The 56060-nt window shown below is 73.3% G+C and carries 51 protein-coding genes and 1 tRNA gene (2 of these 52 only partly in view); 29 read left to right on the forward strand and 23 right to left on the reverse strand.

Annotated features, from left to right (window positions below; genetic code table 11):
• Positions 1 to 169, reverse strand: the start of a protein-coding gene (locus RBL05_RS08600; protein ID WP_308739857.1) for a GOLPH3/VPS74 family protein. 485 nt of this gene lie to the left of the window's left edge; only the first 169 of its 654 coding nucleotides appear in the window; it begins with the start codon at positions 167 to 169; its stop codon lies off the left edge, out of view.
• A gap of 103 nt (positions 170 to 272) precedes the next feature.
• Between RBL05_RS08600 and RBL05_RS08605 the strand changes: the two genes are divergently transcribed.
• Positions 273 to 740: a DUF3817 domain-containing protein gene (locus RBL05_RS08605; protein WP_308739856.1), complete on the forward strand. Its 468-nt coding sequence runs from the start codon at positions 273 to 275 to the stop codon at positions 738 to 740.
• An 18-nt stretch (positions 741 to 758) separates the two neighbouring features.
• Here the strand turns inward: RBL05_RS08605 and RBL05_RS08610 are convergent, their stop codons facing one another.
• Positions 759 to 1760: a hypothetical protein gene (locus RBL05_RS08610; RefSeq protein WP_308739855.1), complete on the reverse strand. Its 1002-nt coding sequence runs from the start codon at positions 1758 to 1760 to the stop codon at positions 759 to 761.
• 211 nt (positions 1761 to 1971) lie between these two features.
• Between RBL05_RS08610 and rlmC the strand changes: the two genes are divergently transcribed.
• Genes rlmC through RBL05_RS08625 form a run of 3 tightly spaced genes read left to right on the forward strand, consistent with a single transcriptional unit; the run spans position 1972 to position 4798 of the window.
• Complete coding sequence (gene rlmC, locus RBL05_RS08615; protein WP_308739854.1) at positions 1972 to 3168, forward strand: 23S rRNA (uracil(747)-C(5))-methyltransferase RlmC; 1197 nt, start codon at positions 1972 to 1974, stop codon at positions 3166 to 3168.
• Positions 3165 to 3812 carry an SRPBCC domain-containing protein gene (locus RBL05_RS08620; protein WP_308739853.1) on the forward strand — a complete coding sequence of 216 codons (648 nt, stop codon included), beginning with the start codon at positions 3165 to 3167 and terminating at the stop codon, positions 3810 to 3812. The genes rlmC and RBL05_RS08620 overlap by 4 nt, the downstream gene beginning before the upstream one ends.
• The gene (locus RBL05_RS08625; RefSeq protein ID WP_308739852.1) at positions 3809 to 4798 is read left to right on the forward strand and encodes an asparaginase; all 990 of its coding nucleotides are present in this window, start codon (positions 3809 to 3811) and stop codon (positions 4796 to 4798) included. The genes RBL05_RS08620 and RBL05_RS08625 overlap by 4 nt, the downstream gene beginning before the upstream one ends.
• Before the next feature lie 12 nt (positions 4799 to 4810).
• Here the strand turns inward: RBL05_RS08625 and RBL05_RS08630 are convergent, their stop codons facing one another.
• Both RBL05_RS08630 and RBL05_RS08635 read right to left on the reverse strand, forming a co-directional pair.
• Positions 4811 to 6508 (reverse strand): HNH endonuclease signature motif containing protein, encoded by a 1698-nt coding sequence (locus RBL05_RS08630; RefSeq protein WP_308739851.1) that lies wholly within the window; start codon positions 6506 to 6508, stop codon positions 4811 to 4813.
• A 650-nt stretch (positions 6509 to 7158) separates the two neighbouring features.
• Positions 7159 to 7581, reverse strand: coding sequence for a VOC family protein (locus RBL05_RS08635; protein ID WP_308741192.1), 423 nt, complete (start codon positions 7579 to 7581; stop codon positions 7159 to 7161).
• Positions 7582 to 7730: 149 nt separating this feature from the next.
• Between RBL05_RS08635 and RBL05_RS08640 the strand changes: the two genes are divergently transcribed.
• A complete protein-coding gene (locus RBL05_RS08640; protein WP_259880648.1) occupies positions 7731 to 8645 on the forward strand; it encodes a sulfurtransferase in 915 nt (304 codons plus the stop codon).
• Positions 8642 to 9115, forward strand: coding sequence for a SufE family protein (locus RBL05_RS08645; RefSeq protein WP_308741191.1), 474 nt, complete (start codon positions 8642 to 8644; stop codon positions 9113 to 9115). Before RBL05_RS08640 ends, RBL05_RS08645 begins: the two co-directional genes overlap by 4 nt.
• A 151-nt stretch (positions 9116 to 9266) precedes the next feature.
• Here RBL05_RS08645 and RBL05_RS08650 read toward each other — a convergent pair whose 3' ends face one another.
• A complete protein-coding gene (locus RBL05_RS08650) occupies positions 9267 to 10259 on the reverse strand; it encodes a hypothetical protein (RefSeq protein ID WP_308739850.1) in 993 nt (330 codons plus the stop codon).
• A 162-nt stretch (positions 10260 to 10421) separates the two neighbouring features.
• Here RBL05_RS08650 and dps point away from each other — a divergent pair, with 162 nt between their 5' ends.
• Together dps and RBL05_RS08660 are read left to right on the forward strand one after the other, a co-directional pair.
• Complete coding sequence (gene dps, locus RBL05_RS08655) at positions 10422 to 10913, forward strand: DNA starvation/stationary phase protection protein Dps (RefSeq protein WP_308739849.1); 492 nt, start codon at positions 10422 to 10424, stop codon at positions 10911 to 10913.
• 57 nt (positions 10914 to 10970) lie between these two features.
• Positions 10971 to 12329: a M20/M25/M40 family metallo-hydrolase gene (locus tag RBL05_RS08660; protein WP_308739848.1), complete on the forward strand. Its 1359-nt coding sequence runs from the start codon at positions 10971 to 10973 to the stop codon at positions 12327 to 12329.
• 31 nt (positions 12330 to 12360) lie between these two features.
• On the opposite strand, the gene RBL05_RS08665 is transcribed toward RBL05_RS08660, so the two are convergent.
• Positions 12361 to 13053, reverse strand: coding sequence for a TetR/AcrR family transcriptional regulator (locus RBL05_RS08665; RefSeq protein ID WP_308739847.1), 693 nt, complete (start codon positions 13051 to 13053; stop codon positions 12361 to 12363).
• Positions 13054 to 13581: 528 nt separating this feature from the next.
• On the opposite strand from RBL05_RS08665, the gene RBL05_RS08670 reads away from it, so the two are divergent.
• Positions 13582 to 13863: an HPr family phosphocarrier protein gene (locus tag RBL05_RS08670; protein ID WP_029360494.1), complete on the forward strand. Its 282-nt coding sequence runs from the start codon at positions 13582 to 13584 to the stop codon at positions 13861 to 13863.
• An 84-nt stretch (positions 13864 to 13947) separates the two neighbouring features.
• Here the strand turns inward: RBL05_RS08670 and RBL05_RS08675 are convergent.
• The 3 genes from RBL05_RS08675 to RBL05_RS08685 form a co-directional block, all read right to left on the reverse strand.
• Positions 13948 to 14033 (reverse strand) — tRNA-Ser (locus tag RBL05_RS08675).
• Between the two features lie 59 nt (positions 14034 to 14092).
• Positions 14093 to 14980, reverse strand: coding sequence for a universal stress protein (locus RBL05_RS08680; protein WP_318603561.1), 888 nt, complete (start codon positions 14978 to 14980; stop codon positions 14093 to 14095).
• A gap of 58 nt (positions 14981 to 15038) precedes the next feature.
• A complete protein-coding gene (locus RBL05_RS08685) occupies positions 15039 to 15968 on the reverse strand; it encodes a helix-turn-helix domain-containing protein (protein WP_308739845.1) in 930 nt (309 codons plus the stop codon).
• 428 nt (positions 15969 to 16396) lie between these two features.
• On the opposite strand from RBL05_RS08685, the gene RBL05_RS08690 reads away from it, so the two are divergent.
• Both RBL05_RS08690 and RBL05_RS08695 read left to right on the forward strand, forming a co-directional pair.
• Entirely contained in the window at positions 16397 to 18523 is a 2127-nt protein-coding gene (locus tag RBL05_RS08690) for a prolyl oligopeptidase family serine peptidase (RefSeq protein ID WP_308739844.1), read from the forward strand.
• A gap of 13 nt (positions 18524 to 18536) precedes the next feature.
• Positions 18537 to 20648 (forward strand): S9 family peptidase, encoded by a 2112-nt coding sequence (locus tag RBL05_RS08695; protein ID WP_308739843.1) that lies wholly within the window; start codon positions 18537 to 18539, stop codon positions 20646 to 20648.
• Between the two features lie 110 nt (positions 20649 to 20758).
• Here RBL05_RS08695 and RBL05_RS08700 read toward each other — a convergent pair whose 3' ends face one another.
• The 3 genes from RBL05_RS08700 to RBL05_RS08710 are packed head-to-tail and all read right to left on the reverse strand — an operon-like array spanning position 20759 to position 23350.
• Positions 20759 to 21604: a MetQ/NlpA family ABC transporter substrate-binding protein gene (locus RBL05_RS08700; RefSeq protein ID WP_308739842.1), complete on the reverse strand. Its 846-nt coding sequence runs from the start codon at positions 21602 to 21604 to the stop codon at positions 20759 to 20761.
• Positions 21605 to 21641: 37 nt separating this feature from the next.
• On the reverse strand, positions 21642 to 22337 hold the full coding sequence (locus RBL05_RS08705; RefSeq protein ID WP_308739841.1) for a methionine ABC transporter permease: 696 nt from the start codon (positions 22335 to 22337) through the stop codon (positions 21642 to 21644).
• Positions 22334 to 23350: a methionine ABC transporter ATP-binding protein gene (locus RBL05_RS08710; RefSeq protein ID WP_062946501.1), complete on the reverse strand. Its 1017-nt coding sequence runs from the start codon at positions 23348 to 23350 to the stop codon at positions 22334 to 22336. Before RBL05_RS08710 ends, RBL05_RS08705 begins: the two co-directional genes overlap by 4 nt.
• Positions 23351 to 23577: 227 nt before the next feature.
• Here RBL05_RS08710 and RBL05_RS08715 point away from each other — a divergent pair, with 227 nt between their 5' ends.
• From RBL05_RS08715 to RBL05_RS08725, 3 genes are read left to right on the forward strand one after another with little or no spacing between them, the layout of a single operon-like run.
• Positions 23578 to 24087, forward strand: coding sequence for a hypothetical protein (locus tag RBL05_RS08715; RefSeq protein ID WP_308739840.1), 510 nt, complete (start codon positions 23578 to 23580; stop codon positions 24085 to 24087).
• 56 nt (positions 24088 to 24143) lie between these two features.
• The gene (locus RBL05_RS08720; protein WP_308739839.1) at positions 24144 to 25313 is read left to right on the forward strand and encodes a sensor histidine kinase; all 1170 of its coding nucleotides are present in this window, start codon (positions 24144 to 24146) and stop codon (positions 25311 to 25313) included.
• Entirely contained in the window at positions 25310 to 25936 is a 627-nt protein-coding gene (locus RBL05_RS08725) for a response regulator transcription factor (RefSeq protein WP_308739838.1), read from the forward strand. Before RBL05_RS08720 ends, RBL05_RS08725 begins: the two co-directional genes overlap by 4 nt.
• A gap of 16 nt (positions 25937 to 25952) precedes the next feature.
• Here the strand turns inward: RBL05_RS08725 and RBL05_RS08730 are convergent, their stop codons facing one another.
• From RBL05_RS08730 to RBL05_RS08745, 4 genes are read right to left on the reverse strand one after another with little or no spacing between them, the layout of a single operon-like run.
• Positions 25953 to 26987 (reverse strand): ABC transporter substrate-binding protein, encoded by a 1035-nt coding sequence (locus tag RBL05_RS08730; RefSeq protein WP_308739837.1) that lies wholly within the window; start codon positions 26985 to 26987, stop codon positions 25953 to 25955.
• Positions 26988 to 27030: 43 nt separating this feature from the next.
• Positions 27031 to 27888 (reverse strand): ABC transporter permease, encoded by an 858-nt coding sequence (locus tag RBL05_RS08735; protein WP_308739836.1) that lies wholly within the window; start codon positions 27886 to 27888, stop codon positions 27031 to 27033.
• The gene (locus tag RBL05_RS08740) at positions 27885 to 28097 is read right to left on the reverse strand and encodes a hypothetical protein (RefSeq protein ID WP_308739835.1); all 213 of its coding nucleotides are present in this window, start codon (positions 28095 to 28097) and stop codon (positions 27885 to 27887) included. The genes RBL05_RS08735 and RBL05_RS08740 overlap by 4 nt, the downstream gene beginning before the upstream one ends.
• Positions 28049 to 28681: an ABC transporter ATP-binding protein gene (locus RBL05_RS08745; RefSeq protein WP_308739834.1), complete on the reverse strand. Its 633-nt coding sequence runs from the start codon at positions 28679 to 28681 to the stop codon at positions 28049 to 28051. Before RBL05_RS08745 ends, RBL05_RS08740 begins: the two co-directional genes overlap by 49 nt.
• Positions 28682 to 28915: 234 nt before the next feature.
• Between RBL05_RS08745 and RBL05_RS08750 the strand changes: the two genes are divergently transcribed.
• Positions 28916 to 29308, forward strand: a complete 393-nt coding sequence (locus RBL05_RS08750; RefSeq protein ID WP_308739833.1) for an ArsR/SmtB family transcription factor — start codon at positions 28916 to 28918, stop codon at positions 29306 to 29308.
• Positions 29305 to 30357 carry an SRPBCC domain-containing protein gene (locus RBL05_RS08755; RefSeq protein ID WP_308739832.1) on the forward strand — a complete coding sequence of 351 codons (1053 nt, stop codon included), beginning with the start codon at positions 29305 to 29307 and terminating at the stop codon, positions 30355 to 30357. The genes RBL05_RS08750 and RBL05_RS08755 overlap by 4 nt, the downstream gene beginning before the upstream one ends.
• A gap of 39 nt (positions 30358 to 30396) precedes the next feature.
• On the opposite strand, the gene tadA is transcribed toward RBL05_RS08755, so the two are convergent.
• Entirely contained in the window at positions 30397 to 30909 is a 513-nt protein-coding gene (tadA, locus tag RBL05_RS08760; protein ID WP_308739831.1) for a tRNA adenosine(34) deaminase TadA, read from the reverse strand.
• 123 nt (positions 30910 to 31032) lie between these two features.
• Between tadA and upp the strand changes: the two genes are divergently transcribed.
• Positions 31033 to 31671: a uracil phosphoribosyltransferase gene (upp, locus tag RBL05_RS08765; protein ID WP_053918202.1), complete on the forward strand. Its 639-nt coding sequence runs from the start codon at positions 31033 to 31035 to the stop codon at positions 31669 to 31671.
• Positions 31672 to 32084: 413 nt separating this feature from the next.
• Complete coding sequence (locus RBL05_RS08770) at positions 32085 to 32855, forward strand: winged helix-turn-helix domain-containing protein (protein WP_308739830.1); 771 nt, start codon at positions 32085 to 32087, stop codon at positions 32853 to 32855.
• Positions 32856 to 33610: 755 nt separating this feature from the next.
• Here RBL05_RS08770 and RBL05_RS08775 read toward each other — a convergent pair.
• Positions 33611 to 34402 carry a protein phosphatase 2C domain-containing protein gene (locus RBL05_RS08775; RefSeq protein ID WP_308739829.1) on the reverse strand — a complete coding sequence of 264 codons (792 nt, stop codon included), beginning with the start codon at positions 34400 to 34402 and terminating at the stop codon, positions 33611 to 33613.
• A gap of 104 nt (positions 34403 to 34506) precedes the next feature.
• On the opposite strand from RBL05_RS08775, the gene RBL05_RS08780 reads away from it, so the two are divergent.
• From RBL05_RS08780 to RBL05_RS08795, 4 genes are all read left to right on the forward strand, one after another.
• Positions 34507 to 36249: a MinD/ParA family protein gene (locus RBL05_RS08780; protein WP_308739828.1), complete on the forward strand. Its 1743-nt coding sequence runs from the start codon at positions 34507 to 34509 to the stop codon at positions 36247 to 36249.
• 192 nt (positions 36250 to 36441) lie between these two features.
• Positions 36442 to 39582, forward strand: a complete 3141-nt coding sequence (locus tag RBL05_RS08785; protein WP_308739827.1) for a DEAD/DEAH box helicase — start codon at positions 36442 to 36444, stop codon at positions 39580 to 39582.
• A complete protein-coding gene (locus RBL05_RS08790) occupies positions 39579 to 40370 on the forward strand; it encodes a hypothetical protein (RefSeq protein ID WP_308739826.1) in 792 nt (263 codons plus the stop codon). The genes RBL05_RS08785 and RBL05_RS08790 overlap by 4 nt, the downstream gene beginning before the upstream one ends.
• An 87-nt stretch (positions 40371 to 40457) precedes the next feature.
• Positions 40458 to 42107, forward strand: coding sequence for a serine hydrolase domain-containing protein (locus RBL05_RS08795; RefSeq protein WP_308739825.1), 1650 nt, complete (start codon positions 40458 to 40460; stop codon positions 42105 to 42107).
• 96 nt (positions 42108 to 42203) lie between these two features.
• On the opposite strand, the gene RBL05_RS08800 is transcribed toward RBL05_RS08795, so the two are convergent.
• On the reverse strand, positions 42204 to 43586 hold the full coding sequence (locus RBL05_RS08800) for a serine/threonine protein kinase (RefSeq protein ID WP_308739824.1): 1383 nt from the start codon (positions 43584 to 43586) through the stop codon (positions 42204 to 42206).
• A 106-nt stretch (positions 43587 to 43692) separates the two neighbouring features.
• On the opposite strand from RBL05_RS08800, the gene RBL05_RS08805 reads away from it, so the two are divergent.
• Both RBL05_RS08805 and RBL05_RS08810 read left to right on the forward strand, forming a co-directional pair.
• The gene (locus RBL05_RS08805) at positions 43693 to 43980 is read left to right on the forward strand and encodes a hypothetical protein (RefSeq protein WP_308739823.1); all 288 of its coding nucleotides are present in this window, start codon (positions 43693 to 43695) and stop codon (positions 43978 to 43980) included.
• Positions 43981 to 44188: 208 nt separating this feature from the next.
• Entirely contained in the window at positions 44189 to 45496 is a 1308-nt protein-coding gene (locus RBL05_RS08810) for an alkaline phosphatase family protein (protein ID WP_308739822.1), read from the forward strand.
• Positions 45497 to 45571: 75 nt separating this feature from the next.
• Here the strand turns inward: RBL05_RS08810 and RBL05_RS08815 are convergent, their stop codons facing one another.
• The 3 genes from RBL05_RS08815 to RBL05_RS08825 form a co-directional block, all read right to left on the reverse strand.
• Positions 45572 to 46141, reverse strand: coding sequence for a hypothetical protein (locus tag RBL05_RS08815; RefSeq protein WP_318603565.1), 570 nt, complete (start codon positions 46139 to 46141; stop codon positions 45572 to 45574).
• Between the two features lie 112 nt (positions 46142 to 46253).
• Positions 46254 to 47072, reverse strand: coding sequence for an alpha/beta hydrolase (locus RBL05_RS08820; protein WP_318603566.1), 819 nt, complete (start codon positions 47070 to 47072; stop codon positions 46254 to 46256).
• 91 nt (positions 47073 to 47163) lie between these two features.
• Positions 47164 to 48444, reverse strand: coding sequence for an MFS transporter (locus tag RBL05_RS08825; RefSeq protein WP_318603567.1), 1281 nt, complete (start codon positions 48442 to 48444; stop codon positions 47164 to 47166).
• 239 nt (positions 48445 to 48683) lie between these two features.
• Here RBL05_RS08825 and RBL05_RS08830 point away from each other — a divergent pair, with 239 nt between their 5' ends.
• The 5 genes from RBL05_RS08830 to RBL05_RS08850 all read left to right on the forward strand — a co-directional run bounded on the left by RBL05_RS08830 (position 48684) and on the right by RBL05_RS08850 (position 54481).
• Complete coding sequence (locus RBL05_RS08830) at positions 48684 to 50627, forward strand: solute carrier family 23 protein (RefSeq protein WP_308739818.1); 1944 nt, start codon at positions 48684 to 48686, stop codon at positions 50625 to 50627.
• Positions 50628 to 51130: 503 nt separating this feature from the next.
• On the forward strand, positions 51131 to 52324 hold the full coding sequence (locus tag RBL05_RS08835; protein WP_308739817.1) for a C2 family cysteine protease: 1194 nt from the start codon (positions 51131 to 51133) through the stop codon (positions 52322 to 52324).
• Positions 52325 to 52450: 126 nt separating this feature from the next.
• A complete protein-coding gene (locus RBL05_RS08840) occupies positions 52451 to 52750 on the forward strand; it encodes a hypothetical protein (protein ID WP_308739816.1) in 300 nt (99 codons plus the stop codon).
• A 151-nt stretch (positions 52751 to 52901) separates the two neighbouring features.
• Positions 52902 to 53339 (forward strand): OsmC family peroxiredoxin, encoded by a 438-nt coding sequence (locus RBL05_RS08845; protein ID WP_308739815.1) that lies wholly within the window; start codon positions 52902 to 52904, stop codon positions 53337 to 53339.
• A gap of 110 nt (positions 53340 to 53449) precedes the next feature.
• A complete protein-coding gene (locus RBL05_RS08850; RefSeq protein ID WP_308739814.1) occupies positions 53450 to 54481 on the forward strand; it encodes a hypothetical protein in 1032 nt (343 codons plus the stop codon).
• 193 nt (positions 54482 to 54674) lie between these two features.
• On the opposite strand, the gene RBL05_RS08855 is transcribed toward RBL05_RS08850, so the two are convergent.
• Positions 54675 to 56060, reverse strand: the 3' portion of a protein-coding gene (locus tag RBL05_RS08855; RefSeq protein WP_308739813.1) for a cation acetate symporter. Its footprint extends 195 nt past the window's final position; only the last 1386 of its 1581 coding nucleotides appear in the window; its start codon lies beyond the right edge, outside the window; the stop codon is at positions 54675 to 54677.

A 56060-nucleotide genomic window follows, 5' to 3' on the forward strand; every position in this document is an offset into this window, starting at 1 on the left:
CCTGCACCTTCGGGCTGCGCTCCTCGGTCAGCGCGATCCGCTCGCGCAGGGCGAGCTCGGCGATCGCGGCGGCGGCGAGGGCCTGGGTGCGGTACGAGGTCGAGTCCTGCCGGCCGGCGTCGTCGGTCAGCAGCAGGAACAGCTCTCCGGGGATCGTGTGCGTCGTCATGACCCCACCCTTCCAGGCGCTCCGCCGCACCGGATCCGACGATCGTCGCACCGCGCCCCTGCTCCCGGGTGGGATCCAGCGGGCCTCTGGCACCATGAGGACCATGCGTCTGATCCGGACTCCGTCCCGTCTGTACCGTCTGCTGGCCCTGGCCGAGATGGTCACCTGGACCCTGCTGCTGCTCGGCATGCTGCTGAAGTACGCGCTGCAGGTCACCGAGGTGGGGGTGCGGATCGGCGGGAGCCTGCACGGCTTCGTGTTCCTGTCCTACGTGGTGGTGACGGTGCTGGTCGCGGTCGATCAGCGCTGGAGTCTCGGACGCCTGGCGATGGGCCTGGGATCCGCCTTCGTCCCGTATCTCACGGTCCCCTTCGAGCGCTGGGCGCACCGGAAGGGCATGCTCGGGGATTCCTGGCGGCTGCGCGAGGACGCCCCGCGCTCGTTCCCGGAGAAGGTGGCCGCCCTCGCGCTGCGCCGCCCGCTGCTCGCCGGCCTGATCGCGATCGTCGTGGTCGCGGTGGTGTTCTCGGTGCTGCTGCAGCTGGGCCCGCCCACGGAGTGGTTCGCCTGATCAGCCCGGCGAACGGGGTCAGCGCGGCCTGATCAGCGGGTCGATCCGCACGCTCCCGCCGCCGCGCAGGTGCAGCCGGCCCAGGTGCGTGACGGGCGTGGCCTCCGCCAGGCGCGGCACCTGCGGCTGATCCGGCTCCGGCGGCAGCGCCTCCCCGAAGCACACCCCGCAGCCCAGCATCGCCACGGCCTGCGCACGGCGCGCCTCCCAGTCGATCTGCGCCTCCTGCGAGGCGCGGATCCAGGGGCCGCCGACGGGCCGGCAGGGCCCGCAGCCGTCCTCGCCCCGCAGCGGGCACTGCGCGGGACGGGCCGTGACCTGCAGCGGGAGCCCCTCCAGCACGGGGACCCGCGGGTCCGCGCCGGTGGGGTGGACGTCGAGACCGTCCGGCCCGATCCGCAGCACCGCCACCTGTCCGAGCTCCCGCGCGGCCGCCAGCGCGCTCTCGAGCGCCTGGTCGGGATGGGCGCCCAGCAGGTCCTCGCGCGTCGCGACGGCCGGCTCGTACCACTCCCGGCGAGGGCCGATGAGCGCTCCGCGACCGACGATCCCGCCCCTCGCCCGCAGCGCCGCCGCGACAGCCGGGACGCGGAACCAGCCATAGCGCGGGGACAGCGGACGCCGCCGCTCCTCGCCGATCGGAGCCCCGACCTCCGCCCCTTCCCGGCTGGGGCGGGCCGGCGCAGCGCGCTCGCCCTGCACCTCCTCGGGCGGTCGCCGGCCGGACAGGTCGCCGACGAGCCCCACGCCCTCTCCGTCCACCGGCAGCACGGGCCCGAGCGCCGGCACCACGAGCCAGGCGTGCTCGAGCACTCGCGGCGGCCGTGCGGCGAGCGTGCGGCGCACCGTCTCCCGCGCCGGCGGCGCCGTCGGCTCCCGCCGGCGGAAGCCGGGCTCGTCCTCCGAGGCCTCCACCGCGGGCGACCCGTCGTCCACCCGTGCCGTCACCGCCCCGACCCCGGGCAGGGACAGCTCGACGAGCTGGTCGCGCCAGGTCGCCGCGTGGTCGTCGAGATGCATGCGAATCACCTTCCGAGAAGGGCCCGCGGAGGACCCGGGCCGTCTGACCGGATGGGCGGACGCCCCCGGCCGGGTCTTCCTCGACGGGCACCGGGTTCGGTTCCGGTTGCCGCGCGGCCTCTGTCGAGGGAGTCCGGCCGCGTCTCGTGACCCGTCGGCGACGATAGCGCGGGGGTGCGACAGCCGACGGCCCGCCTCGTAGACTCCTGGGGTGCGGTGCCACCACTTCGACTCCGGCGCGTGCAGGTCCTGCACGCTGCTGGACCTTCCCCGCCCGCGGCAGCTCGCCCGCGGCCGTGAGCGCGTCGAGCAGCTGCTCGTCCCGCATCTCGCGCCGGGCACGATCTGGTCGGAGCCGATCGTCGGCGCGGAGCAGGGCTTCCGCGCCCGCGGGAAGATGGCCGTCGGCGGCACCGCCCAGGCGCCGCTGCTGACCCTGCCCGGGCAGTCCGCGGGCACCGACCTGTGCGACTGCCCCCTCTACCCGGAAGGGGTCGAGGAGGTGCTCGAGGGGGCGAAGGCCCTGATCCGTCGGGCGCAGATCCCGCCCTATGACGTCGCCCGTCGCCGCGGCGAGATCAAGAACGTGCTGGTCACCAGCTCCCCGGACGGGGAGCATCTGCTGCGCTTCGTGCTGCGCAGCACCGCGGCGCTGGAACGGCTGCGGGAGCACCTGCCGCGGCTGCTCGAGGCGCATCCCTCGGTCGTGTCGGTCAGCGCGAACATCCACCCCGAGCACACCACGCGCGTCGAGGGCGAGGAGGAGATCCCGCTGGCCGGGGCCGGTCGTCTCGCCGTGCGCACCGGGGACGTCACGCTGTTCTCCCGCCCGCAGTCCTTCCTGCAGACCCACACCGAGGTCGCCGGCGCCCTGTACCGCCAGGGCGCGGAGTGGGCGCGAGAGATCGCGGGGGCGCGGGAAGACCAGGAGACGGGCCCCGGCCTGCGGATCTGGGACCTGTACTGCGGCCTCGGCGGATTCGCCCTGCACCTCGCCCGCGCCCTCCCCGCCGCGCGGGTCACCGGGGTGGAGGTCTCCGCCCAGGCGATCGACGGGGCGCGCGAGGGCGCGGAGGCCGCGGGCGCCCGGGTCCGCTTCCTCGCGGCCGACGCGACCGCCTGGGCCATCGAGGAGGCCGCCGGCCCCGCAGGCCCGCCCGATATCGTCGTGGTGAACCCGCCGCGCCGCGGCCTCGGGCCGGAGCTCGCCGGCTGGCTCGAGCGCTCCGGGGTCCGCGACGTCCTCTACTCCAGCTGCAATCCGGCGAGCCTGGCCGACGACCTCGCCGCGATGCCCTCGCTGCGCATCGTCGCCGGCCGCTACGTCGACATGTTCCCCCACACCGAGCACGCCGAGGTGATCGTGCGTCTGCGACGCATCGCCCCCGGCGAGGAAGGCCTCTCATGACTCCCACCCCCACCGCCCAGCTGACCGCCGTGACCCGCACGGTCACCCCTGCGAAGAACGGGAACACGGTCGCCCTCTCCCAGACCTTCGACGCCGCCCCGGAGCAGCTGTGGGAGGCGCTGACCACGGCCGAGCGGCTCGCCCGCTGGTTCGGCACCGCCAGCGGCGACGTGGTCCCCGGCGGGCGCTACGAGCTGCCCGAGATGGAGACCAGCGGCCGCCTGATCGAGGTCGAGCCGCCGCATCGTCTGCTGCTGACCTGGGAGTTCGGAAAGAGCTCGAGCGACCTGGAGCTGCTGATCACGGCCGCGGAGGAGGGGGCGGACGGCGGAGGCAGCACCCTCACCCTGCGCCACACCGTCCCCGCCGACGCGCACTGGGCGACCTTCGGCCCCGCCGCGACGGGCTGCGGCTGGGATGCGGCGCTGTACGCGCTGGCCCACCACCTCGAGGATCCGGGCAAGGACCTGATGCGCCGCCTGGGCAGCTTCGCCGGCTCCCCCGAGGGCGCGGAGTTCACGCGCGCCACGGCGGATGCCTGGTACGAGGCGCACGTCGCCGGGGGCGCGGACCGCAAGCCCGCCCGCAAGGCCTCGGTGCGCACCGCCGCCGCCTATCTCGGCGAGGAGATCGAGACCGAGTGAGCCCCTTCGTGGAGGTGCTCTCCCTCGGCGGCACCATCTTCATGACCGAGGACGCCCGCGGCGAGAGCGCCCGCCCGGACGACGACGCCGGGGCGCGACTGCTCGCCGCCGTCGGCGGGGACGTCGAGCTGCGGCCCCGAGCGCTCGCGAACATCTCCTCCTCCGATGTGCGCCCCCACCACCTGCGCGCCGTGCTGGAGAGTGCGCGAGCCGCGGTCGATTCCGGCGCGGCCGGCGTGGTGCTCACCCACGGCACCGACACCCTCGAGGAGACGGCGTTCCTGCTCGACCGGTTCTGGGACCGGGAGGCGCCGCTGGTGGTGACCGGGGCGATGCGTCCGGCGAGCGCGCCCGGCGCCGACGGGCCCGCGAACCTCCGCGACGCGGTCCGCGCAGCGACCGCTCTGTCGGCCCGCGGCCTGGGCGTGCTGGTCGTGTTCGACGCCCACGCGCATCTCGCGGACCGGGTCGTGAAGGCCTCCTCCCGCGGGGTCTCGGCCTTCGCCTCGGAGCCCTCGGGGCCGCTCGCGATCGTCGGCGGGGAGGACCTGCGCCTCCTCCATCTCCCGCTGCCGCGTCCGGTCCGTTCCGGCGGACTCCCGCCGGACCGCTTCCCGGCGGTGCCGCTGCTCACCGCGGGTCTCGACGAGGACCTCGCGCTGCTGGACCACCTCCCCGCCGAGGCGCTGGCGGGGCTGGTGATCGACGGGGTCGGGATGGGGCACGTCTCCCCCGCCGCGATGCCGCGCCTGCGCCGCCTGCTGGGCAAGGGGGTGCCTGTCGTGGTCGCGGCGCGGCCCTTCGGCGGCGGCACCTCCACGCACCACTACGGCTATCCCGGCTCCGAGGTGGACCTGCTGGACGCGGGCGCCGTGATGGCCGGGCTGCTGCCCGCCCCGAAGGCCCGCCTGCTGCTGCAGGTGCTGCTGGCCTCCGGGGCGTCGGCCGACGGGATCCGCGCGGCCTTCGAGGCCTACGCCTCCTGACCCGCGGCGCCGTCAGAACGGCGGGTGTTCCACGTCGAGCGGCGGCCCGGGCGGGATGATGCGGCGCTTCGTCCGCACTCTGGTGAACTCGTCCTCGAGCTGGATCTCGGCGAGATGATCCTCGGCCTCGTCGAGGGCTCGGCAGCGGGGCTTATCGGGTCCGCGCTGCCTGGCCTCCCGGGCGCGGCGGTGGGTCCGCTCGGCCTGGTCGAGGCGGCGGGTCATCCGTGGGGTGAGCAGATCGGTGTTCTCCGCGGTGCGCACCCGGAGGTCCTGCTCGAGCTGCCAGGTCGTGACCAGCGGTTCGGCGCTGGTGCTGCGGTCCCCGCGGTCGGGGTCGTCCTGGGGATCCCTGGCAGGGTCGATCAGCCCGGCCGTCTTGAGCTGGTGGTGGCGCCGGCACAGCCGGTGGAGGTTCCAGAGGGAGGTCGGGCCGCCTCGGGCGGGATCCTGGTGGTCGTACTCGATGATGTGGTCGTCCTCCGCGGCGAGCGCGGTGGGGCGGGTGCATCCGGGCGCCGCGCAGACGGGGTGCCGCAGCCGCAGCTGCATACGCTGCTGCGCGTCGGGCCGGTAGGTGTCGATCCGGGCGGGGAGGTGGGTCCCGCAGATCGGGTCGGTGAGGATCCGGTACCAGACGGAGGAAGTCGCGGCGAGGTCCCGGGCGAGGTCGGCCGGGATGGGGGTGAGCCCGTCGAGCATCGCCGGGGAGTCGTCCATCCCGAGCAGGGTCGTCACGGGCACGGTGACGAGGATCTTGAACGGCTGCGCGGTCTCCTCGACCGGGTCGAGGTCGAGCATGGTGCGGGTGAGGATCGCGTAGCGCAGGGCCGACAGGCTGAGGGGGCGCTCCCGGTCGCGGACGTCGCCGTCGAGGTCGAAGGGGATCGGCTCCTCCTGCCCTGCCTCGAGCGCGACGCGCTGGGCGCGCTGGACGGCGCGGGCGCTCGCGTCGAGCCGCAGGCCGAGGCTGCGGATCTCGGGGATCGGGCCGGTGATCGTGATCCAGGCGACGCCCTGCTCGGAGTCGACCCCGTCGATCCGCACCTCGCGCGCCTCGCGGGGCGGCTTCAGCTCGTTCCCGACCGAGGCCACGGCCAGTCGCACCTGGGCCTCGAAGGTGCTGCGGGGGATCGAGGGGATCTCCACGCCGGCCAGGTGCTCGTCGACCAGGTGGATCTGGTCGGCGTCGAGCCGTCGCACCTGGCGCAGCAGGAAGCGGTGGTAGTCCTCCGGCAGGTCGCCGGCCTCGAGGTGCGCGAACATCCGGGGCAGGTCGACGACGGCGTGGTGGGCGTCGCGGATCTGCGAGGTGGCCTGCGTGATCGAGCAGCGCAGTCCCACGGCGACCTTCATCGCGGTCATGTCCGCGTCGATCAGCGAGCCCTCGTTCTCCGGGTCGACGGCGAAGAAGTCCGCGAGATGGCGGAGACGGCGGGCGTGGAGCTGCGCCTCCTCTCGCATGAGGGAGTGGAGTGCGAGCACGCGGCCGGCGTTCTTCCCCTCGATGCCGCCGACCCCCTCGAGGATCAGCTCCTCGGTGAGCTCCCGGCGGGCGCGCACGCGCCACTCGCGCGCGGGACGGGCGGGAGCGGCGGGGCTCGACGGGCCCGGCCCTGAGGAGGCATCGCTCGACGGGGACTGTCGCGCGGTCTCGGACGATGACGCGTCGCGGCGCGCATCGTCATCGATGTCGTCGAACTCTCCCACTGCAGCCACCTCCCCCGCTGTCCGGGCACTCACCGATGAGCACCCCTTCGAATACTTCGACACTACCGCCCGCACCGTCATTTCAGAACCCCTACAGAGAAATGGGGATAAATCTGTGGATAACCACCCCGCGGGGAGGAGAGATGACTGTGGATGAGCCCTCCGCGCGAGGATCGGGCGGAGACTCATCCACCGGAGCACACCCTGCTGTGGACGACGGAGGTCACATGTCACACCCCTCTGCTATGCGCTCGACCTGCATGATCTTCGGCTCCACGCCCACGGAGCCAGCACGGAGGGCGGACCCTCGAATCGCACCGGACGGCATGCGCCTGGAGCACGGGAGGGCCGACGACGGACTGCCGGAGACGGCGAGCAGAAGGAATGGACGACACTCCCGCCGAATGCACCGAGATCTCGAACGACCCGGAGGGACGGCATTTCCGAATTCCTCTCGTCCTTCATCTGACGTCATGGCGAAAGGCGACTCCCGAGGACGCACACAGGGCCCGTCGGCCGCGCATCCCCGACGGCCCCACCGCGCCGACCGCTTCACGACGCAGAGCGCCCCTCCGTGCTCACACGGAGGGGCGCAGGGGCGGGACCCGGCGGCGCTGGCTCGTCAGTCGGTTGTCACACGGACCCAGCCCTCAGGCCGTCAGGCACAGGCAGAAGGGATGTCCCGCAGGATCGAGATAGACGCGGAAGCTCCCGGAGGCGGAGGGCTGGTGCTCGTGGACGGTCGCGCCGAGGGCGAGTGCCCGGGGCTCGGCGCGGTCGATGTCGGTGACGGAGAGGTCGAGGTGGAACTGCTGGGGGTGGTCGCCGTCGGGCCAGGTGGGGCGGCGGAAGTCCGCCACCTTCTGGAAGGCGAGGGAGGCCTCGCCTTCGGGGTCGTCCTCGCTGCGACGGCCGCGGGGCGGGATCAGCTCCGCCCAGTCGGAGTCGCTGCCCTCCTCGACCCGCCAGCCGAGCAGCTTCGCGTAGAAGGTGGCCAGCTGGAGGGCGTCGGGGCAGTCGAGGACGGTGAGATCGAGGGTGGGGATGACGGGCTCTGTGTCCAGGTCTTCCATCATGGGGCCACCGTAGGAGCACGGTCCCCGCAGGGGAAGCACATCGCGCGTGTCCGCGCACAGCGTGATCGCCGGATCGCCACTGCGCGCACGACGGTGACAGACTGGGGGCATACGTCGTGCGATATCGACCGTCGAAAGGTGAACTGATGACCATTCCCGCCGATCCGGCTCCTTCCCTGCAGGACTACGCCCACCCCGAGCGGCTCGTGACCACGCAGTGGCTCGCGGACCGGCTCGCCGCGGGCGAGACCGAGGGACTCGTGGTCGTCGAGTCCGACGAGGACGTGCTGCTCTACGAGACCGGGCACATCCCCGGCGCGGTGAAGATCGACTGGCACCTCGACCTCAACGACCCGGTCACCCGCGACTACGTCGACGGCGAGGGCTTCGCGAAGCTCATGGACGCCTCCGGCATCACCCGCGAGACCACCGTGGTGATCTACGGCGACAAGTCCAACTGGTGGGCCGCCTACGCGCTGTGGGTGTTCAGCCTGTTCGGCCATGAGGACGTGCGCCTGCTCGACGGCGGCCGCGCCGCCTGGGAGGCCGAGGGCCGCGAGATGACGACCTCGACCGAGGGCCGCCCCGCGCCGACCAGCGGCTACCCCGTCGTCGAGCGCGAGGACGCCCCGATCCGCGCCTACCGCGAGGATGTGCTGGACTTCCTCGGCGGGCCGCTGATCGACGTGCGCTCCCCGCAGGAGTACTCCGGCGAGCGCACGCACATGCCCGACTACCCGCAGGAGGGCACCGTGCGCGGCGGGCACATCCCCACCGCGCGCTCGGTGCCGTGGGCCCGCGCCGCCGCGGAGGACGGCCGCTTCAAGCCCCGCGCGGAGCTCGAGGCGATCTACCTCGGCGAGCTCGGCTTCGAGACCGGGACGCCGACGGTCGTGTACTGCCGCATCGGCGAGCGCTCCGCGCACACCTGGTTCGTGCTCACCCACCTGCTCGGCTTCGACTCGGTGCGCAACTACGACGGCTCCTGGACCGAGTGGGGCAACGGCGTGCGCCTGCCGATCGCCCAGGGCACCGAGCCCGGCGAGGTCCCCGCCCGATGAGCCCGACGAACAGCACCGACGCCGCGCCCTCCGCGCTGCCCGAGGGCTTCGCGGAGATCGCCGACGACTTCCACGCGCTCGGCGGGAAGGATCGCCTGCAGCTGCTGCTGGAGTTCTCGCAGGGCCTGCCCGACCTGCCCGAGCGCTACTCCGAGCACCCGGAGCTGCTCGAGCCGGTGCCCGAGTGCCAGTCCCCGATCTTCCTGGCCACGGAGGTCGAGGGGCAGGGTCGCGAGGCGACCGCGCACCTGTTCTTCTCCGCTCCGCCGGAGGCGCCGACGACGCGCGGCTTCGCCGCGATCCTCGCCGAGGCCCTCGACGGTCGCACCGTGGGCGAGGTGCTGGACACCCCGGACACGGTCACCGGCGAGCTGGGCCTGGCCGAGGTGGTCAGCCCGCTGCGGCTGAACGGCATGTCGGGGATGCTCGCGCGGATCAAGCGCCAGCTCTCCGAGAAGGCCGGGGTCTGAGCAGGCCCCTCCCGCAGCACTGCGGCGCCGTCCCCGAGGGGGCGGCGCTGCAGTGCGTCGAGGGGTGGGGCGACGTGCCGATCCGCCGACGGCGGGCCCGACCGATGGGCCCGGCCGACAGGTCCGGCCGATGGGTCCGACCGACGCCCGATCAGTCCGATCGTGGGTCGTGCACCGTCTGCTCGGCTGTGCGGTGCTCGCCGGCCTGCTGCCCGCCCATCCGCTGCCCGTCCGTCCGCTGCTCCCGGGCCCGGTCCGCGGCACCTCGCTCATCCCTGCTCCGCGCCTCGCCGCCCCGCACGTCCGCGCCGTCGTCCCCGCGGCTGTAGCGCTCGAAGGCGCGGCCGGCGCCGCTGCGCAGGGCGCCGAGGGCGGCACGACCCGCCTCGGCACGCGCGTGGTCCATCGCCGAGCGGGCGCGCTGCGAGAGGGCCTCGCGGGCGGCGGCGCCGGCACCGCTCGCGCCGCTCCCCGCCCCGCCGGCCCCGCCGGCAGTCCTAGCACCCGTCCCGGCTCCGTGCGCGGTGCCCGGGGGCTCGGGGGCGAGGCCGCTCGCGATCCGGTGATGGCGCTCACGGGCGCTGCGCAGCTCGAGCGGCACCCGGACCAGGCGCACCAGCGCGCTGCGCATGTCGTCGCGGATCTGCCGCTCGTGCCGGTCGAGATAGGCGTCGAGGTCGCGCTCCTCGTCGCGCAGCAGGAAGGCGCGGCCCAGCAGGTAGGACGCGAGATCGGAGGCGACCTCGGGCGAGAGTCCGTAGGCGTCGGACGAGGCGCGGGCGTCGCGCAGCGCGACCGCGTCGTCGCTCTCCAGCGGGCTCGGCACGATCTCGACGGCGCTGAGCACGTCCTCGACGACCGCGTGGAAGGCCGCGTCGGAGGCGAGGTCGGCGCGGCGCAGCTCGGCCCGTCCGGTCGCCTCGGGGACGGGGATCCTCGTGATCCCCTCGCGGGCGAACTCGTCCTGCGCGGCGCGCCGCACCAGGCGTCGGGCGGCCCGCTCGAGATGGCCCGCATCGGCGTTGCGCGGCAGCTCGGGGACCACGGCCCGCGCCTGGGCGAGGACGTCGGCGCGGGCGCCCGCGATCTCGGCGCGTCGGCGCGCGGCGTGGAGCCGGTCGCGCAGCTCGTCGACTGGTCTCATGGGCGCTCCTTCCGCAGGGGACGCTGACGGGGCCATCGTACGGGGCAGGAGGGAGGTCCCTTACGGCGGCTGCGGGGCGGATGAGAGGATGGAGGGGAAGGATCCGCACGTCCCCGGCGCCGCCGCCCGGCCGTCGGGACCCGGCCACGACCAGGAGCACTCATGACCGACCTCAGCTACACCGTCCCCGGTCTCGGCACCGACGACTCCCGCCGGCTCGTGGAAGCGCTGCAGGACCGCCTCCACGCCCTGAACGACCTGCACCTCACCCTCAAGCATGCCCACTGGAACGTGGTGGGCCCGCAGTTCATCGCGGTGCACGAGATGCTCGACCCGCAGGTGGAGCTCGTGCGCGGCTACGCCGACGAGGTCGCCGAGCGGATCGCGCAGCTGGGCGCCTCCCCCGTCGGCACCCCGGGTCGCCTCGTCGCCGAGCGCGGCTGGAGCGACTACGAGCTCGGCAGGGCCGGCACCCAGGAGCACCTCGTCGCGATCGACGAGGTCTACGACGGCGTCATCGCCTCCCACCGCAAGGCGATCACCCTCGCTGGCGAGCTCGATCCGATCACCGAGGACATCCTGATCGGCCAGTCCGCCGAGCTGGAGAAGTTCCAGTGGTTCGTGCGCGCGCATCTCGAGCGTTCACAGTCCTGAACCCCTTCCCTCGGGGCCGGGTACGGTGAACGGACCCGACCCCGAGGAGGACCCGGCATGCCGATCGCCGCCCCCACCGCCGACGAGCTCGCCCTGCTGCAGGACGAGGCCGTGCGCTTCACCCGCGAGCTCATCCGGATCGACACCACGAACTTCGGCGGGAACGACCCCGAGACCTGGGGGAAGGGTGAGACCGAGGCGGCGGAGTACGTCGTCGAGCGGCTGCGCGAGGTGGGCCTCGAGCCGCAGGTGGTCGAGTCGCACCCCGCCCGTCCCAGCGTGCTGGTGACCATGCCGGGCGAGGACCGCGAGCGCGGCGGTCTGATCCTCCACGGCCACCTCGACGTGGTCCCGGCTCGCGCCGAGGACTGGTCGGTGGACCCCTTCGGCGCCGAGATCATCGACGGGATGATCCACGGCCGCGGCGCCGTGGACATGAAGGACATGGTCGGGATGATCCTGGCCGTCGCCCGTCACCTGGCCCGCAGCGGGCAGGCCCCGCCGCGCGATCTGATGTTCGCCTTCTTCGCCGATGAGGAGAATGCGAGCGTCTGGGGCGCCCAGTGGCTGGTGGAGAACCACCCCGAGCTGTTCGACGGCATGACCGAGGCGATCAGCGAGGTGGGCGGCTACTCGATCACCCTGCCCGAGGAGTCCACCGGCGAGGACGTGCGCGCCTATCTCGTCCAGACCGCCGAGAAGGGCCTGGCCTGGGGGCGGCTGCGCGCCACGGGCCGCGCCGGGCACGGCTCGGTCCCCAATGACGAGAACGCCATCGTGCGCCTGGCCCGCGCGATCACCGCGATCGACGAGCACGAGTTCCCGATCGAGTACATCGCCAGCGTCCGCGCGCTGTTCGACGGGATCACCGAGATCACCGGGCAGGGCTGGGACGAGCAGGACATCGACCGCTTCCTGCCCCTGACCGGCGGGGCCCGCCACTTCGTCGCCGGGACCCTGCGCGACTCGGCGAACCTGACGATGCTCGAGAGCGGGTACAAGGTCAACGTCATCCCCCAGACCGCGGAGGCCGGCTTCGACTGCCGCTTCCTGCCCGGGCACCAGGAGGAGCTGCTGGCCCTGCTGGACGAGCTGACCGGCGAGCACGTCGAGGTGGTCGTGGACCACATCGGCGTCGCCGTCGACTCCCCGCGCGAGTCCCCGCTGGTGGACGCGATGACCGCGGCGGTGCAGGCGGAGGACCCGGGCTCGAAGGTCCTGCCCTACTGCCTCAGCGCCGGCACCGACAACAAGCCGCTCAGCCTGCTCGGCATCGCCGGCTACGGCTTCGCGCCGTTGCAGCTGCCCGCGGACCTCGACTTCGCCCCGCTGTTCCACGGCGTGGACGAGCGGGTGCCGGTGGACGCGGTGCGCTTCGGCGCGCGGGTGCTGCTGCGTCTCGTCGCGACCTGCTGAGTCGCCCGCAGGGGGCTGCTCCGCTCGGCGCTCAGTGCTGGTCGGCCGCGTCCTCGCCGTAGGTGCGGGCCGAGGCCAGCAGCTCCGCGGCCGGGATCGGCTCGTCGGCGCCGAGGCCGATGTACCAGGACGGTGCGGTGGCGAGCATGACCTCGAGCAGCTCGGTCGCGTCCAGCTCCTCCCCGGCCCTCGCAGCCTCCTCGGTGGTGACGAGCCAGTGGTCGGCGTGGACGAGCTCCCCGCCGGTGAGGCTGCGGGCGAGGGCCTCGATACCGGGACGTGGCGGGAGCCTGTCGGGCATGCGCTTGAGCGCCTCGACGTGCAGCGCGGCCATCGTCCCGGTGAGGATCATGTAGGTGCGGTGGCTGGACTTCCAGTCCAGCGCGCCGCGGAGGAAGGCATGGTGCCGCTCGATGTAGGCAGCCATCATCGCGTAGCCGTGCTGCACGTGCTGCTCGATGGTGTGGCCGGCGGCGCCGTTGGTGCGTCCGCGCTCCCAGGCGGCGTCGAACATCTCCTGGAGCATCGCGCCCAGCAGGTCGTCGAGCCCGGTGAAGTGGCTGTAGAACGCGGCGCGGCTGACGCCGGCGCGCTTGGCCAGGGCGTTGACGGTGACCTCGCCGTCGTCCGCGCTCAGCTCGCGCGCGGCGGTGAAGATCGCGGCGCGGGTGCGGGCGGGACGGGGATCCGGGGCGCGTTCGCCCGAGGAGTTCGAGGAGGTCATTGCGTCATCGTAGTCCAGCACCCGGGGGCCGCCCGGCGGCTGGAGCGTGCGGCAGGCTGGGTGCGTGCGTGCCTTCCTGTCCGGCCTGGCCGGGTCTCCCGGACCCGATGGCCGACGGGGCCACGGGACCCGCGCTCCCCTCGCGGACCTGATCGGGCGACGATCGTGCACGCCCGGGTCACCGCCCGCGGCATCTGGTCCGTGACCGCCCGCGGCAGCGTGGTCCTGCATCCCGGGGACGTGGTCGAGGGGATCTACGCCTCCGGCGCGCTCGAGGACGAGGAGTTCGCCGTTCCGCCGAGACGGCCAGGTACGCGGCTCCCCCGAGCGCGTCGCCGCTCCGTCACCCCTGACGGCCTGCACCACCGTAGCGCCCGCCGACGCCCGCGAACGCACTTCTCGGACGGATGTAAGGGAATCTCCACCTGTCGGAAACCTCTGTGAACGGCGCAGTAACACCGGATGAACGCCCGCGAGGACACTCCGCGGCGCTACCCTGGGTCGACCATGTCGAGAAAGGCCTGCCAGATGTCAGCACGAACCGTGAAGGTCGCGAGCGCGAGCGGCCTCCATGCCCGCCCGGCGGCACTCTTCTCGCAGGCCGCGTCCGAGCAGCCTGCCGCCGTCACCATCGAGACCGCCGACGCCGGCCCTGTGAAGGCCTCGAGCATCCTCATGCTCCTCACCCTCGACGTCGCCTTCGACGACGAGGTCACGCTGCGCGCCGAGGGCGAGGGCGCCGAGGAATCGCTGGACGCCCTCGCGGCGCTGCTCGAGACGAACCTCGACGAGGAGTTCCAGGAGAGCTGATCGCCCCCGCCCGCCGCATGGACGAAGGCCCCCGCCGGATCGGCGAGGGCCTTCGTCGACCGGGAGGAAACTCCAGGCCAGGGGCGGTAGCGGCGGGATTTGAACCCGCGGTGGCTATGAACCACACATCATTTCGAGTGATGCACCTTCGGCCGCTCGGACACGCTACCGTCGAGCAGAATAACCGCACGGACACCCTGCGTTCAAACCGGTGAGCTCCGGACGCGAGTCACGTCACGTCCTCGTGCGCCGCCGACCGCATCTCCGGGCCGTGGCGGACCACGGTGACATTGCCGGTGGCGTGCAGCACCGTTGCATGGGCGGTCGAGCCGAAGCGACCTCGGCCCAGCCCGCGATGTCCGAGGACCAGCATCCGCGCACCGGCCGCCGCGTCCAGCAGCCCCTCTGCGGCGGTGCGGGCCTCGAGCATCCGCGACTGCACCTCGACCCGCGCCTGGCGGGCGCGCGCCCGGGCCACGCCCTCGTCGAGCAGGGCGCGGGTGCCCTTCCCCGCCTCCCAGGCCTCCCCGCCGCTGTCGTAGGGGGCGTGGGGGACGGTGCGCACGTGCACCACGCGCAGCGTCGCCCCCCAGGCCGCGGCGAGGTCGGCGGCGACGTCGACCGCCTCCCCAGCGGTGTCGGAGCCGTCGTAGGCGACCAGCACCGGGCCCGCTCGGTGCTGGTCCGAGCGGATGATCGCGACGGGGCAGCCGGCGTCGTGGAGCAGCCCGCGGCTCACGGAGCCCAGCAGCGTGCCGAGCACGGCGCCGAGCCCGCGGGTCCCGACGACGAGCAGGTCGGCGCCGGCGGAGGCCTCCTCGAGCACCTCACGCGGCATGCCGGCGACGAGCTCGGCGGTGACCGGGACGTCGGGGTGGTGGGTGGCGATGCGCTCGGCTGCGTCGTCCAGCAGGCGGCTGGCCTGGTTGCGGGGACCGGCGGGGTCGAGCACGGGGATGCCGGCGAGGCCCTGGCCGAGCAGCGGCCACGTCCAAGCGTGCAGGAGGCGGATCCCGGCGCCGGTGTCATGGGCGAGCTCGGCGGCCCAGCGCACGGCGGCCATCGCGGCGCTGGTGTCGTCATATCCCACCAGGATGCTCCGAGTGGACGGCTCCATGTCCCGCACCTCCCCGTGCGACCGTGTTGTCGCCTCAGGATACGCCGTGCTCACCCGATCAGTACAGGTCGTCGAGCTCGTCGTCGAAGCCGTCGTCGGCAGCCCAGGACCAGCGCAGGCCGAAGGTGCCGGGCCCGAAGCGGGCCTCGCTGATCTGGAGGCGGTCGCGGTGGTCCAGCCGCAGGGAGGAGACCGTCTCCCCGGCGTCCGTGCGCCGGTAGCGCTCGCAGTCCAGGGGGCGGCGGGGGCCGCGGAACTCGACCTCGAGCAGCACGTCGTTCGCGGGGCGCGGGACGGAGTACATGCTGCCGGTGACGTCGGTGGCGCTGGCGTGCATCTCGACCCGGTAGGTGAAGGTGGCGACCTGACCGGCGTCGAGGCGCCCGTCGAGCAGGAACTCGACCCCGTAGGCGCGGCGGCGGGGCCAGGCCACGCGCCTTCCGATGGTGCAGCCCTCGGTCGCGATGTAGCGCGGAGCGATGTTGGGCTCGTTCTGCCCCAGCACGTGCACCGCCGGGAGCCGGCAGGTCCCCGACTCCAGCGCACGCACGGTGATGCGGTGCTCGAAGCGCTGCACCGACTGGGTCGAGTCGATGATCGCGAGCTGGTGGATGACGCGCTCGTGCGCGTACTGCTGCGCGCTCGCGAAGCCGAGCGCCTCGAGCGCCTCCTGGAAGACCTCGCGGCTGGACGGCCGCCCGACGAAGGCCATCTCCTGCACCGCGCGCCCCTGCAGTCGCGGCCCGCCCACGAGATCCGCGAGCGAGTCCGGGGGCCGCCCGAGCAGCTCCTCGAGGGCGGCGACGACACCGAGGGACTGGTCGCCGCCGGGCAGGCTCCGGCCCGACTGCCAGTTGCTGAGCGTCGCGACGCTCACGGGACGGTTGCGCGCGCGCAGACGCTGGGAGATCACGGTGAGGGTCAGCCCGCTGCGCTTGATCGCCGCGCGCAGCTCAGGAGCGAACCTCCCGTGGTCATCCGTCGCCATATCGCCTGGTCCTCCTCCAGCCGCACTCCATCGATCATCCCCCGCCGAGGATGCGCGCGCCCGTTTTCAGGACTTTCCACATACCTGTAAAACACTGAGGGTAGCGTCCATGGCGCATGTCACAGAACGACGTTTCAGCACGGCCCTGCGGCCGTCCACGAGCTCCGAGGAAGGGGAGGGGCCCGACGATGAACGACACCCCGGCATCCCAGGCATACTGCGCCCTCCCTCATGTCCCCCCTCGCCGCGGCAGTGCCCGTGAGCGCGGGCGTCCCGATCACGGCGGGGCCATCACCGCCGACCTCCTCGATCGGGTCCCGACTCCGGAGAGCTGATCACCCGCAGTGCCCCGCCGTGGCCCCTCCGGCCGAGACGCCACGGAACCGGGATCCCCCCCCACCGGCCACCTCGAGAGGAAAGCCGCTCCGATGACCGACCACCTCGTCCCTGCCGCACGGCGTCCCCCACTGCGCTCCGCGGAGTCCCTCCTCGCCCCCCGCCCTGAGCCCCGCACCGCGCAGCGCATCCTCTTCGGCGACGCCGCCGAGCTGCCTTTCCAGTGGCTGCGCAGCATCCGCACCGCCGAGGTGCGCGAGCACCTCGCCGCCGAGAACGCGCACACCGACCGCGCCACCTCCGCGCTGGCGCCGCTGCGTGCCCGTCTCGCCGGGGCCCTCGAGGGCGAGACCCCGCAGGAGCTGTCGGTGCCGGTGCTGCTGGACGGCTGGTGGTACATCGACCGCACCCACCCGCTGGACGGCGTCACCTTCTCCCGCGTCCGCGACTGCGAGGCCGTGCGCGGCCCGGCCGGCGTTCCCGTCCCCGTCCCCGGGCAGCTGCTTCCCGGCGAGAGCGTGCTGGTGGAGGACTGCCGGAGGGTGCTGGGCATCGCCCTCTCGCCCGACCACCGCCTGCTCGCACGGGCCGAGGCCGCCGCGGGCGACTGCCACCTCGTGGTGACCGACGCCGAGACCGGCGTGGTCGTGGACGACTCCGTGCACGGCGCGGGGCCCGATCCCGTGTTCTCCGCGGACTCGACCGCGCTGCTCCACACCCGTCTGGACGATCTCGGGCGCCGCGCCGAGGTGCGCCGCCACGTGCTGGGCAGCGACCCCTCCACGGACCCGGTGCTGCTCGAGGAGCCCGACCACTGGTCCGAGCTCGCCCTGAGCCGCTCCCGGGACGGGTCCGCCCTGATGATCCGCTCGACCTCGCCGGCCGCCGCCGAGGTGTGGACGCTGGACCTCGCCGTGCCCGCGGCGACGCCCGTCCAGGTCACCGACCGCCTGCCCGGCAGCTCCACGGTCGTGGAGCATGCCGGCGACCGGCTGCTGCTGCTGCACGCCGACCCCGTCACCCATCGCTGCGTGCTCTCCGAGGCGCCGCTCGGTTCGGGGACGCTGCCCGAGGGCGCGAACCCCCTGCTGCACGCGCAGGAGGGCGAGAGCTTCGAGTCCGTGGAGGCCTTCGCCGGCTTCGTCGCGCTGCAGCTGCGCGTCGGCGCCCTGCCGGCGGTGCGGATGATCCCGCGCCGGGCCGACGGCTCCCTCGACGTCGGCGCTGTGCGGGAGATCCTCACCGGCGGACCGCTGGACGCGGTGCGGCTGGAGCACACCCCCGACTGGGAGCAGCGCTCGATCCGCTGCCGGGTGGACAGCTTCCTCACCCCGCCGACGATGATCGGCGCGTCCCTCGACAGCGACGACCCGTTCGTGCTGAAGCGCGTCGAGGTGCCCGGCCTCGACGCCTCGCGGTACGTCGAGAAGCGGCTGTGGGCGACCTCGCCCGACCGCACCCGCGTCCCGATCTCGCTGATCGCCCGGGCCGACGTGGTCGCCGACGGCACCGCCCCGGTGCTGCTGCACGGCCACGGCGTGTTCGGCCGGTGCCTCGACCCGCTGCTGCAGCCCGAGGTGCTCGCGCTCGCGGACCGCGGCGTCGTCGTGGCCGTCGCCCACGTGCGCGGCGGCGGCGAGCTCGGGCCGCAGTGGCACCACGACGGCCGTCGCCAGCGCCGGATGCACTCGGTGGACGACCTCGTCGCCTGCGCGGATCACCTGGTCGCCTCCGGGTGGGCGGCTCCGGACCGGATCGGCGCCGTGGCCACCGGGGCGGGTGCGATGGTCGTCGGCGCGGCCGCGAACCGGGCGCCCGAGCTGTTCCGGGCCGTGCTGGCGGAGACCCCGCTGGTGGACCCGCTGGAGACGATGCTGGCCCCGGAGGTGATGCTGACCCTCGAGGAGTGGACCGAGTTCGGGGACCCGGCCAAGGACGAGACCGCCTACCGGACCCTGCGCGCCTGCAGCCCGGCGGAGAACATCCGCGAGACCGAGTACCCCGCCGTCTACGCGTTCACCGCGCTCGAGGGCACGGACATCCCGCCGGCGTGCGCCGCGATCTGGGTGGCGCGGCTGCGAGAGCGGGTGACCTCCGATCCTGCCGAGCGACCGGTCCTGCTGCGGGTCGCGGAGTCCCTGGAGGGCGGCGAGGACCTCCGCGTCGAGGGAGTCGCCTGGCTCCTGGACCAGCTGGACGCCGCCGACCTCGAAGGATGACTAGTCTCGAGGGATGACCAGCCAGCACCCGGACACCCCCTCTCCCGAGCGACGCCCCACCGAGCGGATCCACCACGGCGATGTCGTGGTGGATCCGTACGAGTGGATGCGCGACAAGACCGATCCCGAGGTCATCGCGCACCTCGAGTCGGAGAACGCCTACGCCGACTCCCGCACCGCGCACCTCGGCGCGCTGCGGCAGCGCCTGGTCGAGGAGTTCGTCGGTCACACGCAGGAGACGGACCTGTCGGTGCCCGTGCGTCGCGGGAACTGGTGGTACATCACCCGCACCACCGCCGGAGACGACTACCCGAGATTCACCCGCGTGGCCGACGCGGGCGCGATGCCGCAGGTCGAGCCGGGGGTGATGCTCGAGGGCGAGCAGGTGCTGCTGGACGCCCAGGCCGAGGCCGCGGGGCACGAGTTCTACTCCCTCGGCGGGCTGACCCTCTCCCCCGACCACACCCTGCTCGCCTATGCGGTGGACACCGCCGGGGACGAGCGGTTCACGCTGCGGGTCCTGGACCTCTCCGCCGGCGAGGTGCTCGACGAGTCCGTGACCGGCACCGGTTACGGCATCGCGTTCTCCACCGATCAGCAGTGGCTGTTCTACGCGCGGGTCGACGACGCCTGGCGGCAGCACCAGGTCTGGCGCCATCGGATCGGCGCCGATCCGGCCGAGGACGTGCTCGTGCTCGAGGAGGGCGACGAGCGGTTCATGATCGGCTTCGAGCGCTCCCGCGACGAGACGACCCTCGTCATCCAGTCCGCCTCCACCACGACGGCGGAGGCGTGGCTGCTGGACCTCGCCGCGCCCGAGTCCGCGCCCGTTCGCGCGGGCGGGCGGCGCGACGGCGTGGACTACGCGGTCGAGCACGCCGGGGACCGCCTGCTGGTGGTGCACAACGACGGGCACACCGGCTTCGCGCTCGCGCAGGCGCCGCTCGAGACCCCGGAGCAGTGGGAGGAGCTGCTGGTCGCCGGCGAGGGCGAGCGGCTGCTGGCGGTGGAGTCGTTCGCGGGCTTCGTCGCGCTCGAGCTGCGCGCCGGCGGGCTCGCCTCGGTGCGGATCATCCCGCGGGCGGCCGACGGGTCGCTGCGGCTCGATCAGGCCGAGGACCTCACCCACGGCGGGGAGCTGGACACCGTCGAGCTCGACGCGAACCCGAACTGGGACCAGCAGGCGGTGCGCTACGAGCTCACCAGCCTGCTCACCCCGCCCACCGTCGCCGAGCGGGAGGTCGCCACCGGTGCGACCGAGATCCTGCGCGTCATCCCGGTGCCGAACTTCGATCCCTCCCTCTACGTGGAGCGGCGCGAGTGGGCGAGGGCGGCCGACGGGACCGCGATACCGCTCAGCGTCGTCGCGCGCAGGGAGGTCGCGGCCGACGGGACCGCGCCCGGGTATCTGTACGGCTACGGCTCCTACGAGGTCTCGGTCGACCCGTCCTTCGTGCCCACGCGCCTGTCCCTGCTGGACCGGGGCGTGGTCGTCGCGATCGCGCACGTGCGCGGCGGGGGCGAGATGGGCCGGGACTGGTACGACCACGGCAAGCTGCTGGAGAAGAAGAACTCCTTCAGCGACTTCGTCGCCGCGGCGGAGCATCTCGGCGCGAGCGGCCTCGTGGACCCGGCCCGGCTCGGGGCGGAGGGCCGCAGCGCGGGCGGGCTGCTGATGGGCGCGGTCGCGAACCTCGCCCCGGGGCGGTTCCGGGCGATCATCGCCGGGGTGCCCTTCGTGGACGCGCTGACCACGATCCTGGATCCCTCGCTGCCGCTGACCGTCGGCGAGTGGGAGGAGTGGGGCGACCCGCTGCACGACCCGGCCGTGTACGAGTACATGAAGGAGTACACGCCCTACGAGAACGTGCAGGCGGTGGAGTACCCGGCGATCTTCGCCTCGACCTCGCTGAACGACACCCGCGTGTTCTTCGTCGAGCCCGCGAAGTGGGTGGCCCGCCTGCGCGAGACGGTCACCTCCGACCAGGCCGAGCGCCCGATCGTGTTCCGCTGCGAGATGGTCGCCGGGCACGGCGGCCGCTCGGGCCGGTACCGCAAGTGGGAGCAGCGGGCCGACGAGCTGGCCTGGCTGCTGGATCAGCTGGGGGCGACGGAGCTGCTCTGAGGCGAGCTCTTCCGGACCGCCGCGAACGCACCGACGCCGCGCTCGCCCCTCGTGGGGCGGGCGCGGCGTCGTCGTTCCGTCGGCCGGCGTACGGCCTGGAGCGCTCGGGCTCAGAAGGCCGGGATGACCGAGCCGTCGGTGTAGGTCTCCTCGATGAAGGAGCGGACGTCGTCGCTGTGGAGCAGCTCGTCGAGCGTCACGAGGGCCTCGTTCTCCGCGTCGGCCGTGCGCACCACCATCATGTTCGCGTTCGGGTTGCCCTCGCCCTCCTCGATGACGATGGCCTCCTCGGAGGGGTTCAGGCCCGCCTCGAGGGCGTAGTTGCCGTTGACGACGGCGATCGCGAAGTCGGCGAGGGAGCGCGGGATCTGCGCGGCCTCGAGCTCGGTGAACTGCAGGTTCTTCGGGTTCTCGGCGATGTCGCCGGTGGTGGCCGAGGTGGGGGCGACGCCGTCGGCGAGGGTGATCACGCCGTGGGCGGCGAGCAGGTCCAGGCCGCGGCCGCGGTTGGTGGGGTCGTTCGCGATCGCGACCTCGTCCCCGTCCTTCAGCTCGTCGAGCGAGGTGAGGGTCTCGGAGTAGACGCCGAGGGGCTCCACGTGGATGCCCTCGAAGGCGTGGAAGTCGTAGCCCTTCTCGGACATCTGGCCCTCGAGGAAGGCGGGGGTCTGGTAGAAGTTCGCGTCGAGGTCGCCGTCGTTCAGCGCCTGGTTGGGCAGCTGGTAATCGGTGTACTCGATGATCTCGAGGGCGAGCCCGGCCTCCTCGGCGAGGTTGTCCTTCACGAAGGTGAGGATCTGGGCGTGCGGGGCCGGGGAGGCGCCGATGCGGATCGTGGTCACGCCGTTCTCCTCCGTCGGCCCCTCGGTGCCGCCGGCGCCGCAGGCGGCGAGGGCGAGCGCGGCGAGGCCCGCGCCGGAGGCGAGCAGAGTGGTGCGGCGGGAGATGTGGGTCATGGGGATGTCCTTCTCGACGAGGGTGGGATGAAGCAGGTCAGCGGGCCGCGGCGCGGTGGTCGACGGCGCGGGAGAGGGCGGAGCCGAGCGCCTGGACGGCGATCACGATGACCACCAGCACGACCACGGTCGCGACCATGACCACGTTGTCGTAGCTCTGGTAGCCGTTGCGGATCGCGAGGTCGCCCAGGCCCTTGCCGCCCACGGTGCCGGCCATGGCGGTGTAGCCGATGACGGCGATCGTGGTGGTGGTGAGGGAGCCGATGATGCCGGGCAGCGCCTCCGGCAGGAGGACCTGTCGGATGATCTGCCAGCGGGTGGCGCCCATCATCTGCACCGCCTCGACCTTCCCGGCGGAGATCTCGCGCAGGTTGATCTCGATGAGACGTGCGAGGAATGGGATCGCGGAGATCACCAGCGCGAACATCGCGGCGTTCGGCCCGGTCACGCGGCCCACGATGAAGCGGGTGACGGGGATCAGCGCGATGATCAGGATGATGAACGGGAAGGACCGCCCGACGTTCACGACGAAGCCGACAATGCGGTTCACCCAGCGGGCGAGACCGCCGCGGGCGCCGGAGGTCTCGAAGAGCAGCAGGCCCAGCGGAACACCGATGAGGGTGGAGAACAGCATGGTGCCCACGGTCATGTACAGGGTGATCAGGGTGTTGGACCACAGCGAGGTGGAGGAGTCCCAGGTGGTGAAGACGGGGTTGTCGAGCCACTCGATCATGCGGTCACCTCCTTCGCGACGACGCCGGCGCTCTCGAGCTCGGCGAGGAAGTCATCGAGCCCCTGGCGGGAGATCGGCTGTCCGGAACGGTTGCGCAGGGCGAGCTGGACCCGCCCCACCTGGCGGCCGCCGATGGTCTCGATGGTGCCGGCGACGAGGGTCGCCTCGGCCTCGTATGTCTCGGCCAGACGGATCAGGTCATCTGTGGTGCGGAAGCGCTCGGAGTCGCCGTAGTCGCAGTTCACGACCAGCGCCTCGATGCCGGTCGGAGCCGGCGGCAGCGGGATCAGCTCCGCGCTGAGGGGGCCGTGCGGATCGGCGGCGACCTCGAGCAGGTCGCCGCTCTGGGTGATCCGCCCGTCCTGGAGCAGGGTGACGGTGTCGCACACCTCGCGCACCACGCCCATCTCGTGGGTGATGATGACGACCGTGATGCCGAGGCGCTCGCGGAGGTCGGCGAGCAGGCGCAGGATCTGCCGGGTGGTGGTGCCGTCCAGGGCGCTGGTCGGCTCGTCGCACAGCAGCACCTTCGGCTCGGCGGCGAGGCCGCGGGCGATGCCGACGCGCTGGATCTGCCCGCCCGAGAGCTGCGCGGGATGGTTGTGCTCGCGGCCGGTGAGCCCCACGAGCTCGACCAGCTCGGCGACGCGGCGCTCGCGCTCGGCGCGGGGCACCCCGGCGATCTCGAGCGGGTGGGCGATGTTCTGGGCGGCGGTGCGGGAGTCCAGCAGGTTCGCGTGCTGGAAGACCATCCCGATGTTCCGCCGGGCGGCGCGCAGCTGGGCGCCCTCGAGCGCGGCGATGTCGGTGCCGTCGATCTCGACCCGGCCCGAGGTGGGCTTCTCCAGCCCGGTCAGGCAGCGGATGAGCGTGGACTTGCCCGCCCCGGAGCGGCCGACGATCCCGTGGATGCGGCCCGGCCCGAGGTGGAGGTCGATCCCGTCGAGCGCGACGACGGGGTCCCCGCCGCCGGGTGCGGGGAAGACCTTGCGCAGTGCGTCGAGAGTGATCACCCCGGAATTCAAGCATCGAGCGCCCCGCACGCCGAGCACGCGTTCATCTGCCGCAACAAACGTCACAGACCTGCAGGTCCCCATGTGGACGGGGTCACGCCGTGCGGTCTGACATCTGTCATGGGCGGGCCGTGAGGGACACATCCCGGTCGATGACACCGCGCCCTGCCGCGCAGCGCCGTGCACGGGGAGGCTGGAACCATCATCAACCCGGAAGGACCCCACCCATGTTCCAGGACCTCCTCGTCCAGCTGCACGACCTCGTCTCCGGCCTCGCGCCGTGGCAGCAGGTTCTCGCGCTCGTCCCCGCCGGTGCGATCCCCTTCATCGAGAGCTATCTCGGCTCCTTCCTGGGCACCACCCTCGGCATCCACCCGGTCCTCGCGATCCCGGCGGCGGTGCTGGGGAACCTGGTGGCGACCTTCGTGGTGATCGCGCTGGCCGGCCGCACCCGGGACGCGATCGCCCAGGGTCGCGGGAAGCACGGGGGCCGCTCCGCCGTGGAGCCCAGCCCCTCCCGCTTCCGGACCAAGGTCGCCGCGGCGCTGGAGAAGTACGGGGTGCCCGGGGTGTGCCTGCTGGGGCCGTTCGTGGTCGCCTCGCAGATCTCCGGACCTGCACTGATCGCGCTCGGCGCCGCGCGCGGCCGGGTCTACCTCTGGATGGGCATCTCCATCATCCTGTGGGGCATCGTCTTCGGCGCCTTCGGCGGCCTGTTCCTCGCCGCGATCGGCTGAGCGGATACGCTTCGCCCCAGCTCGTCGACCGTTCCCACGCCGAGGGGAGGACCGCGGTGAAGACCCGCACCGCACGCCAGTGGAGCGTGTTCTACGCCTACACGGCGTGGTCGGTCGTGCTCATCCAGGCGATCTTCCCGCTGGGGGTCCTGCTCGCGTTCGGCACCCCGGTGCCCGCGCTGCTGGCCGAGGCCCCGGCGGCGACCGCGGTGCTGATCGTGCAGATGGTGGTCGGCGCCTGGTCCGGACACCGAGCGCTCGCACTGTGGTCGGCGGCGGCGCTGCCCGAGGCGCGGGACCGCTGGGACCTCCCGCAGGTGGGCAGCATCCCGGCGGACCGCTCGCTGCTCGCCACCGCGGTGCCGTCAGCGGTCATCGTGCTGCTCCAGCTGCTCGGCCTCTCCGCGGCCCCCGTGCTCGCCGCCTCGCTCACGCTGCTCGCCGCCTCGGCGCTCCTGCGATGGCGCTGGCAGATCGGGGCGGCGGTGGCGGTCGCGACGACGGTGATCGCGATGGCGTTCGGGCTCTCCGCCCCCGTCGCCTTCCCCACCGGTGCGATGCTGCTCGCCGTGGTGCTCACGGTGCGGATGTCCCTGTGGCTGGCGGCGATGGTGCGCGAGCTCGACGACGCACGCGAGGCGCAGGCGCAGCTCGCCGTCGCCGAGGAGCGGCTGCGCTTCGCCCGCGACCTGCACGACGTCACCGGGCGGGACCTCTCCGTGATCGCCGTGAAGACCGAGCTGGTGGCGCAGCTGGCCGAGCGCGGCGACCCCCGCGCCGCGGAGCACGGCCGGGAGGCGGCGCAGATCGCCCGCACCTCGCTCGCCGAGATCCGCTCGCTCGTGCGCGGCTACCGCGAGGCGGATCTCGCGACCGAGCTGCAGGGCACTGCATCGCTTCTGCGCTCCGCGCACGTGGAGGTCACGGTCCACGGCGCGGCCGAGGACGTCCCCGCGGCCCGGGCCGGCACCGCCGCCTGGGTGCTGCGAGAGGGTGGGACGAACATCCTGCGCCATGCCGACCCGTCGGCCGTGGAGATCACCCTCCGCGCGGACGGCGTCACGATCGTCAACGACGGTGCGCCCGAGGGCGCCGAGGTCCGGGAGGGCAGCGGGCTGGCCGGGATGCGGGAGCGCCTCGAGGACGAGGCGACCCTGGAGGTTCGCCGCGAGGACGGCACCTTCACCCTCGACGTCCGCTTCACCCCGACCGGAGGATCCCGATGACCGATGCCCCTCCTCGCCCGCTGCGCGTGGTGCTCGTCGACGACGAGCACCTGATCCGCTCGGCGCTCGCGACGATGCTCTCGCTCGAGGAGGACCTCGAGGTGCTCGGCGAGGCCGGGACGGTCGCCGAGGGCGCGCGGCTGATCGCCGAGACCACGCCGGACGTCGCCGTGGTGGACCTGCAGCTGCCCGACGGCGACGGGCTCGAGCTGTGCGAGCAGATCGCGGAGGCCTCCCCCGCGACCCGCTGCCTGATCCTCACCTCGCATGCGCGGCCCGGCTATCTCAAGCGCGCCCTCGCACAGGGGGTGCTGGGCTTCCTGCCGAAGACCACCTCGGCCGAGCAGCTCGCTCGCGCAGTGCGCTCGGTCGCGAACGGGCGCCGCGCGATCGACCCCGAGCTCGCCGCGGAGACGATCTCCTCGGGCGACTCCCCGCTCACCCCGCGCGAGGCGGACGTGCTCGAGTTCGCGGCCGACGGCGCCCCGGTCGAGCAGATCGCTCGGCGCGCCCATCTGGCCCCGGGGACCGTGCGCAACTACCTCTCGAGCGCCCAGGCGAAGCTGCAGGCCGCGAACCGGCACGAGGCCGCCGCGATCGCCCGCCGCCAGGGCTGGATCTGAGGCCCGCGGAGGCGACTCAGCCCGCCGCGGCCTCCGCGAAGCTCGCGTCGACGATGCCGGCGATGTCCAGCGGCTCGGTGTAGGTGATCTGCTCGGCGTCGATCCACACGGACTGCATGGCCTCGAGCTGCTCGGGCTGCGGGGCGAGGTCGGGGAGGTAGCTGTACATCGGGGAGGCCTTCAGCACCTCGATGTCCTGGCCGAGGGTGTCGGCGAGGATCTGGTAGACCTCGTCGGTCTGCTTCCCGTCGGCCGAGAGCTCCTGGGCGCCCTTGGCCAGCGCGGTGAAGAAGCCCTGCGCGAGCTCGGCGCCGACGAAGGTCTCGGAGTACATCACGCCCGTGCCGGTGGTGCCCTTCGCGGGGACCGCGAGCGGGGAGGCGATCCCGGCCTCCTCGATCGAGGAGGAGAAGGGGGCCGACGGGGTCGCCGCGTCGACGGAGCCGTTGGTGAGCGCCGGCTCCTGGTCGGGGGTGGCGAGGTTGGAGATCTGCACGTCGTTCAGGGTCAGCCCGCCCTCCTCGAGCATCGCCGCGAGCAGGTATCCGCCGGTCGCGCCGGGTCCGCCGGCCACCCCGATGGTGCGCCCCTTGAGGTCCGCGACCTCGCTGACGGTGCCGTCGTCGAGGAGGTCCTGGCGCACCTCGAGCGCGGTGGGCGAGTTCTCCGGGTCGCCCGGGGAGATGCCCATGGAACCGACGACCTTGAAGGCCACGCCCTGCTCGAGGGCGTTGAACATCCCGGCGCTGAATCCGGCGACCATCACGTCGAGCTGGTCGTTGGACAGCATCGGCACGCCGTCCTGGCCGGACTTCAGCGGGGTGAGCTCGAGGGTGATGCCCTCGTCCTCGAAGTAGCCCATCGCGTCGGCGATGTACAGCGGCGCGAACAGGGCCGAGGGCAGGTGGCCCACGCGCACGGCGCCGGAGGCGGAGCCGCCGTCGGCGCCGCCGCCGGAGCTGTCCTCGCCGGTGATGGCGGAGCCGCAGGCGGTCAGGGCGCCGCCGAGGGCGGTGGCGGCGGTGAGGGAGAGAAGGGTGCGTCGTCGCATCGGTGCTCCTAGGGGTGCGGGGTGGTGTGGTGCGGGGTAGGGGTCAGCGCTCGCGGCGCCAGGGCAGCAGCAGCTTCTCGGAGCGGCTGAGGATCGTGGTGACCAGGGCGCCGATCAGTCCGATGACGACCAGGCCTACGTAGAGCTTCTCCGGGATGAACAGCTGCCAGGAGTTCCAGATCAGGTAGCCGAGCCCGGTGGTGGTCGCGCCGGTGAACTCGACGGCGGTGACCACCACGACGGCGGTGCCGGTGGCGGTCTTCAGCCCGGAGAACACGAAGGGCATCGCGCCGGGCAGGACCACGTGGCGGAAGCGGGCCAGCCCCGTCGCGCCGTAGGCGGCACCGGCCTCGAGCAGCTTGCGGTCGATCGCCCACACGCCGGAGACGGTGTTGATCTGCATGATGAAGAAGGTCGTGATGAACACGGCGATGATCTTCGGCAGCTCGGTGGGCCCGAAGATCATCAGCAGGATCGGGAAGATCGCGATCTTCGGCAGCGGGTAGAGCGCGGAGAACAGCGGGCCGAGCGCGGCGTTCAGCGCCCGGGAGGCGCCCATCAGCAGGCCGACGACGATCCCGGCGAGCGCGCCGATCCCGCCGCCGACGGCGAGGCGCATCAGAGTGGGCGCGGTGTGCTGCCACAGCTCGCCGCTCAGCAGCATCTCCCAGCCCGCGGCGACGATGCGGGTGGGCGGCGGGAAGAAGCGCGGGTCGATGATCTCCACGCGTGCACAGAGCTCCCACAGCACCAGCAGCAGGATCGGCGCGGCGATCGAGAGGACCAGGTCGCGGGTGGCCAGGCGTCGGTCACGGGCGCGCTGCTCCCGGGCGGCGAGGAGGGTGCGCTGCTCGCGGCCGTCGGCCGTGGTCGCGGGGCGGGAGGCGGGGGCGGTGCTCATGCGGTCTCCTCGGCGGTGCGGGCGTCCTCGCGCAGCAGGTCCCAGATGCGCGAGCGCAGCGCCGCGTACTCGGGGTCGCGCTCGATCTCGAAGGAGCGGGGGCGGTCGAAGGGGACGGTGATGTCCTCGCGGAGGGTGCCGGGACGGCCGGACATCACGATCACGCGGTCGGAGAGGATGATCGCCTCGTCGATGTCGTGGGTGACCATGAGGACGGTCTTGCGCTCGGCCTCCCACAGGGCGATGAGCTCCTCCTGCATGAGCATGCGGGTCTGGGCGTCCAGTGCGCCGAGCGGCTCGTCCATGAGCAGCACGGGGAGCCGGTCGCGAAGGCGCGGGCGATCGCGACGCGCTGGCGCATGCCGCCGGAGAGCTGGTGGGGGTAGGAGTCCGCGAAGTCGGACAGGCGCACGCGGGCGAGCCAGTCGTCGGCGATGCGTCGGCGCTCGGCCGTGCCGGTGCCCGTCATCCGCAGGCCGAAGGCGACATTCTCCCGCACCGTCATCCAGGGGAAGACGCCGTGCTCCTGGAACACGAAGGCGGCGGGGATCCGGTGGCCCTCGGCCGGCATCGTCACGGAGCCGACGGTGCGCTCCTCGAGCCCGCCGAGGATGCGCAGGAAGGTCGACTTCCCGCAGCCGGAGGGGCCGACGATGCAGGTGAAGGAGCCGGGCTCGAGGGTGAGGGAGAAGTCCTCGAGCGCCCAGACGGGGTCGGTGCCGGAGAAGAAGACCTTCGAGACGTCCTCGGCGACGACGGCGCCGGGCGGGACGGCGGGAGAGGTGATGTGCATGCGTGCTCCTGGCCCTCGGGGCGGACGACGTCGTCGGCGACCGGCGGGGACGTGCGGGATCGATCGGTGCGGGACGGTGCGGGCGGGCCCGCGAGGCCACTCTAGACGGCCGTCTCGGAGTGCGGACCTGCGATCTCGCACGATGGACCTCTCGAGGAGTCCCCGCCACCCCCTTGACACCCGGGGCGGGGAGGAGGACTGTGCAACCAGTTCCTTACTTAAGGAGTTGGTGACATGCAGTCTGCGGCGGATCCGCTCTCGCGGGTCTTCCACGCCCTGGCGGACCCCACCCGGCGCGCGATGATCGAGCGCCTCGCCCGGGGACCGCTGCGCGTGGGCGACCTCGCCGAGCCCTTCGCCGTCTCCCGCCCCGCGATCAGTCAGCACCTGCGGGTGCTGGAGGAGGCAGGGCTGATCAGCCGGACCCCGCAGGCGCAGTGGCGCCTGTGCACCCTCACCCCGGAGCCGCTCGAGGCGGCGACCGACTGGGTCGAGGAGCACCGACGGATCTGGTCCGGCCGCTTCGACGCCCTCGAGGACGTGCTGCGCAGCATGCCCAGCGTGCACAGCGCCGAGGGCGCGCAGGATCCCCAGGACCCGGCTCGCCAGGACGGAGACCCCTCATGACCGACGACGACATGACCACCCCCGCCTCCTTCACCCTCACCCGCACCCTCGAGGCGCCGCGCGCGCTGGTCTGGCGCGCCTGGACCGATCCCGCGCTGACCGCCCGCTGGTGGCATCCCGCCGGCGTCGAGGTCGAGACCGGCTCGGTCGCGATCGACCTGCGCGAGGGCGGGCAGTACGCCTACACGATGACCGTGGACGGGCAGCGCTGGCCGACGGCCGGCACCTATCTCCAGATCCGCGAGCCGGAGCTGCTGCGCTTCACCTGGCGCGGCCCGGAGGACGCCGACGAGGTCTCGCCGCTGGTCACGGTCGCGCTCGAGGAGCTCGGCGCCGAGCGCACCCGGATGGTGTTCACGCTCGAGCGGCGCGTGCCCGCCGAGGCCGGCGAGGACGAGGACGTACGCGACGGCTGGCGCTCGGCGCTCGACGAGGTGCTGGTGCCGCTGCTGGGCGAGCTCGCCGGCGGCTCCGGCACGGGCCGTCCGCGGATCGTGCTCGAGCAGCTCGTCTCGGCCGACGGCTTCGCGGCCGAGCCCGACGGCGGGATGCGCTTCGTGGAGGCGGTGAGCTTCGAGGACCTCGACCGCACCGACGAGCACCAGATGGAGTTCGTCGCGACGGTCGACGCGATCGTGCTGGGCCGCGTCACCTACGAGATGTTCCGCGAGTACTGGCCGACGGCCGATCCGGAGCACGACCGGCTCGCCGGGCCGATCAACGCCCTGCCCAAGCTCGTGGTGAGCGAGACCCTCGAGACCGCGCCGTGGGGCGAGGGCGAGGCGCAGATCGTGCGCGGCGGGGTGGACGCCCTGCGCGAGGTGATCGCGCCGTACGGCAGGGTCGTCGTGTGGGGCAGCCTCACGCTGTCGAGGGCTCTGCTGGCCGCGGAGCTGGTGGACACGATCCGGCTGCGCACGGTCCCGACCTTCGTCGGCGAGGGGCTCACCTTCACCCCGCCCACCAGGGATCCGCTCGTAGCGCGGCTCGGCGAGCAGTGGCGCTACTCCACCGGGCACGTCACCACCGAGTACCACCTGCGGGACTGAGCAGCGGCGGGGGCGGCGGCGGGACGGAGCGCGGGGGCGTCAGCGCTTCCGACGGGCGCGGAAGAAGTCGCGCAGCAGGTCGCCGCACTCCTGCCCGCGCACCCCGGTGGTGAGCTCGACGCGGTGGTTAAGCCGCGGCTCGCGCACCAGGTCGTAGAGAGAGCCGGCGGCCCCTGCCTTGGGATCCATCGCCCCGACGACCACCCGCTGCACGCGGGAGAGCACGATCGCGCCCGCGCACATGGTGCACGGCTCGAGGGTGACGACGAGGGTGGCGCCGGTGAGGTTCCAGCGCCCGGTCGCGCGTGCCGCGGCGCGCAGGGCGAGGATCTCGGCGTGGGCCGTCGGATCCTCGTCGGCCTCGCGGCGGTTCCCGGCGGTCGCGAGCACCTCGCCGTCGGCCCCGACCACGACGGCGCCGATGGGCACGTCGGCGGGCTCGCGCTCGGCGGCGGAGCGGGCCTCGGCGAGCGCGAGGCCCATCAGCTCGTCGTCGCTCGGAAGGGATGCCGGGAAGCCGGGTGGTGTCGGGGTGGCCGGGGCGTCGGTCATGCACTCATTCTCCAGTGCTCCCCCGTGCGGCGAGCGCCGGGGGCGCGAGACCATCCTCTCCCCTGGACCGTCCGTCGGCCCTGCGCGGCATGGCACGGGGCGCGCTCCGGTAGATTCCCTCCCATGCGCGTTCTGGAGATCGACCACCCCCTCGTCGCCCACAAGCTGTCGGTGCTGCGCAATCGCGCCACCCATTCCTCGGTGTTCCGCCAGCTCGCCGACGAGCTGGTGACCCTGCTGGCCTACGAGGCGACCCGCAACGTCGCCACCGCGCCGGTGGAGATCGAGACGCCGGTGACCACGATGACCGGCACCCGCCTGACCAACCCCAAGCCGATGGTGGTGCCGATCCTCCGCGCGGGCCTGGGCATGCTGGACGGCCTCACCCGCCTGCTGCCGACCGCCGAGGTGGGCTTCCTGGGCATGGTCCGCAACGACGAGACCCTCGAGGTCACCACCTACGCGAACCGTCTGCCGGAGGACCTCTCCGGGCGGCAGTGCTTCGTGCTGGACCCGATGCTCGCCACCGGCCACACCCTCATCGCCTCCTGCGAGTACCTCCACGAGCGCGGCGCGAAGGACATCACCTGCGTGACCCTGCTGTGCGCACCGGAGGGGCTGAAGGCGCTCGAGGAGCAGCTGGACCCCGCGATCGACCTCACCGTCGTCACCGCCGCGATCGACGAGAAGCTCAACGAGAAGGGCTACATCGTGCCCGGTCTGGGCGATGCCGGCGACCGCCTCTTCGGCGTCGTCGACTGAGAACGCGGCCACTGACCTGCACGAAGGCCCTCCGCGAGGGCCTCGACGCAGTACCCTGACGCCCCGTCGCCGTCCCGAAATGTGAACAGGCGCTTGCCCCTCGGGACGGGACGGGGCATCCTCTTTGCCATGACCTCGATCGCCGCGCACCGCGAGACCGCCCCCCGGGTGGTCCGCTCCGCCATGCGCGCGATGATGTTCATGATGATGATGCCGATGATGCATCGTCAGCCGAGCCTCTGAGCGCTCACGACCTCTCCGAGATCGGCTGACAGGAGCCGGCCGGAGGGCGCGGGCTCCAGGTGCCACCGGGAGCACACCCCTCACCGATCCGCCTCAGGCGTCGATCACCCAGGGATCCCGGGCCCACCGCCCGCCGCGCAGGACGCGCCGCATCTCGGAGAACTCGCATCATGACCATCACCCTGGATCGACCCACCACCAGCACCACCGCCCCGCGCACCCGGTCCGCCGCGCCCCGCCTGCAGCGGGTGGGCGGGACCGCCTCGCGCCCCGTCGTCACCGAGGACGCCGTCACCATCACGGTGTCGGTCTCCTTGCCCGCCGGGACCGGCGACGTCGAGGCCGCGCTCATCGCCGACGAACTGCGCACCCGGGCGCAGCGCCTGGTCTCCGCCCGCGACGGCCGCACCACGGTCTCGGTGGACAGCCCCCGCGCCTTCGCCGCGACCGGCCGCGGCACGACCCGTCCCCTGCCGCCCCGCGCCCAGGGCGCCGCCGCGGTGAGCCCGCTGCGGCCGCGTCGCAAGGGGATCGTCTCCCCGAACTCGCCGGCGCGACGCGATGCGGAGGCCGCCCGCCGCCGCCAGCTGCAGGCCACGGCCGTCAGCCCCGCGAGCCCCTCGCTGGCCCCTGAGGACTCGCTGGTCATCGACCTGTTCGGCCGCCGGGTGCGGATCGACGGGCAGGACGTGGACTTCACCCACAAGGAGTTCGAGCTGCTGGCCAAGCTGGCCCGCGACTCGCGCCGCACCATCTCCCGCACCGAGCTCATGGAGTCGGTCTGGGCCGATGCACCCGAGGACACCGGTGAGCGCACGGTCGACGTGCACGTGCGCCGCGTGCGCACCAAGCTCGGCCGCTACCGCCGCCTGATCTCGACGGTGCGCGGCGCCGGCTACCGCCTGGACCCGGGCAGCGACGTCGCGGTCCTGGGGTCCTGAGGCGCGGAGGCGCCGGGCCGGGCGGGGTCGTCCCCGCTCCGGGCCCGGCATGCTCCGGCCGCGTCTGCTGCGCGCCGACCGGATCTGCCGCGCCCCGGCTGGGTCGCCGGTCGCGCGTGTCGCGCTCCGGTCGCGACATCGGCCGTGCGGGATCAGCGGCGAACTGCCATGGAATGCGACGAGCGGCCCGGAGCTCTCAGCCGACAGTGTCGGGGGCTCACGGACCGCTCGTCAGGCCTGTCGTCCGTCAGGGGTGGGTGCGGGCGAACAGGCTGGACGGGCTGCCACAGGTGGGGGAACCTGGCATTGTCGCCCGTCCGGCCGCTCCCCATGAGGGGGGTCTTGAGGAACGGCACATCTCTCAAATTTTCAATGTCTTCCGACGCTCGGAACACTACCAGCCGAACGCGGGGGTTTCATCCCCCGAAGACAGACTCCGTACGTTCTTCGCGTCACGCTCCCCGCTGGGGCTCGCGACGCCTTCCCGAACGACGTCGTGTCACCGAGTCTAGGCCCTGGATCGCCGTCTGTAAACGCACGGGGATGCCCTGTTCTTGCAGGTGACGTGCAGGAAACATAGTTCGGACGACACGCCGGGAAAAGGTCGAGCGATCCCCATGAAAGCGTCAAGAGACGCGGTCGGAGGGCACTTCGCGGACGCGGCACCGCCGCCCGGCCGGATGGTCGGCGCTCCGGTCGCCCTCGACGTCGGCCCCGCGCTCCCACCGTGCATGCTCGGTTCTCCCAGCTGCACCTCAGGGGTGATTCGTCCGAGATGCCCGATCCCCTGCGATGGGCGGCCGAAGACGGAGGGTGAGCGAGGTCGCGTCGTCGTGGCGCTTGCGCGGCACCCGCTCCGGGCCCAGCGCGTCCTCCGCTCGCCGGATCGAGGAGATCACCGCCCGCGGATCCGCGGAGAGAGCGCGAGCGAGCGAGACGTCGTCGTGCAGCCCCAGCAGCTCCACCGCCCGGGTCACGCCGTCGCTGAGCAGATGGACGGCCGCGAGGTCCGCGAGCGGGACCCGGCCCGTCAGCGCCTCGTCCGCGGCCGCCGGCTCGTGACGGGCGACCCAGAAGCCGCCGGGGGCGTTGCGGCACGCCTCGATCGCCTCGGCGCCGCGCTCGCGGCGCACCACCTCCTCGATGCGCCGGTCGGTCAGGCGCACGACGGAGCCGTCCCGATGCTCCAGGAGCAGGGAGGCGTCGCAGAGCACGAGGTGCTCGAGGTGCGTCCCGGTGCGGCGCACGGCGGCCACGGTGGCCGAGGGGCCGCCCGCCTCGAGGTCGCACTCGTGCTCGTGCAGGGAGCGGACCTCGCCGATCGCGGCGGCGAGGGCGCCGGCGAGCGGGAGGGAGGGGTCCTGGGCGCGGGAGAGGAGGCGGGCGGCGAGGGTGTGGGAGAACCAGGCGACGCCGTGACGGCAGCCGGAGCGGAAGCGGGCGGGCACCCCGGCCCCGTCCAGGACCACGGCGACCTCGCCCAGCACCCCCGCCGCGTCCTCGTCCGCGCCGGGCACGGCCGGGTCGCTGAGGGACGTGATGTGCACGCCGCCACTGTAGGCGTGGGAGGGGGTCGCCGCGCCCGTAGAGTGGTCCCGGACCTCTGCCGCGGACCCCGTCCGGCGGCGCTCAGCATGGAAGGGATGACCAGATGATCGCGCAGGCGCGCATCACCTCCGAGACGACCGCCACGGTGCATCTCGCGGACGAGTCCGTCGAGGTCTCCGGGGCCGACCTCCCCGAGATCCGGGACCGGGTCAAGCAGGTCTTCATCACCTCCGCCAAGAGCGCCGACGAGGAGCTCGACGTGGTCATCGTCGAGCCCGACGTGCGTCACCACCTGCGCGTGGAGCCGAGCGGCCGGATCTCCCCGCGCGAGGCCGACGACCGCCCGCTCTTCGGCCCCGGGGCCGACGAGCCGCTGGTCGCGCCGCCGCTCATGGTCACCGGAGAGCATCCCGCGGTCGACGCCGAGGGCACCTCGGCCGCGCGTCCGCACCGTGCGCGCCGGCGCCGGGCCGCCGCGAAGCCGCCGAGCACCGTGCCGGGCTCCGCGAGCGGTGGCGCAGAGACGACCGGGGAGCATGCGGCGGTGACGACGGGCGAGCACGCCCGCGTCTCGCCGTTCGCTCCCGAGTCCGTCGACGTGACGGTGGCCGGTGTCGCACCGTCGGCGGCCGCGTCGACGGCGTCCGCACCGTCGGCTGTCGCGCCCGCCTCGAGCTCCGCGGCCTCGGCCGCCTCCGCCTCCTCGGCGGCCTCCGCGCCGTCGGCCCGCTCGGCCCGCTCCGCGCCGTCGGCCGTCTCCGCACCCTCGGCCGTCTCCGCGCCGTCGGCGCCGTCGGCCGCTCCCGCACCGTCCTCCCCCGAGGTCACGACCCCGGCGTCGTCCGGCGTCGCAGCGACCGCCCCGGCGGCGAAGCGACCGCTGCCCTCGCGCGCGGCGGTGCCCGCCGACGGCCGCCCCACCCTGCAGGACCTGCAGTCCTCGACCGCGAAGCACCGGAAGGTGAAGGCCACCCGCGGGTTCCGCGGCTTCATCACGCGCGCCACCGGCGGGGTGATCTCCCCCGGGCCCGGGAGGAAGGAGCGCCTGGAGATCGAGCGCCTGGAGCGGATCCGTCGAGCCCTGGACGGCCCGCGGAACATCGCGGTGGTGAACCTCAAGGGCGGCGCCCACAAGACCACCGCCTCCCTCATGATTGCCGCGACCCTCGGCGTGACCCGCGGCGGCAACGTCCTGGCCTGGGACAACAACGAGACCCGCGGCACCCTCGGCTGGCGCGGCGTGCCCACCGAGCACCACCGCACGGCCGTGGACCTGCTGCACGACATCGAGACGCTCCGCTCCCCCTCGGCGAGCAACGCGGACCTCGACCCGTACGTCCGGCCGCAGGGCGAGATGCGCTTCGACATCCTCGCCTCCGACGAGGACCCGGGCTCGGCCGCGCTGATCGACGACCGCGCCTTCGGCGAGCTCGACGAGGCGCTCTCGCGCTTCTACCGCATCAAGGTGATCGACACCGGCAACAACGTGCGCGCCTCGAACTGGCTGGCCGCCGTGAAGAGCGCCGATCAGCTGGTGATCATCTCGACCGTCCGCGAGGACACCTTCAACGCCGCGGCCTGGATGATCGACGAGCTGCGCGCGACGGGACTGGGCGAGCAGGTCGACCACGCGGTGACGATCCTGTCCCACTCCTCCAAGGGGAAGTTCGACCCGACGCTGCGCTCGCGCCTGCTCGCGCACTTCGGCGCGCACACCCGCGCGGTCGCCGAGGTGCCCTACGAGCAGCAGTTCGTCGACGGCACCCACCTGGACTGGAACCGGGTCTCCAAGGCCACCAAGAAGGCCTGGCTGGACGCGACCGCGCTCATCGTCGACGGGCTGTGAGCCGTCGGGCGGTGAGCCGTCGGGCGGTGAACGGGCGGGCCGCGAGCAGGTCGGCCGAGCACGGACGGGCCGTGCCGGGGACGTGCCCGCGGCCGTCCGGACCTCTCCTCCCCAGCGTCCTGCCCCGCGCGGCCGTCCACAGCGCGGCGCCGGCCGGTCCGTCCGTCGGCGCCGACGCCTAGGGTGGGCGCCATGCCCGATCGCCGCCTCCACCTCGTCGTCGACGAGGACCTCGGGCCCGCGCTGTGGGTGGCCGAGCAGACCGGCCCGCGCCGGTCCCGCGCCCTGGAGGACCTCGCCGGCCTGCGCGCCGACGCCCCCGCCGCGATCGCCGCAGCGCTCGAGGACGCCCCCGACCAGCTGCGCCACCGCGTGCGGATCCCGGGTAAGGACGGGGACCGTCGCCTGCCCGCGCTGCCGCTGTCCGGCACGGGCCTGACGGGCCTGGTCGGCGCCGCGACCGCCCTGCTCGCGGCACGCTTCGAGGACGAGCTGACGGACCGGCTGGCCGAGCTGCTCGCCGACGGGACCGCCGCCCGCCTCGCCGACTCCCTGATCGCGATGCCGAACCTGCTGGCCGCCTGCGTGCTGGACCTCCGTGCCCAGGAGCTGCTCGCCGCACGGCACCTGCGCGCCCGCGCGACCGAGCGCTACGGACGGCCCGTCATGCAGTGGCGCGCCCCCGATCCCGAGGCGCCGCCGCTGCTGCACGCGCTGGTCGACGGGCATGCCCGCACCGCCTTCGCCGAGCACCTGCGCAGCGCCCCGCCGCCGTCCGCCGATCCGACCGGGGTGCTGTGGGCGCTGGCCGACGACGGCGAGCTGCGCGCCGACCTGCCCGCCCAGCGCCGCCTCACCACCGCCTTCGACGCCTTCGTCGACTCCGGCCGCCCCGGCGTGCGGCTCGGCCCCGGGGACAGCGAGCTGGTGGTGCGACTGTTCCAGCCGCCGGTCGGCACCGCCTGGCCGCTGCAGACCTGCCTGCGCGAGGACGACGGGACCGTCCACCCCGTCGCGGACCTCCGCGCCGTCGGCGACCTCACCGCCGCCGGCGCCGCCGAGGCGTCCGCCGCCGTGCTGCGGCTGGCCCCCACCGTGCGCACCGCCGCCGTGGACGACACCGGCGTGGACTGGCTGCTGACCACCGAGGAGGCCTCCGCGTTCCTCGCCCTGGACACCCCCGCGCTCGAGCAGGCCGGGGTGACGGTGCTGCTGCCCCGCGACTGGACCGCCCAGCGCACCACCCTGCGCCCCCAGGAGGCCGAGGAGGAGCCCGGCGAGCGCAAGGGCTCCGGGGTGGGGCTCGGGGCGATGGCGTCCTTCCGCTGGCGGGTCGCCGTCGGCGACACCGAGCTCACCGAGGAGGAGATCGCGCAGATCCGCGAGGCGCAGGCCGAGATCGTGCAGCTGCGCGGCCAGTGGGTGCGCCTGGACCCCACCACCCTCCGCGCCGCCGAGCGGTTCCTCGACGCGTTCAGCCGCCGCACCCGCAGCAACCGGCTCGCCGCCGGCGAGGACGGCCAGGTGCAGAAGGGACACCGCGACGAGGCGGAGCGAGCCCGCGCCGCCCGGCGCAGGCCGGACCGCCCCGCCGCACCGGCGCTGCCGCCGCCCGCACCGGTCCCCGCCGAGATGGAGGGGCGTACGCCGTGGATCGAGATGTTCTCGATGATCCTCTCCCCCGAGGTCGCCGACGTCGACTTCGGAATGTCCGCCCTGGTCTCCGGCGGCAGCAGGGGCCTCGCCCGGCTGCTGCCCGGCGCGGAGGGCCCCTACCCCTATCCGCAGCCCGAGACGCTGCAGGCCACGCTGCGGCCCTACCAGCTCGACGGGCTGAACTGGCTGTGGGCACTGGATACGCAGTCCCTCGGCGGGATCCTCGCCGACGACATGGGGCTCGGCAAGACGATGCAGGTCCTCGCACTGCTGTGCCGTGAGCGGGAGGGGGTGCGCATGGAGCGCCTGGTGGACAGCCCGCTCACGGACCGACGCGAGATCCCGCCCATGCCTGTCGGCCCCACCCTGCTGGTGTGCCCGATGTCAGTGGTCGGGGCGTGGCAGCGCGAAGCAGAGAAGTTCGCGCCCTATCTCTCGGTGCACGTGCACCACGGCGGGGACCGGCTGCGGGACGAGTCCTTCGTCGACGGCACCTCCGACCTCGACCTCGTGATCACCACCTATTCGCTGCTGGCCCGGGACCTGCCGCTGCTGCAGGCCGTGCCCTGGCACCGGATCGTCTTCGACGAGGCCCAGCACGTGAAGACCCCCGGCACGCAGGTCACCCAGGCCGCCCGCTCGCTGCAGGCCCCGCACCGCCTGGCGATGACCGGCACCCCGGTCGAGAACCGCCTCGGCGACCTGCACTCCCTGATGGAGGCGGTGAACCCGGGCCTGCTGGGCAGCGCGGCGAGCTTCCAGGAGCGGATCGCCACCCCGATCGAGGAGGACGGCGATGAGAGCGCGATCAGCCGCCTGCGCTTCGTGACCTCGCCGTTCATCCTGCGCCGGGTGAAGACGGATCGCTCGATCATCCAGGACCTGCCCGAGAAGATCGAGCTGCAGCGGGTGGTGAACCTGACCCCCGAGCAGGCCGGGCTCTACGAGGCGATCGTGAACGAGCTGATGGTCCAGCTCGACGGGGCCGAGCAGAACAAGCGGCGCACCCTCGTGGTCTCCGCGATCACCCGGCTGAAGCAGGTGTGCAACCATCCCGCCCACTATCTCGGGGACGGCTCGCCGCTGGTGCGCGGCGGCGAGCACCGCTCGGGCAAGCTGGAGCTGGTGGACGACCTGCTCACCTCCGCCTTCGAGAAGGGCGAGAAGGCGCTGCTGTTCACGCAGTTCACCACCTTCGGGCACCTGCTGGTCCCCTACTGGGCCGAGCGCTTCGCCGAGCTCGGCATCGACTCGGTGCCCTTCCTCCACGGCGGGGTCGCCAAGCGCGACCGGGACGCGATGGTCGCCGAGTTCCAGGAGCAGCGGGACCGGCCGGGGCTGATGCTGCTGAGCCTGCGCGCCGGCGGCACGGGCCTGACGCTCACGGCCGCGAACCATGTGGTGCACCTGGACCGCTGGTGGAACCCGGCGGTGGAGAACCAGGCCACCGACCGTGCCTTCCGGATCGGCCAGCGCCGCGACGTCACCGTGAACACGCTGGTCAGCGCCGGGACGGTCGAGGAGAAGATCGACACCGTGCTCGAGGACAAGCAGGCCCTGGCCGACCTCACGGTGGGGCACGGGGAGGACTGGCTCGCCCAGCTCGACGACGACCGGCTGCTGGACCTGCTCTCCCTGGACGAGACGGACGAGGACCGAGGGGACGGGACCCGATGAGCATCCAGCTGCGCTCCCGCCGGGGACCGATCGGCACCGCCTGGCAGGCGGTCGCCCTGCGCGAGGCCGCCGAGCGGCTGCTCGGCCCGGGCAGGGCCGGCCGCGGCCGCGCCGATGCGCGCGCCGGCCGCGTGCAATGGCTCGAGGTCGAGCCGGGCGCCGCCCGCGCCGCGGTCGAGGACCCCGACGGCGGCCTGCACCAGGCCCGTCTGGACCTGCCCGCCTATCGCGACGGGGATCGGGAGGTGTTCCTGCAGGTCGCCCGCGCCCACCCCGAGCTGCCCGCGCGCCTGGCGGCCGGCACCTATCCCGAGCAGATCGAGGCCGAGCTCGCCCCCTCGATGCTCTCGCTGCTGCCGCGGGACGCCGCCGAGCTCTCCCACGACTGCGACTGCCTGGACTGGCCCGGTCCCTGCCGTCACGTCTCCGCGCTCGTGTACGTGCTGGTGGAGGCGGTGGACGAGCATCCCGTGCACCTGCTTACCCTGCGCGGGATCCGGCTCGAGGAACTCGTCGCACCGGCGCGAGCCGCGGGACAGCCCCGCGGCGAGGACGCGGACGACCCGGGGGACGGGGCGCCCGACGCGTGGGGCGGGTCGGAGGCAGCGCCGGAGGCCGCGCCCTACGACCCGCGGCACACCGATCCCGCACGCCTGGCGGAGGTGGTCGGCGAGGAGGCCGCCGCGATCATCGCCGCGTTCTACCACGCGGGCGCCGCGGAGGCGTCGAGCGGAGGCCCGGGCGGGGAGCTGGTCGACGGCACGGGCGGAGGCCCGGAGCGGGGCTGAGCGCCCGCAGCGCGGCCGCGATCGGGCCGTCCACAGCGGCAGCGCATCCGGTCGGCGCGGTCGCCGCGCAGCACTACAGTGGAATCCATGCCGTCCAGCGCCGAGAGCCCCCATCCCCACGTCCCCGCGGAGGCGGTCACCGCCATCGCCGCCCTCGCCGAGAACGCCGTCGCCGAGCACCGCACCTCGGGCGTGACCTGGGCGATCATCGGCGGCCACGCCCACGATCAGGCGATCCTCGCCCACGGCGCGGCCGGGCACCGCGAGCTCGCGGACGGCCGCCCGGCCCCCGGCTCCTCCCCGATGGACCGCGCGACCGTCTCCCGCATCGCCTCGATGACGAAGTCCTTCACCTCCGCGACGATCCTCGCCCTGCGCGACGAGGGCCGGCTGTCCCTGGATGACCCGATCTCCGCGCACGTGCCCGAGGCGGAGGGTGCCTTCGAGCTCGCGGACGACGACCGCGAGCCGACCCTGCGCCGTCTTCTGACGATGGACGCCGGGCTGATCACCGACAACCCCTGGGGCGACCGCCAGGAGGCGATGACCTGCGAGGAGTTCGCCGCCGTGCTCCGCGGCGGGCTCGGCCACGTGCATCGCCCCGGCGGCGGGTTCGAGTACTCCAACACCGGCTACGCGCTGCTGGGCCGGGTGATCGACGAGGTCACCGGCTCGGACTACGCGACCGAGATCCGTCGCCGCTTCCTGGACCCGCTCGGCCTCACGGCGAGCGGCTGGTCCGCCGGCGAGATCGACACCGACCGTCTCGCGACCGGGCACCGGCTCGCCGACCGCACCGACGCGACCCGCTTCGAGGCCGTGCCGCTGGACTCCCCCGGCGTGTACGGGGCGATGGCGGGGCTGTTCTCGAGCGTCGACGACGTGGCGACCTGGGTGCGCTTCCTCGCCGCCGCCGACGCCGAGGGCAGCGCCTCGCGCGGGGCGGGACCGCTCGCGACCGCCTCCCGCCGGGAGATGCAGCAGCTGCATCGCCATCAGGCGCTCGCGCCGCTCCCCGCCGGACAGGACGGGGTCTCCCCCGGCTTCGACCGGGTGCGCGGCTACGGCTTCGGGCTGGTGGTCGAGCACTTCCCGGACCTGGGCGAGGTGATCTCCCATTCCGGCGGCTACCCGGGCTACGGCTCGTTCATGGTCTGGCACCGCGACTCCGGCGTGGGCGTGGTGGCGCTGGCGAACTCGAAGTACGCCCCGGCCACTCCCCTGTCGATGCAGGCGCTGCGGATCCTGCAGCGCGAGGCGCCGGAGCTGCTGGCGCGTCGCGCGCCGGAGGCGGCGCCGCGCACCCTTGAGGCGGCCCGCGCGGCGCTGGACTGGCTGCGCACCGGCGAGGACGGCCTGGCCGACGACTGGTTCGCGGACAACATGGACCTGGACGTGCCGCGAGCGGAGCGACGCCGCCGACTGGAGAAGGCGCTGGTCGCGACCGGGCTCGACGCCTCGGCGCTCGAGGGGCTGCGGGTCCGGGACGCCCAGGTGCTGAGCAGGGCGCGGCTGCGCTGGACGGTGCCCGCCCGGAGCGGCGCGGGCTCGGCGGGCGGCGCGGGCTCGGCGGGGAGCGCGGGCGGCGGCGGGACGGCTGCCGGTGCTGCCGGGTCCGTCGGAGGTGCCGCGCCCGCCGGCGGCGCCGCGACGGCGCCGTCGGCGCTGCAGGTGGAGCTGCTCATGGACCCGCGGCGCGAGGGGCTCGTGCAGTCCCTGGACACCATCGCGCGCTGATCGGGGCGCGGGGCCGGTGGCCGGCCTCAGGGCGGGCTCCTGCGCTCCGTGTCGGGCCCTGCCGCTCCGAAGTAACGCCGAGTGCGAGTCCGGGTGTCAGTCCGCGGGATGCTCGCCGGCGGCGGGGAGATCCCCCGCAGCATCGACCGGGCGCTCGACCGACCCTTCGGCCGGGGACTCGACCTGGGCGATGACGGTCCCGTCGGCCGCCGGCCCCTCCGGCAGGGCGGTTGCGTTCCCGTCGAAGATCACCAGCAGCACGATCGCGACGATCACGCCGAGCACCAGCGCGGAGCCGGCGCCGAGCCCGATCGCGATCATGGTGCTGCGGTCGCGCGGCGGGCGTCCGCCCGTCGTGCCGCCGGTGGTCGTGGTGGTGCCGGCGAAGGTGTGGGGCGAGGTGCCCGGGCCGGGCTGGCCGGGGCGGGTGCCGGGACCGCCCGCGCCCTGTCCTCCCTGCCCCGGACCGGCCGCGGTCGCACCACCGGGTCGCTGCGCCCACTGCGGGCCCGTCTGCGGCGAGGCCGAGCCGACGGAGAAGCCCTGCTGGACCTGACCGGCGCGGATCGCCTCCATCGAGGAGGGCGCGACCTGGGCGGCGGGCCGCTCGGGACGGACCGCGCCCGGGGCGTTCGGCGGCAGCGGGTCCAGGGTGTCCTGGAAGGTCAGCGGCGCGCCGTCGGCGTGGGTGAGCGGGTAGCCGGGCGGCACGCGCGGGAGATCGCGGCGCACCGCGTCGGCGTCCTGGTAGCGGTCCTCGGGCTGGGCGGCGACCAGGCGGCGGATCACGGCGGAGAGCTTCGGGGTGACGCCGCGCAGCAGCTGGGTGAGCTCCTCGGGGCGGAAGGCGCCGTCGTGCAGCTTGATCGGCCCGTTCAGCGCGACCAGCGCGACCACGCCCGCGGCGTAGAGGTCGTGGGAGGGGGCCGGCTCCGCCATCGCGAACAGCTCCGGCGCCATGTAGCCGGGGGTGCCGTTGACCATGCCGACATGCGTGAAGCGCACGTCGGTCTCATGGACGGCGATCCCGAAGTCGGCCAGGCGCGAGACGGGGAACTGGCGCCCGCGGGGCTCGAACATGATGTTCGCGGGCTTCACGTCGCGGTGGATCCAACCCTCGGCGTGCACATGGGAGAGGCCGTCCAGCAGCTGGTCGAGGATCACCACGACGGCGGGCTCGGCGAGCTTGCCGCGGGTCTTGACCACCGACTCGAGCGTCCCACCCGAGACCAGCGGCATCGCGATCACGACGTGCTCGTCCTCGGCGCCCCAGCCGTAGGGGGTCAGCAGGTGCGGATGGTCGAAGCTGACGCCCTTCTCGCGCACGAAGCGCATGAGGTCGGCGGAATCGCGCTGACGCAGGACCTTCGCGGCGCACAGCTCCTGGGTCTTCGAGTCCCAGGCGCGCCACACGGACCCGGACCCGCCCTTGGCGATCAGGTCGATGAGCGCGAAGCGCCCGACAATAACGTCAGCCATGATTTTCCCAGCATAACCTCAGCGCTCGGACCGAGGTTATGCTGACCTGGATCCCTGCCGCCCGGGCGCGTGCCCGGCCCGACCGTCCCGATCTGAGGGGGTGCCCGTGGACGCGCTTCTCGCCGCACCGCCTCACGCAGCCCCGGCAGAAGGCTCGTTCTGGGACCCCGTCGCGGCGACCTGGCCGCTGATGGCGCTGCTCGGCGCGGGCTGCCTGCTGCTGACCATCGGCTTCGTGGTGTGGCTGGTGCTGCAGCCCGACGAGCCCGAGCAGGACACCACGCCGCTCGTGGACAGGGCCGTGGACCGCGACCGCGGCCGTGCCGCGCTGATCCGGCGCCGCCTCGACGCGGACTCCGGCCGCGCGGACGTCTCGGACCCCGAGCTGCGCTGATCTCCCTGGGCGACCTGCCCAGCGACCCCCGCGCGGCCTGCCCCACGGCGCCCGACATGGTCTGCCCCGCCGCACCTCGCACGACCTGCCGCACAGGTCGCCTCCTGTTCATCTCGCGGTGACCGCCTGCTCATCCACGCCCCGCACCGCGGCCAGACTGCGCCCCTAGGGTTCCCGTCACGGCGACGGACGACACTCGGGGGTGCACATGGATTCGGGGCGGACCCTGATGATCGCGGTCGACGGGCTCGACGAGCAGGACCTGGCCGACTGCGCGCGCTCCGAACACGGGTCGAGCAGTCCGCTGGCGGCGCTCGCGGCCGCCGCCTCGCCGCTGCGGATCCGGGCGGGCGGCCCCTCGGAGCCCGCCCCGGCGCTGGCGACCCTGGTCACCGGCACCACCGTCGCGCGCACCGGCGTCGCGACCGAGCAGCCCTTCGACCCCGAGCGGCCCGAGAGCCGCTCCACCTGGTACGCCGAGGCGATGGCGACGCCGAGCCTCTTCACCGCCGCGCGACAGGCCGGGCTGCGCACCGCCGCGCTGCAGTGGCCCGCGACGGCCGGCGGCGACATCGACCTGTGCCTGCCGCTGGTCGAGGACCTGCGCCGCTACCGCAACCGCTGGGACATGGCCGAGCGCACGAGCTCGCCGCGGATGGTCGCCGACCATCTCGCGCCGCGCCGCGAGATGGGCGTGCAGCTCTCCCAGGTCGTCCCCGACGAGCTCGTCTCCGAAATCGCCGTCGAGGCTTTGGCCCGCGACCGCATCGACCTGCTCGCCGTGCGGCTGAGCGGTCTGGGGATCGCGCGCCGCGCCGCCGGGCTCGACGCCCCCGCCGCGACGCGGGCGCTGCGCGAGGCGGCCGAGGAGATCGAGGCGATCCTCGGCGGCTTCTCCCCCGGCCCCGAGGACCGCGTGCTCCTGGTCCCGGGGCGCCGGCTGGTGCCCGCCGCGCTGCTCGTGCACCCCAATGCCGTGCTCGCCGCGGAGGGGCTCGTCCGCGCCGAGGGCACCCGCCTGAAGGACTTCCGCGTCCTGGTCTGGCCCGACGGGCCGCGCGGCGTGGTGCACGTGCGGCACGGCCAGGGGACGGCGGTGCGGGACCTCGCCCTCGAGGCCCTCACGGGGCTCGCCGCGCACTCGCGCCTGCAGCTGCGTCCGGTGGACGACGGGGTCGGCGCGACCGCCGAGACCGACGTGGTCGCGGTGCTCGAGGGCACCTCGGGCACGGTCTTCGGCCTCTCCGCCACCCATCGTCCGCTGGTCGAGGGCGATGACCCCTACTACGCGGGGCCGCGCGCGGTCAGCGACCCCTCCGCCCCGGCGGTCGCCCTGGCGCAGGGGCCCGGGCTGCCGCCGGCCGGGGTCGAGGGCTCCTGGGCGGATCTCGGCGTGACCCTAGCCGCGGCGATGGGGCTCACGCTGCCCGGGGCGACCGCCGCGGGGATGTGCCCGGGTCCCGGCGGGGAGGGGACCGGCACGCACGCCTCCGCCCCGCTCGTCGAGAGCAGCTGACGGGGAGCGTCAGGCCCCGGAGCGCCGGGCGCCTCGGTGCATCAGGCGCCCCAAACCGACAAGCATCCCGGGGCGTCAGGCGCGTCGGTGCACGAGGCTCGCGCGCATCCGGCCCAGCACGCGCCGCAGCGGGCTCGGCGCCGGCTCGGCGACACGGTCGCGCAGGTCGTCGAGCGCGGGCGCGTGGTGGTGGATGTGGAAGTCGCCGTCGTGCAGGGCGTCGGGGGCGGGATCGTCCTCCAGCTCGCCCGGGGAGACCTCGACCTGCAGCAACAGCCTCACCTCGCGGCGGCCGTCGCGGTCCAGCACCACCTCGAGCGAGTCGACCGCAGAGGTGAGCTCCTCGGCGATGTCGGCCCGCAGCTGGGCCAGGGCGCCGTCCAGGGCGGCGGAGGCGGCGGCATCGGCCCGCACCGCCTCCCGCACCGGGTAGGCGACGAGGTTCCCGCCGACGTCGAGGATCGCGTCGATGATCTCGTGGACGCCGACCTCGCGCCCTTCCTCGTGAAGGGCGAGCTGCTGGACGACCAGGCGCAGCGTCCCGGTCGCGGCATGCCCGACCACCGCATCGCGCACCCGCGCGACCGCCCGCGGGCTGCTGTCCCAAATCACGTACCGGCCGACCCCTTGGTCTGCTCCGCTCATGGCGAGAGGATAACCCCCTCTCCCGCGCGAAATTCTGAACAGCGTCATGTTTTGAGCGGGTGCCCTGGAGGCCGACGCGCACCGCCGGCCGGGCGGGTGCTGTCGCGGCAGGTCAGCGGGCGGCGCGCTCGTCGATGCCGAGGGCCGCGCGGACGGCGGCGATCTGGAAGCGTCGCGCCTCCTGCGCAACTGGACCGTCGGCCGCGACGGCGACCTGATGGCCGCCGCCGGGCAGCTCGAGGACCTCGTGCTCGGCGCCGGCCGCGGCGAGGGCGGCGATCAGGCGCCGGCCGTCGTGGACCAGCGGGTCGCGGTCCCCGCCGACGAGGTGCACGGGCGGCAGACCGGTGAGGTCCCCGAGCGCGGGGCTGAGCCGCGGCTCGGTGCGGGGCACGGCACCGGCGTAGAGGCGGGCGGCGACCTTCAGGCTCTCCTCCCCGTGGTCCTCGCGCGAGAGGTCCGACCAGGGCGACTCGAGCAGCAGCGCGGCAGGGGCGTCGACCCCGGTGGCGGCGAGGGTCTGCGCGACGGCGAGCGCGAGCCCCGCCCCGGCGCTGTCCCCGGAGAGCACCCAGCGACGCGGGCGCAGCACGGTCTCGCGCTGCATGTCGGCGAGCGCCCGCAGCACGTCGTCGACCGCGGCCGGGTATCGGTGGCGGGGGGCGAGGCGGTAGTGGATCATCGCCCCGGCGGTGCCTGCGCGGCGGGCGACCTCCTCGAGCCACTCCCAGGTCTGGCGGGACTCGCCCTGCACGTAGGCGCCGCCGTGCAGGTGCACGATCGTCGCGGTGCTCGCGAGCTCGGGATCGATCCAGGTCACGGGCACGTGGTCGTAACGCACACGGCGCACCCGCGAGGGGTCGGCGACGGAGCGAGGGGGCAGGGACGGCCGCTGCGAGGCCAGGATGCGCAGGGTGCGGACGAGGCTCATGGGGGCATCTTCCCACGGGATCCGCGGCGGCGAGTCGGAGCGCCCCGAGTTGCCGGGCGCACCGGCGGGCGGGTGGCCGGTCGGCCCTCGCTCAGCCGGCCAGCTCATCGTCGACGATCCGGGGCAGCCCGGCGCGGAAGCCCGCGATCGCGAGCAGCACGCCGGTGCCGGCGAGGAACCACAGCACCATCGCCGCGGAGCCGGTCGCGTCCAGGAGCATGCCCGCGAGGATCGGGCCGATCGCGGCGAGGAGATAGCCGACGGGCTGGGTCGCGCCGGAGAGGCGGGCGGTGATCTGCGGGGAGCGGGTGCGGGCGGGCAGCAGCGCGATCGCGGTGGGGAAGGCGAAGCTGCCGATCCCGAGCACGCACGCCCACAGCAGGGGGCTCACGGTCGGGCCGAGCAGCAGGCCGAGATAGCCGATGGTGGTCAGCGCGCCGAAGCTCGCTACGACGAAGCGCAGGCCGGGGGCGCGGGCGATGACCGTCGGCATCACGAGCCCGCCGACGAGGCCCCAGCCGGAGATCACGCCGACCAGCAGCCCGGCCCTGGCGGGGCTGATCCCGGCGTCGGCGAGGATCTGCGGGAGCATGCCGAACTGGGTGTAGGCGTTCAGCGACTGGAGCGCGAACACGAAGGTCAGCGCGATCGCGGTGGGCGAGCGCAGCAGGGAGGCGCGGGGCGCGCCGGCCCGGCCGGCGCTCGGCGGGGCGGGTGGGAAGTCGTGCCCGGTGCGGGTGAGGACCACGGCCCACACCACGATCGGCAGCGCCATCACCGCGCCCCAGAGCAGCAGGGAGCCGCGCCAGCCGTCGGCGGCGCCGCCCGCGAGCGGCACGGCGAGGGACGCCCCGGCGGAGCCGCCGATCGCGAGGACCACGCTGTACAGGGTCATCAGCCCCACGGTGCGGCGTCCGCCGTGCAGCTTGATCCACGCCGGCACCAGCACGTTCCCTAGCGCGGGCCCCATCAGGGCCAGCACGGACAGCGCCACGAACAGCCAGAACACCTCGGTGCCCGGCCGCAGCAGCAGCGCGACCCCGGAGAGCACGAAGGCGGCGACGATCGAGCCGGTCAGGCCCAGGCGGCGCGAGATCGGCACGGCGAGCAGGCCCAGGGCGCCGAAGGCGAGGCAGGGCAGGGCGGTGAGCAGGCCGGAGGCGGCCGGTCCCTGCCCGTAGGCGGCGACGATCGGCTCCATCAGCGGTCCGACGCCGGTCGCGCCGGGGCGCAGGTTCACCGCGATCGTCGCGACCGCGAGCACGGCGAGCACCGCACCGACGACCCGGCCGCCCCGGCCGACGTGGCCCTCGGGCGCGCAGGCCACGGAGGTCGCCGAGGTCGGGTCGTCGGACTGCTCGGGGGTGCTCACCCCTCCCTTGTACCCCTCCCCTCTGCGATCGGCCAGGGCGTCCCATCCGGTGCCATCGGTCTCACGTCGGCCCTCGCCGCGCCGGTCAGGGGCCCGATCGGCCCTCGGAAGGGCCGGTCGCGGGCCGAACGGGGAGGCCGCGGCCGCCCGCCCCGGCCTACGCTGGTGCGCGGCCCGGTGCGCCGGGCCCGCCCCCACCCCTGCGTCGGCCCCTCGCCCGACGGATCCCTAGGACGCCCATGACCTCCGCCGCCGCCCCCGCCCCGGACGCGACCGCCCCTCGCGCCGTGCACCCCGTCGACCAGGTGCCGCCGCCCGGCCGGCTCACCGTGCTCTCGATACAGCACGTGCTCGCCTTCTACGCGGGTGCCGTGATCGTGCCGCTGCTGATCGCCTCGGGCCTCGGCCTCACGCCCGAGCAGACGATCCATCTGATCAACGCGGACCTGTTCACCTGCGGCATCGCCACCCTGATCCAGTCCGTCGGCTTCTGGAAGGTGGGCGTGCGCCTGCCGATCATCCAGGGCGTGACCACCACCGCCGTCTCCCCGATCATCGCGATCGGCCTGGCGGCCACCGGCGGCGAGGGCGGTGCCGAGGGCCTGCCGATGATCTACGGCTCGATCATCGTCGCGGGCCTGTTCACCTTCCTGGTCGCGCCGTACTTCGCGAAGATCCTGCGGTTCTTCCCGCCGGTCGTGATCGGCACCGTGCTGACCACCATGGGCATCACGCTGCTGGGCGTCTCCGCCGGGGACATCACGAACTACGCCGAGGGCGTCCCCGCCACCCGCGACATCCTCTACGCACTCGGCACCCTCGCCGTGATCGTCCTGGTCCAGCGGTTCTTCCGCGGCTTCCTCGGCACGATCGCGGTGCTGCTGGGCCTGGTGATCGGCACCGCCGTGGCCGTGCTGCTCGGGGACACCTCCTTCAGCGGCGTCACGGAGGCCTCCGCCTTCGGGGTCACCACCCCCTTCTACTTCGGCATCCCCACCTTCTCGCTCACCGCGATCATCTCGATGATCATCGTCATGCTGATCACGATGGTGGAGACCACCGGCGACGTCTTCGCCGCCGGCGAGATCGTCGGCAAGCGCATCCGGCCCAGGAACATCTCCGAGGCGATCCGCGCCGACGGCCTGTCCACCCTGCTCGGCGGCGTGCTGAACTCCTTCCCCTACACCTGCTTCGCGCAGAACATCGGCCTGGTGCGCCTGACCCGCGTGAAGTCCCGCTGGGTCGTCGCGGGCGCCGGCGTGATCATGATCGTCCTCGGCGTGCTGCCGAAGGCCGGCGCGGTCGTCGCCGCGATCCCCTCCCCCGTGCTCGGCGGCGCCTCGCTCGCCCTGTTCGCCTCGGTCGCGCTGGTGGGAATCCAGACCCTGTCGCAGGTCGACCTCACCGACAACCGCAACTCCGTCATCGTCGGCACCTCGCTGGGCCTGGCGATGCTGGTGAGCTTCAAGCCCGACATCGCGGGCGTGTTCCCCTCCTGGGCGCAGGTGTTCGTCTCCTCCGGCGTGACCGTCGGCGCGCTCACCGCGATCGTGCTGAACATCCTGTTCTTCCACCTCGGCCGCCAGCGCGGCGCGAACGTCGCCACCGACGCCGCCGGCCGACGGATCGGCATCGAGGACGTGAACGCCATGGACCGCGACGCGTTCGTGGGCACGTTCGGCACCCTGTTCAACGGCGCGACCTGGCCGCTCGAGCGGGCCTGGGAGGCACGCCCCTTCGCCGACGCGCCCGCGCTGCGCGCTGCGATCGAGGACGCGGTGCTGACCGCCGAGCGCTCCGAGCAGGACACCCTGGTGCGCGCCTATCCGGACATGGCCACCCTGGTCACGGCCGACGAGGAGCAGGCCGGCAGCATCAGCCAGGACGTCGGCTCCCTCGCCCTGGACAGCCTCGCCGAGGAGGACGTGGAGGCGCTGCGCGACCTCTCCGCCCGCTACGAGGAGAGGTTCGGCCTGCCGTTCGTGGCGTACCTGGGCCGCACCGACTCCTTCCGCAAGATCCTCGAGGACGGGGTGCGGCGCCTCGCCCACTCCCCCGAGCACGAGCGGCGCGTGGCCCTGACCGAGGTCGCCGAGATCGCCGGGGACCGCTTCGGGATCATGGTCGCCGACGCGAACCCCATCGGCTCCGCCTGGGCGCGGAAGTTCGAGTCGCTGCAGTGAGGTGAGAGGGCGCTGCCCGGGCGCATCCGTGGAGAGCGGTGCATGGGCAGTCCTCCCCATGGACGAGCGCGACGCGGAGCGGGACACTCGATCTGGGAACGGGGGATCATGTTCTGTGGAGCAGACACTCGAGCGCTGGACGCCTTCGGCGCGCAGAGCAGACGGAGCGCAGGGGCACTCCGAGGTGCGGGGGAGAGGATCGACACCGCTGTGGGGTCGGCCATCTGGACCGGTCCCGATGCCGAGGTGTTCCGCAAGCAGTGGAGAGCCTTGGCAGACGACATCGACACCGCCTGTGCTGACCTGGAGAGTCACGGTTCGCTCGCTTCCCGCCACGCCGAGGAGCAGGACGCGGCGAGCTCGATCGACGGCGCTGAGGGGAACGGCGGCAAAGGGACCGTTGATGACGGGGACGAAGCCCAGGGCTCGGACGGCCGTTCACCGGTCCCGCCCCATGACACCCAGCAGGACCCCCTGTCGAACATCATGACGACATCGCGGAAGTGCTCACGGCCGAGGAGTACGAAGAGCTCTCCGACCTGCTGGACCAGGCCGGGGACGACAGCTTCCGCTGGAACCCGTTCGCGATGAGCCAGGGAGAGGCGGCCGACGAGCTCGCCGAACGATTGCGAGAGCTCTCGCCCGAGCAGCTCAGTGATTTCCTGAACCGCTCTTCGACTGCCGAACTCACCGCCTTCGCCGACGCGCTGCGCGCGCACGGCAGGGAGTGGCGGCTGTTCGGCAGCAGCGACGACTGGACCTACATCGAGACCTGGTCGGATGCACTGCGCGACGCAGACCCCAGGCTGCGGGACAAGATCCATGCCGCGTTCCCGGAGTCCCAGCCGGACACGACCACATACGTGGACGATGAGAACCGCGGAACGGTGCCCGAGGGCACACCCGCGTATGGGGACCCCGGTGATGCTCCGCTCCTGCCGTCAGAGGAGATCCAGCAGCAGATCCTCGACCAGTACCGACGAGAGCGCGCGGGCAACCCGGACGCGGAGGACGTCGAGTACGCGCCGTGGATGGACGTGAACCAGCAGGGATACGGGGACTGCTGGATGCTCGCGAATCTTCTAGCCGTGGTGCACGAAGACCCCTCCTGGCCGGCCGAGCACGTGGTCGACAACGGAGACGGGACCGTCACCGTGACTCTCTACGATCACGATGGGAATCCGCGGGAGGTGACGGTCACCGACGATCTCCCGATGCGGACGGACGGCACCTACCAGGGGGCCTACGCGGGTCCCGGAGGTGCCGGCTTCGGGGACGAGAGCTCCTCAGCACTGTGGGTCGCGTACGTGGAGAAGGCCATGGCGGCCGGGTTCCAGGACGACAGCGCCTACGATCCCGGCCAGTACGAGGCCATCGTCGGGGGCTGGGACCAGGCCGCCCCCTATTTCACGCCCGACGGCTCCGTCGATTCCGTGGACGTGCAGGACATCGCGGCGACGTACGACAGCGGCGGAGTGCCGGTGGCGGCGCTGACACCCGACGCGGACAGCGCCTCCGGCACGGCGAAGGACAACCCCGCCTACGTCACCAACCACGTATTCGTCCTCACCGACTCCTACACTGCGAACGCCACCACCTACTATGAGTTCTCGAACCCGCACGGCCCCGACAAGCCGCCGCTCGTCCTCACTCCGGAGGAGTTCGACGAGTACTTCAGCGGCGCCGGCACATACTGAGGAGAATCTGTGCGACGGCGTGACCTGGTGATCGCCCCGGTGCTCCTCGGACTCGCCGCGTGCGCCCCGGATGGCCCTGTCGCACCCGGAACAGATGAGCCCGTGGAGGATCCGGAGGAGGATTCGATGGCCTGCCCCGACACATACGACTACCAGCTCCGCGAGGGCGTAGAAGGACCGGACGGGGAGCCCGTGCCGAGGACCGACTCCGGCGGGCGGATCTCGCTCACCGCGAATGTCGTCGACCACTCAGCCCAACCTCCGGTCGCCAACATCGCGTGGCAGACCTCGCCGCCCAGCGATCTGCCGGGCGGGGACCGGGTCTTCATGGGCCAGCAGGTGGGCGACGTCCTCGAGATCGACGGCGTGCGCCTGGAGGTCACGGGGATCTGCGCGGGTCGGGTCACCCTCGACGACGCGGGCTGAGACGAGCACCTGCTGTCAGCTCTCCGCCACCGGCCCGCGGCGTCCGGCAACCACGGCTCGACAAGCCATCGACGTGGGCGCGGGTCCGGGCTAGCGTGGCTGGAGCGCCCCCGCAGGAGCGCGGGCGCGACCCTCGACCGAAGGAGTCACGATGCCCCGCACCGTCGTCAGCACCGCCTCGACCGCCTGGAACGGCGACCTGATCTCCGGCTCCGGCAGCACCACCCTGGAGACCTCGCAGCTCGGCACCATGGACCTCTCCTGGAAGGCCCGCTCGGAGGACGCCGAGCAGGGCACGACCTCCCCCGAGGAGCTGATCGGCGCCGCGCACAGCGCCTGCTACTCCATGCAGTTCTCCAACATGCTCGCCGAGAACGACACCCCGCCCACCTCGATGAAGACCTCCGCGAAGGTGTCCTTCAACGCGGGCGAGGGCGGCATCACCGGGATCGCCCTGACCGTCACCGCACAGGTGCCCGGCATCGAGGACGCCGACTTCCAGCGCCTGGCCGAGGAGGCCAAGCAGACCTGCCCCGTCTCCAAGGCGCTCGCGGGCGTGGAGATCACCCTCGAGGCCTCGCTCGGCTGAGCGAGACGGTCGCACCGCCAGCGGCCGCACCGGTCCGTCCCGTGCCAGCTGTCGGAATCGGTGCCGGTTCCGACAGCTGCCATGGGATGGCGGCCGGTACGGTCGACGTCATGGAACCGATCCCCCGCCACTGGGCCGCCGTCCGCGAGACGCACACCTTCCCCGGACAGGGCCCCTTCGCGCTGACGATCCACGGCTCCTCCGACGTCTCGGTCGAGGACGCCCGGCGCGATGCCCGCGAGCGCATGGACGCGCTCGTCGCCGCGGGCGGCCCCGAGCAGGAGCACGACTCGGGCCTGGAGTACTACCCGAGCCGCCGCCTGCCGGAGGAGCTGCTCGAGGAGGTCCATGGCGAGGACGGCACGCTGATCGCCGCGGTGACCCGCAACCGCTATGGCGCGGCCGTGCTGAACACCGATGCGCTGCTGATCTGCGACGTCGACCTTCCTCAGGAGGATGTCGGCCCGTCGCGGTCGAGGATCGGCCGGGCCGGGAAGCGGCCCGGGCTGCTCTCGCGACTCTTCGGCGGCGGCGCCAAGCACGACGCCGCGCGAGAGGACTCCCCGGGCGAGCCCGCACCCCGCGGAGCCGACGTCCCGACCGGCAGTGTCGGCGGGGCGGCCGACGGGGATCACGACGCGGCAGCTCTGCCCGACGAGCTCGGCGGACCGGGCTCCGGCGAGCGCGGCCGCGTCCACGCCGAGCTCCTGACCAGCATCCGCGATTTCGGGGCGCGGCATCCTGAGCTGGGCGTGCGCGCGTATCGCACCCGCCACGGCTTCCGTCTGCTGGTCTCCGGCGCGGATGCCCATCCTGCGAGCGAACAGGCCCGAGCGCTGATGGCGGAGGTGCGCAGCGATCCGCTGTACATGCTGCTGTGCCGGGTCCACGACACCTATCGCGCCCGCCTCACACCGAAGCCGTGGCGGGTGGACGTGGACCGCTTCGAGTCGCTCGGCACCCGCACCGCCACAGCCCCCGAGCATCAGGACTGGGTGCACCGCTACCGCGATGCCTCCGCGCAGGTCGCGGTGTGCCGCCTGCTCGAGGTGACCGGCCCTGCCCCGACGGCTGACGAGGAGCGGATCATCGACCTGCACGACCGGGCGACCCGCCCGGAGTCAGGGCTGCCCCTGGCCTGAGAGCTCGGTCTCGAGGTTCTCAGCGCCGGGCCGCCCCCGGCCATCCCATGTCAGCGGTCGGCATTGGAGCTCTTTCCGACAGCTGACATGGGATGGCGACCGGTGACCGAAGGGGACGAGCACCGCGCACGGCCCGGGCAAGGCACCGAGAGGGGTGCTCCGCCCGGGCCGTACGTCGGCCGGATCTCGAGGCTCAGTGCGGCTGGGTGGCCTTCTCCGCGCCGGCACCGGTCATGGAGCGGACCTCCATCTCGGCCTGCTTGAGCTCGTCGTGCTCCGAGGAGGTGACCGAGCCGAGCCAGCCGAGGAAGAAGCCCAGCGGCACCGAGATGATCGCCGGGTTGGTCAGCGGGAACCAGGCGAAGTCGGCCCCGGGGATCATCGCCGTCTCGGCGCCGGAGACCACCGGGGAGAAGGTGATCAGGATCAGCGCGCTGCCGAGTCCGCCGTAGATGCTCCACAGCGAGCCGCGGGTGTTGAACCGCTTCCAGTACAGCGAGTACAGGATCGAGGGCAGGTTCGCGCTGGCCGCGACCGCGAAGGCGAGCGAGACCAGGAAGGCGACGTTCTGCTCGGCGGCGAGGATGCCGCCGATGATCGAGACGCCGCCGATCACCACGGCGGTGCGCCGGGCGACCCGGACCTCCTGCGCCGAGGTGGCGCTGCCCTCCTTGATCACGCCGTTGTAGATGTCGTGCGCGAAGGAGGCGGTGATCGTCAGGCCCGCCACGACCGCGAGGATCGTCGCGAAGGCGACCGCGGAGATGATGCCCATCAGCACGGTGCCGCCGAGCGCGTAGGCGAGCGCCGGTGCGGCGGAGTTCGAGCCTCCGGGCAGGGTGCCGATCACGTCCACGCCCACCATGTACGCGGCGGCGAAGCCGAGCACCATGGTGCACAGGTAGAAGAAGCCGATCAGCCCGATCGCCCAGACCACGCTGCGACGGGCCTCCTTCGCCGTCGGCACGGTGTAGAAGCGCATCAGCACGTGCGGCAGGCCGGCGGCGCCGAAGACCAGCGCGATCGCGAGGGAGACGAAGCCGAGCTTGGTCGCGCCAGAGGAGCCGTACTGGTGCATCGGCTCGAGGATGGTGGCGCCGTCGGGATGCTCCGCGACGGCCCTGCCGAGCACCTCGGAGAGGTTGAAGCCGTTGAGCGCCAGGATCCACACCGTCGCGACGCCGACGGCGGTCACCAGCAGCACCGCCTTGATGATCTGCACCCAGGTGGTGCCCTTCATCCCGCCGATCAGCACGTAGGCGATCATCACGACGCCCACCACGGCGATCACGATCGACTGGCCCACTCGGCCCTCGATGCCGATCAGCAGCGAGACGAGCGCGCCGGCGCCCGCCATCTGGGCGAGCAGGTAGAAGAAGGTGACGGCGAGGGTGGAGGTCGCCGCGGCGGTGCGCACGGGGCGCTGGCGCATGCGGAAGCTCAGCACGTCGGCCATCGTGTACTTCGCGGTGTTGCGCAGCGGCTCGGCGACCAGCAGCAGCGCCACCAGCCAGGCGACGAGGAAGCCGACGGAGTACAGCAGCCCGTCGTAGCCGTAGAGCGCGACGGCGCCGACGAT

Origin of the sequence: Brachybacterium sp. GU-2 (genome assembly GCF_030866705.2) — a bacterium.
Lineage (GTDB): Bacteria > Actinomycetota > Actinomycetes > Actinomycetales > Dermabacteraceae > Brachybacterium > Brachybacterium conglomeratum.

Coding starts and splice junctions, on each gene's coding strand:
- RBL05_RS08605 (WP_308739856.1), top strand. CDS start 273: ATGCGTCTGATCCGGACTCCGTCCCGTCTGTACCGTCTGCTGGCCCTG.
- RBL05_RS08610 (WP_308739855.1), bottom strand. CDS start 1,760: ATGCATCTCGACGACCACGCGGCGACCTGGCGCGACCAGCTCGTCGAG.
- RBL05_RS08620 (WP_308739853.1), top strand. CDS start 3,165: ATGACTCCCACCCCCACCGCCCAGCTGACCGCCGTGACCCGCACGGTC.
- RBL05_RS08635 (WP_308741192.1), bottom strand. CDS start 7,581: ATGGAAGACCTGGACACAGAGCCCGTCATCCCCACCCTCGATCTCACC.
- RBL05_RS08640 (WP_259880648.1), top strand. CDS start 7,731: ATGACCATTCCCGCCGATCCGGCTCCTTCCCTGCAGGACTACGCCCAC.
- RBL05_RS08645 (WP_308741191.1), top strand. CDS start 8,642: ATGAGCCCGACGAACAGCACCGACGCCGCGCCCTCCGCGCTGCCCGAG.
- RBL05_RS08650 (WP_308739850.1), bottom strand. CDS start 10,259: ATGAGACCAGTCGACGAGCTGCGCGACCGGCTCCACGCCGCGCGCCGA.
- dps (WP_308739849.1), top strand. CDS start 10,422: ATGACCGACCTCAGCTACACCGTCCCCGGTCTCGGCACCGACGACTCC.
- RBL05_RS08660 (WP_308739848.1), top strand. CDS start 10,971: ATGCCGATCGCCGCCCCCACCGCCGACGAGCTCGCCCTGCTGCAGGAC.
- RBL05_RS08665 (WP_308739847.1), bottom strand. CDS start 13,053: ATGACCTCCTCGAACTCCTCGGGCGAACGCGCCCCGGATCCCCGTCCC.
- RBL05_RS08670 (WP_029360494.1), top strand. CDS start 13,582: ATGTCAGCACGAACCGTGAAGGTCGCGAGCGCGAGCGGCCTCCATGCC.
- RBL05_RS08680 (WP_318603561.1), bottom strand. CDS start 14,980: ATGGAGCCGTCCACTCGGAGCATCCTGGTGGGATATGACGACACCAGC.
- RBL05_RS08685 (WP_308739845.1), bottom strand. CDS start 15,968: ATGGCGACGGATGACCACGGGAGGTTCGCTCCTGAGCTGCGCGCGGCG.
- RBL05_RS08690 (WP_308739844.1), top strand. CDS start 16,397: ATGACCGACCACCTCGTCCCTGCCGCACGGCGTCCCCCACTGCGCTCC.
- RBL05_RS08695 (WP_308739843.1), top strand. CDS start 18,537: ATGACCAGCCAGCACCCGGACACCCCCTCTCCCGAGCGACGCCCCACC.
- RBL05_RS08700 (WP_308739842.1), bottom strand. CDS start 21,604: ATGACCCACATCTCCCGCCGCACCACTCTGCTCGCCTCCGGCGCGGGC.
- RBL05_RS08705 (WP_308739841.1), bottom strand. CDS start 22,337: ATGATCGAGTGGCTCGACAACCCCGTCTTCACCACCTGGGACTCCTCC.
- RBL05_RS08715 (WP_308739840.1), top strand. CDS start 23,578: ATGTTCCAGGACCTCCTCGTCCAGCTGCACGACCTCGTCTCCGGCCTC.
- RBL05_RS08725 (WP_308739838.1), top strand. CDS start 25,310: ATGACCGATGCCCCTCCTCGCCCGCTGCGCGTGGTGCTCGTCGACGAC.
- RBL05_RS08730 (WP_308739837.1), bottom strand. CDS start 26,987: ATGCGACGACGCACCCTTCTCTCCCTCACCGCCGCCACCGCCCTCGGC.
- RBL05_RS08735 (WP_308739836.1), bottom strand. CDS start 27,888: ATGAGCACCGCCCCCGCCTCCCGCCCCGCGACCACGGCCGACGGCCGC.
- RBL05_RS08740 (WP_308739835.1), bottom strand. CDS start 28,097: ATGGTCACCCACGACATCGACGAGGCGATCATCCTCTCCGACCGCGTG.
- RBL05_RS08745 (WP_308739834.1), bottom strand. CDS start 28,681: ATGCACATCACCTCTCCCGCCGTCCCGCCCGGCGCCGTCGTCGCCGAG.
- RBL05_RS08750 (WP_308739833.1), top strand. CDS start 28,916: ATGCAGTCTGCGGCGGATCCGCTCTCGCGGGTCTTCCACGCCCTGGCG.
- RBL05_RS08755 (WP_308739832.1), top strand. CDS start 29,305: ATGACCGACGACGACATGACCACCCCCGCCTCCTTCACCCTCACCCGC.
- tadA (WP_308739831.1), bottom strand. CDS start 30,909: ATGACCGACGCCCCGGCCACCCCGACACCACCCGGCTTCCCGGCATCC.
- upp (WP_053918202.1), top strand. CDS start 31,033: ATGCGCGTTCTGGAGATCGACCACCCCCTCGTCGCCCACAAGCTGTCG.
- RBL05_RS08770 (WP_308739830.1), top strand. CDS start 32,085: ATGACCATCACCCTGGATCGACCCACCACCAGCACCACCGCCCCGCGC.
- RBL05_RS08780 (WP_308739828.1), top strand. CDS start 34,507: ATGATCGCGCAGGCGCGCATCACCTCCGAGACGACCGCCACGGTGCAT.
- RBL05_RS08785 (WP_308739827.1), top strand. CDS start 36,442: ATGCCCGATCGCCGCCTCCACCTCGTCGTCGACGAGGACCTCGGGCCC.
- RBL05_RS08790 (WP_308739826.1), top strand. CDS start 39,579: ATGAGCATCCAGCTGCGCTCCCGCCGGGGACCGATCGGCACCGCCTGG.
- RBL05_RS08795 (WP_308739825.1), top strand. CDS start 40,458: ATGCCGTCCAGCGCCGAGAGCCCCCATCCCCACGTCCCCGCGGAGGCG.
- RBL05_RS08800 (WP_308739824.1), bottom strand. CDS start 43,586: ATGGCTGACGTTATTGTCGGGCGCTTCGCGCTCATCGACCTGATCGCC.
- RBL05_RS08810 (WP_308739822.1), top strand. CDS start 44,189: ATGGATTCGGGGCGGACCCTGATGATCGCGGTCGACGGGCTCGACGAG.
- RBL05_RS08815 (WP_318603565.1), bottom strand. CDS start 46,141: ATGAGCGGAGCAGACCAAGGGGTCGGCCGGTACGTGATTTGGGACAGC.
- RBL05_RS08820 (WP_318603566.1), bottom strand. CDS start 47,072: ATGAGCCTCGTCCGCACCCTGCGCATCCTGGCCTCGCAGCGGCCGTCC.
- RBL05_RS08830 (WP_308739818.1), top strand. CDS start 48,684: ATGACCTCCGCCGCCGCCCCCGCCCCGGACGCGACCGCCCCTCGCGCC.
- RBL05_RS08840 (WP_308739816.1), top strand. CDS start 52,451: ATGGCCTGCCCCGACACATACGACTACCAGCTCCGCGAGGGCGTAGAA.
- RBL05_RS08845 (WP_308739815.1), top strand. CDS start 52,902: ATGCCCCGCACCGTCGTCAGCACCGCCTCGACCGCCTGGAACGGCGAC.
- RBL05_RS08850 (WP_308739814.1), top strand. CDS start 53,450: ATGGAACCGATCCCCCGCCACTGGGCCGCCGTCCGCGAGACGCACACC.